The sequence below is a fragment of the Blastococcus sp. SYSU DS0669 genome (assembly GCF_054050895.1).
In genome coordinates this window covers 55559-112901 of the sequence record NZ_JBJHAE010000008.1, presented here as the reverse complement: position 1 = coordinate 112901, position 57343 = coordinate 55559, and the positions used below count along the sequence as shown (strand labels likewise).

Here is a 57343-nt window from a genome sequence, read left to right as displayed (position 1 = left end):
ACGGCGATCGCTGGGAGACGCCCGGCGCGGATGACGCCGAGGCGCTGGTGGAGCGGCTCGTCCGCGGCGGCTGCGTGGTGCGCGACCCCCTGGTCGCCTCGGCCCTGCGCGGAGGTGGTGTGCCCGGCTCCGACCGCACGCTCGAGCGCCGCTTCCGCGCGGCGACGGGCCTGAGCCGGGGCGCGATCGAGCAGATCGGGCGCGCCAGGACCGCCACCGCGCTGCTGCTGGGCGGGGCGACCGCGGCCACCGTCGTCGCTGACCTCGGCTACTACGACGAGCCGCACCTCGCCCGCGCGCTGCGGCGGTACATCGGCCGCACCGCCGGCCAGCTGCGCAGGGGGACCGGCGGCGCGCTCCCGCTGACGCCTCAGCGGACCACGTCGTAGAGGGCCTTGATGACGCCGTTCGAGTAGGACGCCGATTCCCGGAGCGACAGCTGGCGCCGGTCGTCGTCGGTGCGGCTGAACACGCTCTTGCCCGAGCCGAGCAGCACAGGGAACACCAGCACGTTGTACCGGTCGATCAGGTCGGCGTGGGCGAGGTTCCGTGCGAGCTCCGCGCTGCCGTGGATGAAGATCGCGCCACCCTCGGTCTCCTTGAGCGCGGCGACGTCCTCGGTGGTCCGCAGGATCTCCTGGGGGCCCCAGCCGTCGACGAGCGCATCCTCCCCGAGCGACCCGGAGACGACGTACTTCGGCAGGTCGCGGTAGGCGATGTGGTCCTCGGAGGCGGGCCAGCTGCCGGAGAACGCCTCGTAGCTGCGCCGCCCGAACATGAGCGCGCTGGTCTCCTCGAGCTCCTCGGCCTTGAGCGCGAACGACTCGGGCACGAACGGCGTCCGCAGCACCCAGCCGCCGCTGGGGTGCCCCTCGACGGCTCCACCGGGGGAGTCGACGACACCGTCCAGGGTCATGAAGCCCGTCCAGACGAGTTGGCGCGGCATGGTGTGCCTCCACGGTTCAGGGGGAGTCGTTCCCCATTGCTCGGGCGGCGTCCTCGGGCCGTCCCACCACCGGACCGTAGGGGCTGCGGCATCGGTGGTCTTGGACGGAAACGACACCGGTTCCGTGTGGGTCAGGACTCCAGCGCGGCCTGGAAGGCGGCGAACTTCGCCTGCGTCTCGGCCAGCTCGGCGGCCGGGTCGGAGCCGGCGACGATGCCGCAGCCGGCGAACAGGCGCGCCCCGCCGTCACCGGTCAGCTCCGCGCAGCGCAGGGCGAGGCCGAACTCGCCGTCGCCCCGGGCGTCGATCCAGCCGACCGGCCCGGCGTAGCGACCGCGGTCCATGCCCTCCAGCTCACCGATCAGCGCGGCGGCGTCGGCGGTGGGGGTGCCGCACACGGCGGCCGTGGGGTGCACCGCGCCCACCAGCTCCAGCAGGCCGGCCGGGGCGCGCTGGGTGCCGACGACGTCGGTGGCGAGGTGGCGCACGTTGGCGAGGGTGAGGAGCTCGGGCTCCTCCGGCGCGGTGAGCTCGCTGCAGTAGGGCTCCAGGGCGCGCGCCAGCGAGTCGACGGCGAGCGCGTGCTCGGCGCGGTCCTTCGCCGACCCGAGGAGCGCCGCGGCCAGCCGCTCGTCCTCCGCGCCCGCCCCCCGCGGGGCGGTGCCGGCCAGCACGCGGGATGAGAGCTGCTGCCCGCTGCGCCGCAGCAGCAGCTCGGGGGTGGCGCCGAGCAACCCGTCGACGGCGAAGGACCAGCAGCCGGGGAAGCGCCCGGCCAGCCGGTGCAGCAGCCGCCGTGCGTCCAGGGCGGGCTCGGCGGAGACCAGCAGGTCGCGGGCCAGCACCACCTTGGCCAGGTCCCCGGCGGCGATCCGCTCCACCGCCTCGGCGACGGCGGCGCACCAGCTCGCGGGGTCCAGCGCCCCGTCGGCGTAGCGCAGGCGGGGGGCGGGTCCTGTGCCGTCCGGGACGGGCGCCGGCAGCTCCGGCGCGGTGCCGATCGCGGTGACCCACCCGACGCCGTGGCGCCGCCCCACCACCACCTCGGGGACGACGAAGACCGACGTCCCGGCCACCGGGTCGAAGGCGATGCTGCCGAACAGCACCGGGCCGGAGCCGGGGACGCCGACGTCGTCGCTGACCTCGAGCCCGGCCGAGTACTCCTCCCACCAGTCGGCGGCCTCGGCCAGCGCGCCGCGTCCGGACACCTCGAGCCGGGCGGCCTCGCCCCAGCCCACGAGGCCCTCGCCGCGGCGCACCCAGGACAGCCCGCCGCCGGCCGGGAGCAGGTCGAGCAGCTCGCCCACGTCGTCCGTGCGGACCGTGCTGACGGTGCGCGCGGCCGCTGCCGGGGAGGTCAGGGCGGCCGCGGTCACGAACCCAGACTAGGCAGCCTTGTAGCGTCGACGCCGTGGCAGACCGGCGAGACACCCCGCACACCGCCGGCGTGAGGGCCGGGCTGGACAAGCGGCCGGCCGAGGTCGCGGCGATGTTCGACCGGGTCGCCGAGCGCTACGACCTCACGAACACGGTGCTCTCCGGGGGCCTGGACGCCTCCTGGCGGCGGGCCACCCGCGACGCGCTGGGCGCCCGCCCGGGGCAGACGGTGCTGGACGTCGCGGCGGGCACGGCGGTCTCGACGGTGGAGCTCGCGGCCGGCGGCGTGCACGCGATCGCCTGCGACTTCTCCCAGGGCATGCTGCGCGCCGGCGCCGCCCGTCCGGTGCCGAAGGTGGCCGGTGACGCGATGGCGCTGCCGCTGGCCGACGAGAGCGTCGACGGCGTGGTCATCTCCTTCGGGCTGCGCAACGTCGCAGACCCCGACGTGGCGCTCCGCGAGTTCTCCCGCGTGACGCGGCCGGGCGGCACGCTGGTGGTCTGCGAGTTCTCCAGTCCCACCTGGGCGCCGTTCCGCACCGTCTACACCGAGTACCTGATGAAGGCGCTGCCGCGGATCGCCCGCGCGGTGAGCAGCAACCCCGAGGCCTACGTCTACCTGGCTGAGTCGATCCGCGCCTGGCCCGACCAGCCGGCGCTCGCCGCCCGCCTGCAGGAGGCCGGCTGGGCGGACGTCGCCTGGCACAACCTGACCGGTGGGATCGTCGCCCTGCACCGGGGCCGCAAGGCCTGAAGCTGCCGGGCCGGGACGACACGAGGGCCAGCGGCCGCGGCAGAGCCCGACGGCGCCCCTCTTCCTCACCGGTCAGCCGGTCGACCTGAGCCCGCCGGTCGGCGGGCCGAGGAAACTGTCGTACCTCGTACGTATGTCCGACCCGTGACCACCGTCGAGCTGCGCCGGACCCCGGTCGAGGGTGCGCTCGTCGGCTGGTTGCTCGAGCTGCCGCCGACGGTCGCGCGGTTGCCGGTGGGGGTGCTGTCCGCCGCCGAGAAGGCGGCTGAGCTGGGGCGGCTGCAGGCGCGCCGTGCCATGGACGCTGCCTACGAGGCCGAGCTGGTGATGGGGCCGGCCGCCGACCGGCCCGACACCGACGACCCACCTCCGGGGCATCCCGGGGCGCGCCGTCGCGGGCCGGGGTCGCCGGTCCCGGGGACGAGCGAGTTCCTGCCCGACGAGCTGGCGGCGGTGCTCAACTGCTCCCGTCCGTTCGCCACCGGCGTGCTCTCCGACGCCTACGTGCTGGTGGAGCGCATGCCCGCGGTCCGGGCCGCTGCGCGGCCGGCGAGCTGGACTGGTTCCGCGCCCGGGTGTTCGCCGGCGTGCTCGGCCACGCCTCGGACGAGGAGTTCGCGGAGCGGCGGCGCGTCGAGGCCGAGGCGCGGGCGGGGGTCCGGGTGCACGCGACCGGCGACGGTCTCTCCGCCCTGACCACCGAGCTGCCCTCCCCGGTGGCGGCGGCGATGTGGTCGGCGATCGACCAGGCCGCCCAGCTGGCCCGCACCGGGGGCGACGACCGGCCGATCGGGGTCCTCCGGGCCGAGGCGCACGCCGCCCTGGTCCTGCGGCCGTGGGACACCTCCCGCCCGGCGATGACCGGGCACGTCACGGTGGTGGCCCCGCTGGGAGCCCTGGGCGGGCCCGCAGCGTCCGCCGCGCCGGACGACGTCGGCGGCGAGACGGGGCCGAGCGTGGACGGCACCCCGATCACCGCCGCCCACCTCCGGGAGCTCATGGCGCGCCTCGGCGCGCTGGGGGTCCAGGCCCCGCCGGCGGGCAGCCTGGCGGTGGCGATCACCGGCGACGACGGCGCCCTCCTCGCCGCCGCGACCGCCACCGAGCTGCGCCGGCTCGCCATCCGCGGCTGCACCACCCACGGCGCGGCTGCCGACTGCGGCTGCCCCCTGGTGGGGCGCCCGGCGGCGGTGGCCGGGCACGACCCCTCCGCGGCCCAGGAACGGTTCCTCCGGCTTCGCGACCGCACATGCCGGCACCCCGGATGCGGCCGGCCGGCCGCGCGCACCGACGCCGACCACGTGGTGCCCTACGACTGCGGCGGTAGCACCTCCTGCGAGAACCTCTGCTGCCTGTGCCGTACGCACCACCGGCTGAAGACCTTCGCCCGCGGCTGGCGCTTCGAGTTGCTGCCCGACGGCACGCTGCGGGTGACGACGCCCAACGGGAGCACCCGGGCGACCCGGCCGCCGGGCCTGCGCGATCTGACGGCACAACCTGCGCTGCCCGGTCCGCGCCGGGCAGGGGTGCCGACGTTCGATCCGCCGCCCTTCTGAGGGGCCTCCGGCGAGAGGTGTCCAGTTCTGCGCGGTGGCGCGTCCGTCGCGGGCGCGCGGCAGCGATGCGCAGCCGTGGGTGCGCGCGCGGGGTGGGGCGGTCGGCCGAAGTGTCCTAGCGTCGGACCATGACCAGTCCCACCACGCCGCAGCCCCAGGATCCCGACCCCGCGCCGACGGACCCGGTGAAGCCGCTCCCCGACCCGATCCCGAAGCCCGACCCCGACCAGCCGGGGAACCCGCCGACCCCGGGACCGGACCCGGTCCCCGTGGTCTAGCGCCGCCGTGCAGCGCGCCCGCTACGCCGACCGCCGCGACGCCGGGCGGGTGCTGGCGGGCGCGCTCACCGGGCGGGTGGGCACCGGCGCCCTGGTGCTCGGGCTGCCCCGCGGAGGTGTCCCGGTCGCCGCGGAGGTGGCCGGCGCGTTCGGCGCGGAGCTCGACGTCCTCGTCGTCCGCAAGCTCGGCGCACCCGGGCAGCCGGAGCTGGCGATGGGCGCGCTCGCGGCGATCGGCGACCGCGTGGAGACCGTGTGGGTACCCGCGGTCCGGGATCGCTTCGCACCCGACCCCGACGCGGTGGCCGCCGTCCGCGACCGCGAGCTCGCCGAACTGCGCCGCCGGACCGATGCGTACCGCGGCGACCGGCCGGCCCCCGTCGTGGCCGGCCGTCACGTCCTGCTCGTCGACGACGGCCTCGCCACGGGCGCGAGCATGCGCGTCGCTGTCACCGCCGTGCGGGCGAACGGCCCCACCCGCCTCACCGTCGCCGTCCCCGTGGGGCCGCCCGCCGCCCTCGCCCAGCTCGCCGCCGACGTCGACGACCTGGAGTGCCCGGAGGCGCCGACGGGCTTCCGATCGGTCGGGCAGGCCTACGACGACTTCTCCGAGACCTCCGACGACGAGGTGCTCAGGGCCCTGCGCCGAGGGGGGACTGTCGGCTAGATCACACCGCGGCCTAGACTCGGGACCGACGACTTTGTGAACTCTTTCACAAGGTGCATCGGGGTCGACGACGGACCGGAGGGGCGACATGGCGCGGACCGCAGCGGCGCACGCTGCCGACGTCGTGGTCGTCGGTGCTGGGCCGGCCGGCTCCAGTGCGGCCTGGCACCTGGCCCGCACCGGGCTGGACGTCGCGCTCCTGGAGAAGGCCGAGTTCCCCCGGGAGAAGGTCTGCGGCGACGGGCTGACGCCGCGCGGGGTGAAGGCGCTGCACGACATGGACGTCGACACCGCCGGGCCCGGCTGGGTGCGCCGCCGCGGGCTCCGCGTGCACGGCGGCGGGCGGGTCGCCGAGGTCGACTGGCCACGGCTGGACTCCTGGCCCGACCACGGCCTCGTGCGCACCCGCCACGAGCTCGACGCGCTGCTGGCCGACCAGGCACGCTCGGCCGGCGCCCGCCTGGTCACCGGCACCACCGTCACCGAACCGCTGCTCGACGACGACGGCCGGGTGGTCGGGGTCCGCGGGGAGGCGGGCGGCGACCGAGAGCCGGTCACCTGGCGCGCGCCGCTGGTCGTCTCCGCGGAGGGGCTGTCGGGCCGGCTGGCCAAGGGGCTGGGCCTGGTGCGCCGCACCGACCGCCCGCTGGGGGTCGCCCTGCGGGGGTACGTGCGCAGCCGGCGCAGCGACGACGACTACCTCGACATCGCCTTCGACCTGACCGCCGACGGCCCGTCGCGCGAGACCCTGCCCGGCTACGGCTGGATCTTCGGCATGGGCGACGGGACGGCGAACGTCGGCTACGGCCTGCTCGACACCCGGCGCGGCACCGGGGCGGACCGCCGATCGGTCCTCCGCCGGTGGCTGGATCTCTTCCCCGCCGAGGATGGCCTGGGTGAGGACGACGCCGTCGGCCCGCTGCGGGGCGCCGGCCTCCCGATGGCGCTCTCCCGCGGCCCGGCCTACACCCGTGGGCTGCTGCTGGTCGGGGACGCCGCCGGCACGGTGAACCCCTGCAACGGCGAGGGGATCAGCGCCGCCCTCGAGAGCGGCCGGATGGCCGCGGAGACCGTGGTGGCCGCGCTCGCGGGCCCGGCCGGCGCGGCGCGCGAGGCGGTGCTGCAGCGCTACCCCGACCGGCTGCGCGCCGAGCTCGGCCGCCACCACCGGTTGGGGCTGGGCTTCCTCGCGCTGCTGGCCCGCCCGGCGGTGGTCCGCCTGGCCATGGCCCGCGGCCTGCGCCGTCCGGCGATCACGGACGCCATGCTGCGGGTGATGGGCAACCTCAGCGACGGCCGCGACGGGGACGTCGTCGACCGGGCGCTCGCCGTGCTCCTCCGACTGACCCCGGCGACCTGAGTGGCTGCCGTGACGACCCGCCACCCCGACACGGACGCTCCGTGGTCGGATCGTGACCCGTACGTGACCTCCATCACCCTAGGGTGCCGCTGATGCTGTCGACATACGTCCCGATCGTCGGGCTCTTCGCGCTCGCTGCGGCGTTCGCGCTGTTCTCGGTGGCCGTCGCCCCGTTCGTGGGGCCCCGGCGCCACAACCGCGCCAAGCTCGCGGCCTACGAGTGCGGCATCGAGCCGGTCGACCAGCCGCTCACCGGTGGCCGGTTCCCGGTGAAGTACTACCTGACGGCGATGTTGTTCATCGTCTTCGACATCGAGATCGTCTTCCTCTACCCCTGGGCCGTCGCCAACGACGCCCTCGGCGTCTGGGGGCTGGTCGCGATGGTCCTGTTCATCGGCACCGTCTTCCTCGCCTTCGCCTACGAGTGGCGGCGTGGCGGGCTCGAGTGGGACTAGGGGACATCTGATGGGACTCGAGGAGAAGCTGCCCAGCGGCGTCCTGCTGACCAGCGTGGAGAAGCTGGTGAACTGGACGCGCAAGTCGTCGCTGTGGCCGGCGACGTTCGGGCTGGCCTGCTGCGCGATCGAGATGATGGCGTCGGGGGCCGGCCGCTACGACCTGGCCCGCTTCGGCATGGAGGTCTTCCGCGCCTCGCCGCGCCAGGCCGACCTGATGATCGTCGCGGGGCGGGTGAGCCAGAAGATGGCCCCGGTCCTGCGCCAGATCTACGACCAGATGCCCGAGCCCCGCTGGGTGCTCGCCATGGGCGTCTGCGCGAGCTCGGGCGGCATGTTCAACAACTACGCGATCGTCCAGGGCGTCGACCACGTCGTCCCCGTGGACATGTACCTGCCCGGCTGCCCGCCGCGGCCGGAGATGCTCATGGACGCGATCCTGAAGCTGCACCACAAGATCCAGCACGAGCCGCTCGGCCCCAAGCGGGCGCGCGAGCTCCAGCAGGCGCGGGAGGAGGGCACCGCGCGCGACCTGCACGTCGAGATGCCCTCGACCGTGCGCGCGGACAAGGAGGCCCGGCGGGCCTACGAGGAGGCCGCCGCGCAGGGCCGCGCCGGCCAGTTCGCGATCGAGCGGCGCGGTGGCAACGCCGTGCTGCTGCCGGGGGCGGGCGACAGGCGATGAGCGGGCCGAAGGCCACGAGTTCCCCACTGGAGGTGTGATGAGCAACGACGGCGGCGAGGTCGTCCCGGGCCGCGAGGAGGCCGGGTACGACGACGCCACGGCCCCCTCCGGCGGGTTCCGCACGGGCGCGTTCGGGGTCGCCGGCAGCGGGGACACCTCGGGGTTCGGCGGGCTGGTCCGGGTCGAGCCCGGCGGGGCGGTGGCGCTGCACTCCACCGACCGCCCCTACGGCGGCTGGTTCGACGAGGTCACCGACGCGCTGATCGAGGCCGTCGGCGAGGGCACCTACGCCGCCGCGGTCCACCGGGTGCTCGTCGACCGCGGCGAGATCACCTACTTCGTCGGCCGGGAGCACCTGCTCACCCTCGTGCGGGCGCTGCGCGACGACGAGGCGCTGCGCTTCGAGCTCTGCAGCAGCGTCTCCGGCGTCGACTACCTCGACAGCGGCGGCCCGGCGGTCGCACCGGGCCGGCCGCGGCTGCACGTCGTCTACCACCTGACCTCGATGACCTACCGGCGCCGCATCCGGCTGGAGGTGGCGGTCACCGCGGAGGACCCGCACGTCCTCTCGGTCACGGGCGTCTACCCGACGGCGGACTGGCACGAGCGGGAGACCTACGACATGTTCGGCGTCGTCTTCGACGGCCACCCGGCGCTGACCCGGATCCTCATGCCCGACGACTGGGACGGGTTCCCGCAGCGCAAGGACTACCCGCTCGGCGGGATCCCGGTGGAGTACCACGACGCGGTGATCCCGCCGCCGGACACGCGGCGGGCCTACCGGTGACCGGCGTCGAGGAGGGGCAGCGATGAGCACGACCTACGACCCCGCCGACCCGTACGCGGGTTCGCGGGAGACCACCGAGGGTCGGGTCTACACCGTCACCGGCGGGGACTGGGACGTCACCCTCGGGGCCGATCCGCACGGCGAGGAGCGCCTCGTCGTCAACATGGGCCCGCAGCACCCGTCCACGCACGGCGTCCTGCGGCTGGTCCTCGACCTCGAGGGCGAGACGGTCACGAAGGCGCGGGTGGTCATCGGCTACCTGCACACCGGCATCGAGAAGAACACCGAGTACCGCAACTGGGTGCAGGGCACGACCTTCGTGACCCGCATGGACTACCTCGCGCCGCTGTTCAACGAGGCCGGCTACTGCATGGCCGTCGAGAAGCTGCTCGGCGTCGAGGTGCCGCAGCGCGCCCAGACCATCCGCGTGCTCGTCATGGAGCTCAACCGGATCGCCTCGCACCTGGTCGCCCTGGCCACCTTCGGCATGGAGATGGGCGCCCTCACCGGTATGACCAACGGCTTCCGCGAGCGGGAGATGGTCCTCGACCTGCTCGAGGAGATCACCGGCCTGCGGATGAACCACGCCTACATCCGCCCCGGCGGCCTGGCGCAGGACCTGCCCGAGGGGGCGGTCGAGCACATCCGCGAGTTCCTTCAGGTGATGCCGAAGCGGGTGACCGACTTCCACCGGCTGCTCACCGGCCAGCCGATCTGGCAGGCCCGGCTCAAGGACGCCGGCTACCTCGACCTCACCGGCTGCGTGGCGCTCGGCGTCACCGGGCCGATCCTGCGCGCCACCGGCCTGCCCTGGGACCTGCGCAAGGTCGAGCCCTACCTCGGCTACGAGACCTACGACTTCGAGGTCCCCACCGCCGACACCTGCGACGCCTGGGGCCGCTACCTCGTGCGCATGTCGGAGGTGAACGAGTCGCTCAAGCTCATCGAGCAGGCGCTGGACCGGCTCGAGCCCGGCCCCGTGATGGTCGAGGACCGCAAGATCGCCTGGCCGGCGCAGCTCTCCCTCGGGCCCGACGGCATGGGCAACTCCCACGAGCACGTCGCGCACATCATGGGCCAGTCCATGGAGGCGCTGATCCACCACTTCAAGCTGGTCACCGAGGGTTTCCGGGTGCCGGCCGGCCAGGTGTACGTGCCGATCGAGTCGCCCCGCGGCGAGCTCGGCTACCACGTCGTCAGCGACGGGAGCACCCGCCCGTGGCGCGTCCACGTGCGCGACCCCAGCTTCGTGAACCTCCAGGCCACGGCGGCGATGAGCGAGGGCGGCATGATCGCCGACGTCATCGCCGCGATCGCATCGATCGACCCGGTGATGGGGGGAGTGGACCGATGAGTGCACTGCCAGGCAGCCCGGAGGGGACGGCGGTCACCGGGCTGGACTCCAGCCCGGTCGACGCCGGCTCCCTGGCCGAGGTGCCGCCGCTGCCCGAGCAGGCGCGGCTCGAGGCGCGGGAGATCATCACCCGCTACCCGCAGCCGCGCTCGGCGCTGCTGCCGATGCTGCACCTGGTGCAGAGCTACCAGGGCTACGTCACCCCCGAGGGCGTCGCGCTCTGCGCCGAGGAGCTGGGCCTGACCAAGGCCGAGATCGGTGCGGTCGCGACCTTCTACACGATGTACAAGCGCCGCCCCACCGGCCGGCACCTGGTCAGCGTCTGCACCAACACGCTCTGCGCCGTGCTCGGCGGGCAGCGGATCATGGACGCCCTCTCGGCCGACCTCGGCGTGCACCACGACGAGACAGCCGCCGACGGGTCCATCACCCTCGAGCACGCCGAGTGCCTCGCCGCGTGCGACTACGCGCCCGTGGTCACCGTCGACTACGAGTTCTACGACCAGCAGGACGTCGAGAGCGCCCGCGCGCTGGTGGCGGCGCTGCGCCGGGGCGAGAAGCCGCTGCCCACCCGCGGCGCCCCGCTCACCGACTTCCGGGGCGTCTCCCGCCAGCTCGCCGGGTTCTCCCAGCACTCGGACGACGCCGCCGCGGCCGCCGCCGTCGACGCCCCCGGTGACTACGGTCCGACCCTGCGGGGGCTGCACCTCGCCGCCGAGCGGGGTGAGCAGGCCCCGCCGATGCGCGGGCCGGAGCCCCACCCGTCCGACGCGGGTGAGCCGCGCGAGACGGTCCGGCCGTCGGGGAGCACCGGCGAGACCCCCGGGCAGGAGGCGGCGGACGCGCGCGTCGCCGCCGCGGACACCCCGGCGGAGAAGGCCGGTGCCGCCGGTTCGCACCCCGACGCCCCCGAACCCGCCGGTCGCCGGCTGCCCGACGGCCGCTCCGGCACGGAGACGCCCGCGGGCGCCGAGCCGGGCACCGGCGACCAGAGCCCCGCCACCCCACCCCCGGCCGGCGGGGGGTCCGACCGGCCCTCCCGGACCACCCAGGGCCGAGCACCGAAGCGGAGGCGCTGACCATGCCCCTCACCCCCGTCCTCACCTCGCGCTGGGGCGCTGAGAACTCCTGGCGGCTGTCGACCTACGAGCGCCTCGAGGGGTACTCGGCCCTGCGGACGGCGCTCTCGATGGACCCCGACGAGCTCGTGACGATGGTCAAGGACTCCGGGCTGCGCGGCCGCGGCGGCGCGGGCTTCCCGACCGGCATGAAGTGGAGCTTCATCCCGCAGCCCAAGCCCGGGGAGGAGCCCTCCGGCCCGGCGGCGATGCCCAAGTACCTCGTGGTCAACGCCGACGAGGGGGAGCCCGGCACCTGCAAGGACCTCCCGCTCATGATGGCCGACCCGCACTCGCTCATCGAGGGCGTGATCATCTCCGCCTACGCGATCCGGTCGACGTTCGCCGTCATCTACGTGCGCGGCGAGGCGGTGCACGCCCACCGGCGGCTGCTCAACGCGGTGGGCGAGGCCTACGCCGCCGGCTACCTCGGCACCGACATCCTCGGCTCCGGCTACGACCTCGAGCTCGTGGTGCACGCCGGCGCCGGCGCCTACATCTGCGGCGAGGAGACGGCGCTGCTGGACTCGCTCGAGGGCTACCGCGGCCAGCCCCGGCTCAAGCCGCCGTTCCCCGCGGTCGCCGGCCTCTACGGCGCGCCGACGGTCATCAACAACGTCGAGACGCTGGCCAGCGTGCCGTTCGTCGTCCGCGGCGGGGCCGAGTGGTTCAAGGCCTTCGGGCCGGAGAAGTCGCCCGGCCCCAAGATCTACTCGCTGTCGGGCCGCGTCGTCCGCCCCGGGCAGTACGAGGCCCCGATGGGGACGACGATGCGGGAGCTCCTGGAGATGGCCGGCGGCGTCCGCCCCGGGCACGAGCTCAAGTTCTGGACGCCGGGCGGCTCGTCGACGCCGTACTTCACCGCCGAGCACCTCGACGTCCCGCTGGACTTCGACTCGGTGGCCGCCGCGGGCTCCATGCTCGGCACGACCGCGCTGATGGTGTTCGACGAGACCGACTCGATCGTCGAAGCCACCCTGCGGTTCACCCAGTTCTACGCGCACGAGAGCTGCGGCAAGTGCACCCCGTGCCGCGAGGGCACCTACTGGCTGGTCCAGATCCTGCAGCGGCTGGTCGACGGCCAGGGCACCGCCGCCGACCTGGACCTGCTCACCGACACCTGCGACAACATCCTCGGCCGGTCGTTCTGCGCGCTCGGCGACGGCGCGACCAGCTGCATCTCCAGCTCCCTGAAGTACTTCCGCGACGACTACGTCGCCCTGCTGCCGCCCGAGGAGCAGGCCCGCCTGGGCCGGTCGCTCCGCCTCGAGCCGGTCGGAGCCGCCTCGTGACACTCACCCCCACCAGCCCCGACCCCGCGCCGGCCGTCCCACCCGGCGCGCCCGGTCCGCACACGCCCGAGGACGCCGTCCGCTGCACGATCGACGGCTTCGACGTCGCCGTGCCCAAGGGGACGCTGATCATCCGGGCCGCCGAGATGATCGGCGTGCAGATCCCGCGGTTCTGCGACCACCCGCTGCTCGAGCCGATCGGGGCCTGCCGGCAGTGCCTGGTCGAGGTCGAGGGCCAGCGCAAGCCGGTCGCCTCCTGCACCATGCCCGTCAGCGACGGCATGGCGGTGCGCACGCAGCTGTCCAGCCCGGTCGCCGACAAGGCGCAGCAGGGCACCATGGAGCTGCTGCTGATCAACCACCCGCTGGACTGCCCGGTCTGCGACAAGGGCGGCGAGTGCCCGCTGCAGAACCAGGCGATGAGCAACGGCCGGGCCGAGAGCCGGTTCGAGGGGGAGAAGCGCACCTACCCGAAGCCGCTGCCCATCAGCAGCGAGATCCTGCTCGACCGCGAGCGCTGCGTGCTCTGCGCCCGCTGCACCCGGTTCTCCCAGCAGGTCGCCGGTGACCCGTTCATCGAGCTGTTCGAGCGGGGCGCCCTGGAGCAGGTCGCGATCTACGAGGACGAGCCCTTCTCCTCCTACTTCTCCGGCAACACCACCCAGATCTGCCCGGTCGGCGCGCTCACCAGCGCGCAGTACCGGTTCCGCGCCCGCCCGTTCGACCTGCGCAGCGAGCCCAGCGTCTGCGAGCACTGCGCCTCGGGCTGCGCCATGCGCACCGACTACCGGCGGGGCAAGGTCACCCGCCGGCTGGCCGGTGACGACCCCGCGGTCAACGAGGAGTGGACCTGCGACAAGGGCCGCTACGCCTTCCGCTACGCCACCTCCAACGAGCGGCTGACCACCCCGCTGGTGCGCCGGGACGGCGTGCTGGAGCCCGCCTCCTGGCCCGAGGCCTGGGCGGAGGCGGCCGACGGCCTGCGCCGCGCCCGCGCCGAGGGCGGGGTCGGCGTGCTGCCCGGCGGGCGGCTCACGCTCGAGGACGCCTACGCCTGGGCCACCTTCGCCCGGGTCGCGCTGGGCACCAACGACGTCGACGCCCGGGCCCGCGCCCACTCGGCGGAGGAGCTCGCCTTCCTCGGCGCCGCGGTGGCCGGCACCGGACCCGTGACCGGCGCCGTCACCTACGAGGACGTCGGCACCGCGCCCGCCGTCCTGCTCGCCGGTCTGGAGCCGGAGGAGGAGTCGCCGATCCTCTTCCTCCGCCTGCGCCGGGCGGTGCGCACCGGCGGCCTCGCCGTGTTCGACCTGGCACCCTTCGCCACCCGCGCCGCGCAGAAGCTGGACGCCACGGTGCTCACCACGGTGCCGGGCGCGGAGGCCCGGTCGCTGCTCGCCCTCGCCGAGGGCAGCTGGGGTGGGCCCGCCGTCGAGGCGCTGCGGAAGCCGGGCGCGGTGCTGCTCGCCGGTGAGCGGCTGGCCGAGGTGCCCGGCGCGCTCACCGCGCTGGTCGCGCTGGCCCGGGCGACCGGTGCCCGCGTGGCCTGGGTGCCCCGTCGCGCCGGAGAGCGGGGCGCGGTGGAGGCCGGCGCGCTCCCCACGCTGCTGCCCGGCGGCCGCGCCGTCGACGACCCCGCCGCCCGAGCCGAGGTGGCCGCGGTGTGGGGCATCGACCCCGCGGCGGTGCCCGATGCCCCCGGCCGCGACGTCACGGGCATCCTCACCGACGCCTGCGCCGGCCGGCTGCCCGGGTTGCTCGTCGGCGGGGTCGACCCCGCCGACCTGCCCGACCCCGCGCTGGCGCGGGCGGCGCTGGACGCGGCGGCGTTCGTCGTGAGCCTGGAGATGTTCCCGACCGAGGTGACCGAGCGCGCCGACGTCGTCCTGCCGGTGGCGGCGTCGTCGGAGAAGGCGGGGAGCTACCTGGACTGGGAGGGGCGGCTGCGTCCCTTCGACGCCACCCTGCACGGCACCGGGCGGCTGGGGGACGGCCGGGTGCTGCACGGCCTGGCCGAGGCGATGGGCACCGACCTGCGCCTCCCCGCACCGGAGTTCGCGCGGGCCGCGCTCGCCGCGCTGGGCGCCCGCCGCTCGGCCGCGGAGAGCCCCGGACCCGACGTCGCGCCCCCCGACACCCCGGCGCTCCGCGATGACGAGGCCGTGCTCGCCTCGTGGCGCCAGCTGCTCGACGTCGGCACCCTCCAGCGCGAGGAACCCGAGCTCGCCGGCACCGCCCGGCCGCCGGTGGTCCGCGTCGGCGCCGGCACCGCCGCGCGCCTCGGGCTCGCCGACGGCGACCGGCTCACCGTGAGCGGCGCGACGGGCTCGGTCACCCTGCCGGTGGCGGTCACCGCGATGCCCGACCAGGTCGTGTGGCTGCCGATGCGCTCGCCCGGCAGCGAGATCCGGACCGCGCTGGGCACCGGGCCCGGCGGCGTCGTCCGGCTGTCGGCCTCGCCGGTGCCCACCGGCGCCACGACGCACCCGCTGGGGGACGCGCGATGAACGTCTGGGCCACGCCCGAGCAGCCGACGCTGGCCGATTTCGGCCAGGACGTCTGGTGGATCGTGCTGATCAAGGTCGTCGGCGTCTTCGCGGTCCTGGTGCTGATGACGCTGTTCGCGATCGTCCTCGAGCGCAAGGTCGTCGCACGCATGCAGCAGCGGATCGGCCCCAACCGGGTCGGGCCGCGCGGCTCCCTGCAGAGCCTCGCCGACGGGCTGAAGCTGGCGTTCAAGGAAGACATCATGCCGGCGATGGCGGACAAACCGGTCTACTTCCTCGCCCCGGTGATCGCCACCATCCCGGCGTTCGTCGCCTTCTCGGTGATCCCGATGGGCCCGGTCGTCAGCATCTTCGGCGAGCAGACGCCGCTGCAGCTGACCGACGCCCCGATCGGCGTGCTGATCATCCTGGCCATGTCGGCCATGGGCATCTACGGCATCGTGCTCGGCGGCTGGGCCTCGGGCTCGACCTACCCGCTGCTGGGCAGCATGCGCAGCGCGGCCCAGATGATCAGCTACGAGATCGCGATGGGGCTCTCCATCGTCGCGGTGTTCCTCTACGCCGGCTCGATGTCGACGTCGGAGATCGTGGCGGCGCAGGCCGACGGCAACGAGGTCTCCTTCTTCGGCCTGGAGTTCACCGGCCCCAGCTGGTACGCCGTGCTGCTGCCGGTCTCCTTCGTCATCTACGTGATCGCCGTCGTCGGGGAGACCAACCGCGCGCCGTTCGACCTGCCCGAGGCCGAGAGCGAGCTCGTCGGCGGCTTCCACACCGAGTACTCGTCGCTGAAGTTCGCGCTGTTCTTCCTCGCCGAGTACATCAACATGGTCACCGTCTCGGCGCTGGCCGCGACGCTCTTCCTCGGCGGCTGGCGGGCGCCGTGGCCGATCTCCGTCTGGGACGGCGCGAACAGCGGCTGGTGGCCGCTGCTCTGGTTCTTCCTCAAGGTCGTCGCCGCGCTCTTCGTCTTCATCTGGCTCCGCGGCACCCTGCCCCGGCTGCGCTACGACCAGTTCATGCGCTTCGGCTGGAAGGTGCTGGTCCCGGTCGCGCTGGTGTGGATCCTCGTCGTCGCCGCGATGCGGACCCTCTCCCGCGAGGCGGACCTCTCCACCGGCCAGGTGGCGCTCTTCGTCGGCGTCCCCGTCGCGGTCCTGGTGCTGCTCGGCCTGGCCCTGGCCGGCCGGACGGCGAACCGGGACGCCCGGGTGATGGCCGAGGAGGCCGCGGCCGGCGGCGTCCACGCCACCGACCCCGAGCCCGAGGTCCTGCCCCCGGCCGGTGGGCGGCGCCCCGCCGGCACCCCCAGCCGGTCGGAGGGCGGCTTCCCGGTCCCGCCGATGGACCTGGTCGTGCCTCCCTCCCCGCGCCTGCGCCGGGAACCCGTCGCGACCGACGGCACGGTCGTCGGCACCGGACGACGCGCACCCACGAGCACCACTTCCCAGGAGGACGGCGATGCCTGAGAGCCGCAGCGGCGACCCCGCCCGGCGCGGGAGCGCGGAGGTCGAGCGCCCGACGGGTGCGACGGCCGCGACGCCCGCCGTGCGCCCCACCCTGCGCGACCGGCTGGTGCCGGCGCCCGTCCAGGGCTTCGGGGTCACCTTCGCGCAGATGTTCCGGACGGTGACCACGGAGCAGTACCCCTTCGAGCCGAAGGTGACCAAGCCGCGCTACCACGGCCGGCACGTGCTCAACCGGCACCCGGACGGCTTGGAGAAGTGCGTCGGCTGCGAGCTGTGCGCCTGGGCCTGCCCGGCCGACGCCATCTACGTCGAGGGCGGGGACAACACCGAGGACGCCCGCTACTCGCCCGGTGAGCGGTACGGCGCGGTCTACCAGATCAACTACCTGCGCTGCATCTTCTGCGGGCTGTGCATCGAGGCCTGCCCGACCCGCTCGCTGACGATGAGCAACGACTTCGAGCTGGCCGACGACAACCGGGCCGACCTGATCTACACCAAGGAGCAGCTCATGGCCCCGCTCCTGCCCGGCATGGAGCAGCCCCCGCACCCGATGCGCCTCGGCGACGACGAGAAGGACTACTACCTGCGCGAGCCGGAGGTGCGGTCGTGACGCCGGACGCCACCCTCGTCGTCGGCACCGGCGAGGCCGTCGTCTTCTGGATCCTCGGCCCGCTCTCCCTGGCCGGCGCCCTCGGCATGGTGCTCAGCCGCAACGCCGTGCACTCGGCGCTCTGGCTGGTGCTGACGATGCTCTCGCTGGGCGTCTTCTACGTCGTCCAGTCCGCGCCCTTCCTCGGCGCCGTGCAGATCATCGTCTACACCGGCGCCATCATGATCCTGTTCCTCTTCGTGCTGATGCTGGTCGGCCGGGACTCCTCGGACTCGGTGGTCGAGACGCTGCGCGGGCAGCGGGTGGCGGCCACGCTGCTGGGCATCGGCTTCGCCGCGCTCGTCGGCGCCGGCATCGCGCGGGCGACGCAGGACCTCCCCGTGGTGGGGCTCGAGGCGGTGCAGGCCGGGCCCGGTGGCCCCGACGCGGGCAACGTCGAGGCGATCGCCGCCCTGCTCTACACCCGCTACCTGCTGGCCTTCGAGGTCACCGGCGCGCTGCTGATCGTCGCCGCTGTCGGCGCGCTCGTCTTCACCCAGGCCGAGCGCGACCCCGCCAGCCGCAAGGGCCAGAAGGAGCTGTCGCGCGCGCGGTTCCTCACCGACCGCCCGCAGACGCTGCCCGGCCCCGGGGTCTACGCCCGCGCCACCTCGGTCGCCGCTCCCGGTCGGCTGCCCGACGGGGGCATCGCCGAGGACAGCCTCGCCACCGGCATCGAGCCGCAGCAGGTCGAGCCGCTGCCCCGGGGCACCGGCCGGCAGCAGCTCGGCTCACCGGACGCCGCGCTGGGCTCCCTCACCCCCACGGTGAGCGACGTCCCGGGCGGCCGCGAGGGCGGTGAGCACCGGTGAGCCTGTCCTACTACCTGGTGCTCGCGGCGATCCTGTTCACCATCGGCGCCGTCGGCGTCCTGGTGCGGCGCAACGCGATCGTGGTGTTCATGTGCGTGGAGCTGATGCTCAACGCCGTCAACCTGACGCTGATCACCTTCGCCCGGTCGACCGGGACTGTCGACGGCCAGATCATCGCGCTCTTCGTCATGGTCGTCGCCGCCGCCGAGGTGGTCGTCGGTCTCGCGATCATCATGTCGATCTACCGGACCCGCAGGTCCGCCTCGATCGACGACGCCAACCTGCTGAAGTACTGACGGCGAGACGGGGACACCTGTGTCTGAGGCCCACTCATGAGTGACGCACTGCCCGCCGACGGGCTGCTGGGCTGGTCGTGGTTGCTGATCGCGCTGCCGCTGGCCGGCGCCGCGGTGCTGCTGCTGGGCGGTCGCCGCACCGACCGCTGGGGCCACCTGCTGGGGACGGCGACGGTCGGCGTCGCCTTCCTGCTCGCGGTCCTCTGCACGGTGCAGCTCGCCGGTCAGGACGGGGCGCCGGCCGACGTCGAGCTGTTCACCTTCATCGCCACCGGTGAGCTCGACGTCACCGCCGGGCTGCTCTACGACCCGCTGTCGGCGGTCTTCGTCCTGCTGATCACCGGCGTCGGCTCGCTGATCCACGTCTACTCGATCGGCTACATGGCCCACGACCCGGGGCGACGGCGATTCTTCGCCTACCTCAACCTGTTCGTGGCGGCGATGCTGCTGCTCGTGCTCGGCAACGGGTACGTGCTGCTCTACGTCGGGTGGGAGGGCGTGGGCCTGGCGTCCTACCTCCTCATCGCCTTCTGGTACACCCGCCCGGCGGCGGCCACCGCCGCGAAGAAGGCCTTCATCATGAACCGGGTCGGTGACGTCGGCCTGGCCCTGGCGATCTTCGTGATGTTCGCCCAGCTCGGGACGACGTCCTACGACGGCGTCTTCGGCTCGGTGGGCACCCTCGCCGGGGGGACGATCACGGCGATCGGGCTGCTCCTGCTGCTGGGGGCCTGCGGCAAGTCGGGTCAGTTCCCGCTGCAGGCGTGGCTCCCCGACGCCATGGAGGGCCCGACGCCGGTCTCGGCGCTGATCCACGCGGCGACGATGGTCACCGCCGGGGTCTACCTGATCGCCCGCTCGGCGCCGATCTACGACCTGACGCCGACCGCCCGCGCGGTGGTGCTGGCCGTCGGGGCGCTGACCCTGCTGATCGGGGCGATAGCCGGGTGCGCCTACGACGACATCAAGAAGGTGCTCGCGTACTCGACGGTCAGCCAGATCGGCTACATGTTCCTGGCCGTCGGGCTCGGCCCGGCCGGCTACGTGGCGGGCCTCGCGCACCTGCTCGCCCACGGCTTCTTCAAGGCCGGGCTCTTCCTGGGCGCGGGCTCGGTCATGCACGCGATGAACGACTCGGTGGACATGCGCCGGTTCGGGGCGCTGTGGAACAAGCTGCCGATCACCTTCGCCACCTTCGGGCTGGGCTACCTGGCGCTGATCGGCTTCCCGTTCCTGTCGGGGTACTTCACCAAGGACGCGATCATCGAGGCCGCCCTGGACCGCGGCGACGTCTGGGGCTGGGTGCTCGGCGGGGTGGCCGTGCTCGGCGCCGGGCTCACCGCGTTCTACATGACCCGGCTGATGCTCATGACCTTCTTCGGCCGCGCGCGGTGGGAGGAGGGCGTCCACCCGCACGAGGCGCCGACGGTGATGACCGCGCCGATGGTCGTGCTCGCCGTGGGCTCGGTCGCCTCCGGCGCGCTGCTGGTGTCGGTGTTCCCGCTCTCGGGTTGGCTGGAGCCGGTGTACGGCGAGCCGGCGGAGGCCGAGCACGTCGTCGCCCCCGCGGTGATCGGCCTGGTCGTCACCGTCGTGATGCTGCTCGGCGTGCTGGCCGCCTGGCTCTTCGTCGGCCGCCGCGAGGTCCCGGTCACCGCCCCGGTGCGGGTCTCACCGGTCACCCGGGCCGCCCGAAACGCCCTCTACGCCGACGCCGTGAACGAGTCGCTCTTCATGCGCCCCGGCCAGTGGCTCACCCGCGCGCTGGTGTGGGTGGACAACCGCGGCGTCGACGGCGCGGTCAACGGCCTGGCCGCCGGGCTGGGCGGCTCGTCGTCGCGGCTGGGCCGGGCGCAGACCGGCTTCGTGCGGACCTACGCCCTCGGCATGCTCGGCGGCGCGGTGGTCGTCGCGGGGGCCCTGCTGGCGGTGACGGCGGGATGAACGCCGACGGGTACTTCGGAGAGGACGTGCTGCGGTGAGCGACTTCCCCTGGCTGCTGGCGATGATCGCCGTGCCGGCCGTCGGAGCCGCGGCGGTGGCCGGCCTGCCGCGCGGGCGCGACCTGCTGGCCAAGCAGGTGACCCTCGCGGTGAGCCTCGTGGTGCTGCTGCTCGCCGTGCTGACGACGCTGGCCTTCGACGTCGGCGGGGCGCGGTTCCAGCTCACGACGTCGGTCTCCTGGATCCCCGACTTCGGCTCCGAGTTCGCCCTCGGCGTCGACGGCATCGCGCTGGTGATGGTGCTGCTGGTCGGCGTCCTGGTGCCGCTGGTGGTCGCGGCCTCCTGGCACGAGGCCGACGCCGGGCCCCGCCCCGCGCGGGTCTTCTTCGCCTGGCTGCTGCTGCTCGAGGCGATGATGGTGGGCGTCTTCGTCGCCACCGACGTGCTGCTGTTCTACGTCTTCTTCGAGGCGATGCTCGTGCCGATGTACTTCCTGATCGGCAGCTTCGGCGGGCCGCGCCGGCAGTACGCGGCGGTCAAGTTCTTCGTCTACAGCCTGGTGGGCGGGCTGGTGATGCTCGCCTCGGTCATCGGTCTCTACGTGGTCAGCGCCGGCGCGCTCGGCGAGGGCACCTTCGCCTTCGACACGCTGCGGCAGCTCGAGATCGACCCGGACGTCCAGCGCCTGCTGTTCCTGGGCTTCTTCATCGCCTTCGCGATCAAGGCCCCGCTGGTGCCGTTCCACACCTGGCTGCCGGACTCCGGTGCCGAGGCCCCCGTCGGCGGTGCGGTGCTGCTGGTCGGCGTCCTGGACAAGGTGGGGACCTTCGGCTTCCTGCGCTACTGCCTGCCGCTGTTCCCCGACGCCTCGCGGTACTTCGCGCCGTTCGTGCTGGTGCTGGCGGTGGTCGGCATCCTCTACGCCGCGCTGCTGGCGATGGGGCAGAGCGACATGAAGCGGCTGGTCTCCTACACCTCCATCTCGCACTTCGGGTTCATCGCGCTCGGCATCTTCGCCTTCACGACCGAGGCGGGCACCGGCGCGGTGCTGTACATGGTCAACCACGGCCTGGCGACCGGCCTGCTGTTCCTCGTGGTCGGCATGCTCATCGCCCGCGGGGGCTCCCGCCGGATCGCCGACTACGGCGGGGTGGCGGCGAAGGCACCGCTGCTGGCGGGGGCGTTCCTCGTGGCGGGGCTCGCCTCGCTGGCGCTGCCGGGCACCAACAGCTTCGTCAGCGAGTTCCTCGTGCTGATCGGCTCGTTCCCCGAGCGGCCGGTGTTCACGGTGCTGGCGACGCTGGGCATCATCCTGGCCGCCCTGTACGTCCTGCTGATGTACCAGCGCACCATGCACGGGCCGCCCCGCGGCGTGCTGCTGCAGGAGGACCCGGCGCAGCCGGCGCCGGCCGGCGGGGGAGCCACCGCCGTGCTCACCGCTCCGCGGAGCACCCTGCGGGTCTCGGACCTCGGCCGTCGTGAGCTGGCCGTCGTCGCCCCGCTGGTGGTGCTGATCATCGCGCTGGGCTTCTACCCGCAGCCGCTGATCGACCTGATCGAACCGGCCGTCGTCGCCACCCTCGACGACCTGGGCGCCTCCGGAGGTATCGACCGATGATCGAGGCACCCGACCTGTCGTGGGGGGCGCTCTCCCCCCTGCTGGTCGTGTTCGGCGCCGCGTGCGCCGGCATCCTGGTGGAGGCCTTCGTGCCGCGGGGGCTCCGGCACCCCGTGCAGGTGGGCCTGGCGCTGGCCGGCACCGTGGGGGCGCTCGTCGCGACGCTGCTGCTCGCGGGCACCCGGGAGGTGACCGCCGTCGGCGCGCTCGCCGTCGACGGCGCGGCGCTGTTCCTGCAGGCGACGATCGCGGGGCTGGGGGCGCTGTCGATCCTGCTCTTCGCCGAGCGGTCGCTGGACCCGGCGCGGTCGGCGTTCGTGGTGAGCGCCGCGGTCCCGGCCGGCAGCCCGCGCGACCGCCAGCTGGCGACCGTGCCCCGCGTGCAGACCGAGGTCTACCCGCTGGCCACCTTCGCGATCGGCGGCATGATGCTGTTCGTCGCGGCCAACGACCTGCTGGTCATGTTCGTGGCGCTGGAGGTGCTCAGCCTCCCGCTGTACCTGATCAGCGGGCTGGCCCGGCGGCGCCGGCTGCTCTCCCAGGAGGCGGCGGTCAAGTACTTCCTCCTGGGCGCCTTCGCCTCGGCGTTCTTCCTCTACGGCCTGGCGCTCGTCTACGGGGCCACCGGGAGCGTCCGGCTCAGCGAGGTCCGCGAGGCGGTCAGCGCCGACGGCGGCGGAGTGCTGCTGGTCCTGGGCCTGGCGCTGCTGATCGTCGGGCTGCTCTTCAAGGCCAGCGTGGCGCCGTTCCACACCTGGACGCCCGACGTCTACCAGGGCGCGCCGACCCCGGTCACCGCCTTCATGGCCGCCTGCACCAAGGTCGCGGCCTTCGGGGCGATCCTGCGCCTGCTCTACGTCGCCTTCGGCACCGCGGAGTGGACCTGGCGGCCGCTGATCTACGCCGCGGCGATCGCCTCCATGGTCGTGGGCGCGGTGCTCGGGCTGACCCAGACCGACCTCAAGCGCATGCTCGCCTACTCGTCGGTGGCGCACGCCGGCTTCCTGCTCACCGGCGTCATCGGCCTCGGGCCGGGGGAGACCGGCTCGGGGCTCGCGGCGACGATGTTCTACCTGCTCGCCTACGGGATCACCACGCTCGGCGCCTTCGCCGTCCTCACCCTGGTGCGGGACGGCGACGGGGAGGCCAGCCACCTGTCGCAGTGGGCGGGGCTGGGCGCGCGCTCGCCGCTCACCGCAGCGGTGATGACGCTGTTCCTGCTGGCGCTCGCGGGGATCCCGCTCACCGCGGGCTTCACCGGCAAGTTCGCCGTCTTCCGCGCGGCGATCGAGCAGGGCGCCTGGCCGCTGGCCCTGGTGGCGCTGCTGGCCAGCGCCGTGGCCGCGTTCTTCTACCTGAGGGTCATCGTGCTCATGTACTTCTCCGAGCCGGTCGCCGACGGGCCCACCGTGGGCGTGCCCGGCGTACCCACCACCCTGGTCCTGGCGGTGACAGCGACGGCGACCCTCGCGCTCGGCATCCTCCCCGGGGCGGTGCTCGACGTCGCGCAGCAGGCGGCTAGATTCGTCGGTTGATGACCGGAGCCCGTGCCGCAGTCGACGGCACTCCCCCCGAGGTCTGGCACCGGATCTCCACCCCGGCGTCGACCATCGGCCCCTGGCTGCCCGAGGGCGACCTCGGGGATGCGCTCGCGGAGGGGCTGGCCCGGGTGGAGACCGAGCTGGCCGTCGCGGTCGGCAGCGAGCACCCGTTCGTGCGGGAGGCCGCCGGTCACCTGATGGCCGCCGGCGGCAAGCGGTTCCGGCCGATGCTGGCGCTCCTGGCCGCGCAGCTGGGGGATGCCTCCGCCCCGGAGGTGACGCAGGGCGCCGTGGTCTGCGAGCTCACCCACCTGGCGACGCTCTACCACGACGACGTCATGGACGAGGCCGCCGTGCGCCGGGGGGCGCCCAGCGCCAACAGCCGGTGGAGCAACAGCATCGCCATCCTCACCGGCGACCTGCTCTTCGCCCGGGCCTCCGACATCCTCGCCGACCTGGGGCCAGAGGCCGTCCGGATCCAGGCGCGGACCTTCGAGCGGCTCGTCACCGGGCAGATCAAGGAGACGGTCGGCGCGCAGCCGGGCGACGACCCGATCGCCCACTACCTGCAGGTGCTCGCCGACAAGACCGGGTCGCTGGTCGCGACGTCGGCCCGCTTCGGCGCCTCCTTCGCCGGGGTGGACGCCGCCCTCGTCGAGGCGCTCACCGAGTTCGGCGAGGAGGTCGGCGTCGCCTTCCAGATCTCCGACGACCTGATCGACATCGTCAGCACCGACGGCGTCTCGGGGAAGTCGCCGGGAACCGACCTCCGCGAGGGGATCGCGACCCTGCCGGTGCTGTTCGCGCTGGCCGGCGACGACCCCGCGGAGACCCGGCTGCGCGAGCTCGTGGCCGGCCCGGTCACCGACGACGCCCGGCACGCCGAGGCGCTCGCGCTGCTGCGGTCCTCCCGCTCGCTGGCCCGCGCCACCGGCGTGCTCCGCGAGTACGCCGACCGGGCGCGCGCCCGGCTGGCCGGGGTGCCCGAGGGCGACGTGCGCGACGCGCTCTCGGCCCTCTGCGACTACGTGGTCACGCGCACCAGCTGAGAGGACCCCCATGCCGCCCTCCGCTCGCCGGCTCGCGGCGGGGCCGTGCGTGGGGGCCGCCCTCCTCCTGGCCGCCTGCTCGGGTGGGTCGGAGGAGGACGCCGGCTCGGTCTCCACGCCGCCGACGACCGAGGCGCCCGTCGGCGCCCCGTCCCTGCGGGTCGAGGTCGTGGCCGACGGGCTGGACCACCCGTGGGACGTCGTGCAGACCGAGGACGGCACGCTCCTGGTCGACGAGCGTGCCGGCGGCCTCACCGCGGTGCTGCCGGACGGCACCGTGCAGGAGGTGCGCGCCGACTTCGGCGACCTGTTCGCGGTGGGGGAGACCGGCCTCATGGGGCTGGCGCTGGACCCGGGCTTCGCGGAGGACCGGCGGTTCTACACCTGCCAGGGAGTGACCGGCGGCGGCGGTTCCTCGATCGAGGTGATCGCCTGGGCCGCGGCCGAGGACTGGAGCGCGGCGACGCGCGTCGACGACCCGCTCATCGGCGGGATCCCGGTCAACGAGCGCTCCGGGCGCCACGGCGGCTGCCGGCTGGCGTTCGGCCCGGACGGCGCGCTGCTCGTCGGCACCGGCGACAACGCCGTCGGCACCACCCCGCAGGACCTCGGCTCGCTGGCCGGCAAGGTCCTCCGCGCCGATCCGGAGACCGGAGAGGCGCTGCCCGACAACCCGTTCGTGGCGCCCGACGACGGCGCCGAAGACCTGATCTGGACCTACGGGCACCGCAACGTGCAGGGCCTCGCCGTCCGGCCCGGCGTGGACCAGACCTACTCGGTGGAGCACGGCCCCGACCGCAACGACGAGGTCAACCTGCTGCGGCCGGGCGGCAACTACGGCTGGGACCCCGTGGGCGACGGCGGCTACGACGAGAGCGTCCCGATGACCGACCCGGAGATCGAGGGGGCCCTGCCGGCGGTCTGGGACTCCGGCGCCCCGCCGATCGCGCCCAGCGACGGCACCTTCCTCGACGGCGAGCAGTGGGGCGACTACGACGGGCTGCTCGTGCTGGGCGCGCTGCGCGGGCAGCACGTCCTCGCCCTCCGGCTCGACGAGTCGGGGTCCCTGGTCGAGCAGTTCCGGCTGCCCGAGCTCGACGGCGCCTACGGGCGGATCCGCACCGTCGAGCTGGGCACCGACGGCGCGCTGTACGTGACCACCGACAACGGCGACGACCGCGACCAGCTGCTCCGCGTCACCCCGCAGGGCTGAGGACCCGGCCGCCCACCCGCGGCGGGACGGCGGTCCCGGCGGGCAGCAGCGGGCACGGTTGCGGCTCGCCCGGCACGGTCACCAGGGGCAGGACGCCGGCCCACACCGGGTCGGCTACCTCCGCGCCCTCGATGTCGCGCTCGTCGTCCCCGGGTGGGCCGGTGCGGATCTTCACGCTGGCCTCGGCGAGGTCCAGGGCCAGCACCGCGGTGGCGGCCAGCTCCTTGCGGTCGGGGCGGCGGGTGGCCGCCCACGACCCGGGCGCCAGGTGCTCGGTGAGCACCTCCAGCGCGAGCAGGCGCTCGTCGGGGTCGGTGACCAGGCGGGCCCGCCCGTGCACGACCGCGCAGCGGTAGTTGACCGAGTGGTGGAAGGCCGAGCGCGCGTAGACGATGCCGTCCAGGTGGGTGACCGTGAAGCAGACCGGCGCCCCCGTCGCCGCCGACCGCAGCGTGGCCGCCCCGGTCGAACCGTGCAGGTAGAGGGTGTCGCCGTGCCGCCCGTAGCCGGTGGGCAGCACGACGGGGGCGTCCCCGAGCTGCACGCCGAGGTGGCCGATCAGCCCGGCGTCCAGCACGGCGTGGAGGTCGGCCCGGTCGGTGCGGGCGCGCGTCGCACCCCGGCGCACGGTGCTGCGGTCGGTGGGCGAGAGGGGCGCGTCGGTGTCCACGGCACCGATCCTGGCCGGTGCAGGTGGATCCCCGGAACGGCCAATCCGCTAGATTTCCGGCAGTCCACTTCTCCTCCTGTCAGGAGCGGCGTGATCGACGTCCCGCCGGTGCTGCTCGACCGCTCCTCAGGGAGGCCGCTGTCGGTGCAGCTGGCCGAGGCGCTGCGCGTCGCGGCCGCCGACGGCACCCTGCGCCCCGGCGACCGGTTGCCTTCCACGCGGGCCTTCGCCGCGGCGCTGGGGGTGAGCCGCACCGTGACCGTCGCCGCCTACGACCAGCTGCTCGCCGAGGGGTGGCTCGGCGGCCGCCGGGGGGCGGGCACCTACGTCCACGGCGCGGTGACGACGGCCCCGCCGTCGGCTCCCGCCCCGGCCGCCCGGCGACCGGACACCGCGGCGCTGGTCGACCTGCGCGCCGGCTCTCCGTGCCTGGAGGTGCTCGACCGCGCGGCCTGGCGACGTGCCTGGCGGGCAGCCGGTGACGGTGCTCCCGATGCCCGCCCCGACGCCGCCGGGGACCCGAACTTCCGGTCGGCGGTGGCCGGGCACCTGCTGCGGCACCGCGGCCTGGGCGCCGGCCCGGAGGAGGTGCTCGCCACGGCGGGCACCTCCGCGGCGGTCGGGGAGGTCGCCCGCGTCCTCCCTCCGGGCAGCCGCGTGGCGGTCGAGGACCCGGGCTACCAGCGGGTGGGCGGCGCGCTGCGGGAGGCCGGGGTCGAGGTCGTCCCGGTCCCGGTCGACGGCGACGGCCTGGTCGTGGAGGCGATCCCGTCCGGGGTGTCCGCCGTCTACTGCACGCCGGCCCACCAGTACCCGCTCGGCCGCCGGATGACGGCCGCCCGACGGCTGGCGCTGGTGGCCCGGGCCCGCGCCGAGGGGTGGTGGGTGCTGGAGGACGACTACGACGGGGAGCTGCGCTACGACGTCGCGCCGCTGCCGCTGCTGGGCGCGCTGGGGCCGGACGTCGTCGTCCACCTGGGCACCACGAGCAAGATCCTCAGCCCGACGCTCGGCGTGGGGTGGGTGGTGGCCCCCGAGCCGCTGCGCGCGGCCCTGCTGGCCCGCCGGACCGCCACGGGCACCCGGCCGGCGCGGGCCGGGCAGCGGGTGTTCGCGGCGTTCGCGGCCTCAGGGGATCTCGCCCGGCACCTACGGCGCCTGCGGCGCGAGCTCGTCGCCCGGGCCGGCGAGGTGCGCGCGGTGGTGGCTGCCGCCGGCTGCCGGGCCGAGGGCGACGCGGCGGGGGCGCACGTCCTCGTGCCGCTGCCCGCCCCCGCCGTGGAGGACATGGTCCGGAGCGCGGCCGCGGCGCGGGGTGTGGCGGTCGACGGCCTGGCCCGCCACACCGTCGGCGCGGGCGACCGGCGCGCCGGCCTGGTCGTCGGGTTCGCCGCTCCGACCCGGGAGGAGCTGCGCGGCGCGCTGACCGTGCTGGGGGACGTCTTGGCGGCGTCGCACGGGAGGTGACCGCGATCTGTCGTGCCGAGTGAGGGCCCGGAGGGCCTTCGCGCAGGCGCGACGCAGCGGCTCAGCTCACCGGGGGACGGCAGGTGGTCGCGGTGCCGTCCGGAGGACGGCAGTGTCATGGCGGTGTCGTCCGGAGGACGACCGGGTCATTGCACTTCCCAGGTGTCGCCGCCGGCGAGGAGGGCGTCGAGGTCGCCCGGGCCCTGCAGCCGGGCCTCGTGCAGCTGCTCGGCCATCATCGCCTCGTACGAGGGCTTCCGGACCGACCGGAAGACGCCCATCGGGGTGTAGCGGAGGTCCTGAGAGGAGAGCCGCGACAGCGCGAACGCGTAGGACGGGTCCTCCCGGTTCGCGTCGTGCACGACGATCTCGCTCGCGTCGACCTGGTTGGTCTCGGCGATCCGCAGCCCGCCGAAGTCGTCGCGGACCACGCACGAGGCGCCGTCCGGGCCGAACACCAGCGGCTTGCCGTGCTCCAGCGGGATCGTCCACATCGGGCCGGTGGACGGGTCCTTGAGCAGGTCGAACGCGCCGTCGTTGAAGATGTTGCAGTTCTGGTAGATCTCCACCAGCGCGGTGCCCTGGTGCTCGGCGGCCTGCCGCAGCACCTCGGTGAGCCCCTTCCGGTCGGAGTCCATCGCCCGGCCGACGAAGGTCGCGTCGGCGCCGATCGCCAGGGACACCGGGTTGAACGGGTGGTCCAGCGAGCCCATCGGCGTGGACTTGGTGACCTTGCCGACCTCGGAGGTGGGCGAGTACTGGCCCTTGGTGAGGCCGTAGATCCGGTTGTTGAACAGCAGGATCGTCATGTTGACGTTCCGCCGCAGCGCGTGGATCAGGTGGTTGCCGCCGATGGAGAGCGCGTCGCCGTCACCGGTGACGACCCACACCGACAGGTCGGGGCGCGAGGCGGCCAGGCCCGTGGCGATCGCCGGGGCGCGGCCGTGGATCGAGTGCATCCCGTAGGTGTTCATGTAGTACGGGAAGCGGCTCGAGCAGCCGATGCCCGAGACGATGACCATGTCCTCGCGGGCGATGCCGAGGCTGGGCAGGAAGCTCTGGACCGCGTTGAGGATGACGTAGTCACCGCACCCGGGGCACCAGCGCACCTCCTGGTCGGTCTTGAAGTCCTTGCCCTTGAGCTCGGTCTGCTTGGGACCGTGCTGCTCGAGCGAGCGGGCGATGGCGGCGTCGATCGGGGTCGGCGCGTCCGGCATGCCGAGTTCGACGGCGGTCACTGGGGTGCTCCGTTCACAGCTGCGGGGGTCACGGTGTCGATGGCGTCCTGGATGACCGCGGCGAGCTCGGCGGCCCGGAACGGCAGCCCGCGCACCTGGGTGTGGCTCTGCACGTCCACCAGGTACTTCGCGCGGAGCAGCAGCGCCAGCTGCCCGAGGTTCATCTCCGGGCAGATGACCCGGTCGTACCGGGCCAGGACCTCGCCGAGGTCGGCGGGGAACGGGTTGATGTGGCGCAGGTGGATCTGGGCCACCTTGCGGCCCGAGCTCCGGATCCGGCGTGCGGCGGCGCCGATGGGGCCGTAGGTGGAGCCCCACCCGATGACGGCGACGCGCGCGTCGCCGTCTGGGTCATCGACGTCGGTGGCCGGGATCGAGGCGGCGATGCCGTCGATCTTGGCCTGCCGGGTGCGGGTCATGAAGTCGTGGTTGGCCGGGTCGTAGGAGATGTTCCCGGTCCGGTCGGCCTTCTCCAGCCCGCCGATCCGGTGCTGCATCCCCGCGGTGCCCGGGATCGCCCAGGCGCGGGCCAGGGTCTCGGGATCGCGCAGGTAGGGGAGGAACTCGCCGTCCTCGCCGTTGGGCTCGGTGGCGAACGCGACCGCCGGCGTCAGGTCGGGCAGCGAGTCGGCATCGGGGATCTGCCACGGCTCGGCGCCGTTGGCCAGGTACCCGTCCGACAGCAGCATGACCGGCGTCCGGTAGGTCAGCGCGATCCGCGCCGCCTCGACGGCGGCGTCGAAGCAGTCACCGGGGGAGCGTGGGGCGATGACCGGCACCGGCGCCTCGCCGTTGCGGCCGAACATCGCCTGCAGCAGGTCCGACTGCTCGGTCTTCGTCGGCAGCCCGGTGGAGGGGCCACCGCGCTGCACGTCGACGATGACCAGGGGCAGCTCGGTCATGACCGCCAGCCCGATCGTCTCGGCCTTGAGCGCCACGCCCGGGCCCGACGTCGTCGTGATGCCGAGCGCGCCGCCGAAGGAGGCGCCGAGCGCCGCGCCGATGCCGGCGATCTCGTCCTCGGCCTGGAAGGTGCGCACGCCGAAGGCCTTGTGGCGGGACAGCTCGTGGAGGATGTCCGACGCCGGGGTGATCGGGTACGCGCCCAGGAAGACCGGCAGGCCGGAGCGCTGCCCGGCGGCCACGAGCCCGAGGGCCAGCGCCTGGTTGCCCGAGATGTTGCGGTAGCGCCCGGGCTTCATCGGGGCGGGCTTGATCTCGTAGGAGACGGCGAAGGCCTCGGTGGTGTCGCCGTAGTTGTAGCCGGCGCGGAAGGCGGCGATGTTGGCCGCGGCGATCTCCGGCTTGCGGCGGAACTGGCGCTCGAGGAAGCGGATCGTGCCCTCGGTGGGCCGGTGGTACATCCACGAGAGCAGGCCGAGGGTGAACATGTTCTTGCTGCGCTCGGCCTCCTTCTTCCCCAGCCCGGAGTCGGCGAGCGCGTCCAGCGTCATCGACGTCAGCGGCACGCTGACCGTCTGCCACCCCTCGAGCGAGCCGTCCTCGAGCGGGTTGGTCGCGTAGCCGACCTTCGCCAGGTTGCGCGGGGTGAACTCGTCGGAGTCGAGGATGAGCAGACCGCCGCCGGGGAGCTCGGCGAGGTTGGCCTTGAGCGCGGCCGGGTTCATCGCCACGAGCACGTCCGGGGCGTCGCCCGGCGTCATGACGTCGTGGTCGGCGAACTGCAGCTGGAAGGAGCTGACGCCCGGCAGGGTCCCCGTCGGCGCGCGGATCTCGGCGGGGAAGTTCGGCAGCGTCTTGAGGTCGTTGCCGAACGACGCCGTCTCGCTGGTGAAGCGGTTGCCCGTCAGCTGCATGCCGTCGCCGGAGTCACCGGCCAGCCGGATCACGACGCGGTCGAGCTCCACGACGCTCTTCACGAGCCCACCGGGCGCGGAGCCGGACACCGGGGTGGCCGGGGCGCCGTGCGGGTCCGACGGCGCGACGGTCGGGTTGGTGCCAGTCATCAGCGGTCTACCTCCACCGGGCGAGGTTACGTGCGTGTGTACGCGCCCGGGTTGTGCAACCGGACACTCCGCAGCGGCGAGGATGTCACCGCGTCCACAGGGGGCAACGGCAGTGGCGTCCCGGGCATTCCACGGGGCACCCGAGCGGGGGAGCGGCGGCCGGCCCGCCGGGAACGGGGGGTGCGGGGACGGCGTTGGACGAGGCGTGCAACGCATGACCAACGGACTGAAGACCGCCCTCCTGCTGGGTCTGATGGGCGGGCTGATCCTCATGGCCGGGGCGCTCATCGGCGGGCGCGGGGGTCTGCTCATCGCGCTGTTCGTCGCGCTCGCGGTCAACGGCTACGCCTACTTCAACTCCGACAAGCTGGCGCTGCGCGCGATGCGGGCCTTCCCGGTCACCGAGACCCAGGCCCCGCAGCTGTACGCGATCGTGCGCGAGCTCGCGACCGACGCGCGCCAGCCCATGCCCCGCCTCTACGTCAGCCCGACGAACCAGCCGAACGCGTTCGCCACCGGGCGCAACCCGCGCAACGCGGCCGTCTGCGTCACCCAGGGCATCCTCGAGCTGCTCGACCGGCGGCAGCTGCGCGGGGTGCTCGCCCACGAGCTCTCCCACGTCTACAACCGGGACATCCTGATCAGCTCGGTCGCCGGCGCCATGGCCACGGTGATCACCTACCTGGCGCACATGGCGATGTTCGCGTCGCTGTTCGGCGGCCGCTCCGACGCCGACCGGGGCGGCGGCAACATGATCGGCGGGCTGCTGCTCATGCTGCTCGGCCCGCTCGCCGCCGGGATGGTGCAGATGGCGGTCAGCCGCAGCCGCGAGTTCCAGGCCGACGCCTCGGGTGCCCAGCTGTCGCAGGACCCGCTGGCGCTCGCCGATGCGCTGCGGGTGATCGAGCGGGGGACGGCGGCCCGCCCGCTGCCGCAGGAGGAGCGGCTGGTCACCCAGAGCCACCTGATGATCGCCAACCCGTTCCGGGGTCAGGGCATGGCCTCGCTCTTCGCCAGCCACCCGCCGATGGCCCAGCGGATCGCCCGCCTGGAGCAGATGGGGCGCGAGCTCGGCCAGCGCTGACGCGCGCCGGGTCTCAGATCGGGCGGACCGCGTCGATCGCGTCCAGCGCCTGCTCCCGGAGGCCGTCGGAGATGGGGGCCGACCCGGCGACCTCGGCGGCGGCTCGCTGCCCCTCGGGGCTGACCACGTAGGTCATGAAAGCCCGGAGCCGCTCGGCGACCTCCGGGTCGTCGTACTCCATGCAGCCGATGTGGTAGCTGACCAGCACGATGGGGTACTCGCCGGACCCGGTGGTGTCCCTGTTCAGCTCGATGACGACGTCGTGCTCACCGCGGCCCTCGAGGCGCGGGGAGTTCTCCACGACGGCCGCGGCGGCCTCGGCCGACGGGGCGACGAACTCCCCACCCACGCCGATGTTCGCGACGCCGAGGTCGCCGGCCTGGCTCAGGTCGGCGTAACCGATGGTGCCCTGCCCACCGCGGACGGCGGCCACGACCCCGGAGTTCCCCTGGGCCGCCTCGCCGCCGGGCACCGGCCAGCTGCCGTCGGGCTCGTGCGGCCACCCGCCGTCCGCCGCCTCGGCCAGGTACTCGGTGAAGTTCTCGGTGGTGCCCGACTCGTCCGCGCGGTTCACCGGGGCGATCGCCAGGTCGGGCAGCGCGGTCCCGGGGTTGTCGGCGGCGATCGCCGGGTCGTTCCAGCGGGTGATCCGCTGGTCGAAGATCCCGGCGAGGGTCCCCGGGGAGAGGTTGAGCTCGTCGACGCCGTCGACGTTGTAGACGACGGCGATGGGGGAGATGTAGTTCGGCAGCTCGAAGACGCCGGAGGGGCCGCAGCGCTCGGCGGCCTGCGCGAGCTCGTCGGCGTCCAACGCGGCGTCCGAGCCGGCGAAGTCGGTCCCACCTGCGAGGAACTGCTCGCGACCGCCGCCGGAGCCGATGGGGTCGTAGCTGACGTCCAGCCGGGGCTGGACGGCGCTGAAGCCGGCCGCCCAGCCCTGCATGGCCGCCTGCTGGGCGCTGGAGCCGGCCCCGACGAGGGAGCCGCTGAGCAGCTCTGCCCCCTCGTCCACCCTGGCGCGCTCGTTGGGCGGGACGTAGTTCGCCGCGAAGACGACGAAGCCACCGATGGCCACCGCGCCACCCAGGGCGGCGATGCGTCTGCGGGTAGTCACTCCGGCCTTCCACGGGTCGTCGGGCGTCCCGGACGGACACCGACCCACGAGGGTACGGCCCGGTGCACCGCAGCCGTGCCCGCCGTCCGGTGTCGCGCGCCCGGCCTCCGGCGTCGGCCCAGGCGGGGGCTCAGCGGTAGTTGTCGAACTGCAGGGCGACGTCGAGGTCCTTGCCGCGCAGCAGCTGCTGGACGGCCTGCAGGTCGTCGCGCTTCTTGCCGCTCACCCGCAGCTGGTCGCCCTGGATCTGCGCCTGGACGCCCTTGGGCCCCTCGTCCCGGATGATCTTCGCGATCTTCTTGGCGGTGTCGGACTCGATGCCCTGCTTGATCTTCGCGCCGATCTTGTAGCTCTTCCCCGAGGCCTGGGGCTCGCCGGCGTCCAGCACCTTGAGCGAGATGTTGCGCTTGATCAGCTTCTCCTTGAACACCTCCAGCGCCGCGGCGACGCGCTCCTCGGTGTCGGCCTGGAGCGTGACGCCGTCCTCGCCGGCCCACGCGATGGTCGCGTTGGTGCCGCGGAAGTCGAAGCGCTGCGAGAGCTCCTTGCCCGCCTGGTTGAGGGCGTTGTCGACCTCCTGGCGGTCGACCTTGCTCACGACGTCGAAGGATGCGTCGGCCATGTCGTTTCCTCTCCGTGCGGGACGAGGCCGCCACGGCGGCCCGTCGGTGGGGACCCGTCACGTGCCGGGGCCCTCGTCTTGTAGTCTCTCCCGCGTACCAATCGGGGCGGGTTGCCCGAGTGGCCAATGGGAGCGGACTGTAAATCCGTCGGCTTAGCCTACGAAGGTTCGAATCCTTCACCCGCCACGCCCGGTACGACGGCCCCCGACCACCCGGTCGGGGGCCCGTCGCCGTCCCGGGGCCGGATCAGGGCGCCGTCGGTGCCCGCGCACTGGAGACGGCGGTCCGCTCGAGCTGCTGCCCGGCCAGGAACAGCCAGCCGAACGCGATGTCCACGTACCGGGTGCACCGCACGGTCACCTCGGCCCCGTCGGTCTCGGCCGCCCAGCTGTCCAGCGCGAGGTCGCCGTCGGCCAGCTGGTCGGCCACCGCGGCCTGGGCGGCGGCGCGGCTGAGCGGGAGCTCGGTGCCCACCCCCTGCGCGTAGAGCACCGCCTCGTCGGCCCGGTTCGCCGCGGCGAGGGCGGCGCTGTCGCAGACCGACTGCACCTCCTGCTGCTCGAGGAAGGCGTCGGACGCCGCGATCGCCCCGACGGCCATCAGCGCGGCGACCAGCCAGCACACCAGGACGAACGGGAGCGTCGACCCGCGCTCGCGGTCGTCCTGGTCGGGGTGCACGCGCGGCAGCGTAAGCACCGACCCGCGGTTGTCCACGACCTGTGGACACGATCTGTGGACACTGTGGACGACGGTTCACCCGTCCTCGTGGCACCCGGCGGTTCCTGTGGACGGCGCGGGTGCGTGGATCACCGCTCGGCGGTCCGGGGACCGATCGCGCCGCCGGCGTCGAGGGCCGTGGGCCGCCCCCCGCCGGTGAAGTGGGTCACCCGTCGTGTGATCAATGTGGCGCACGGTTACGACTCGGCGTCGCCAGCGGCGTGTCGTGACCCTGATGCTTGTGGCGACCCGTGACGGGAAGGAGTGTCGCCCGCGCGGTCCGTATTCGACGACGCTCTGCCCCCGCGCGTGGATGGCTGCCGCATTCAGCCATTTTGTCGTGCCACGAGGGAGGCGCCATGAACAGCAGCATGCAGCGTGAGGACAGCTCGGCCCGCGGAGTCCGCTGGGGTCGGGGTGTGCGTTGGGGTCGTGGCGTCCGCTGGGGTCGCCAGGCCTGATCGGGCCGCCCCCCTGGTCCAGAAGGGGCAGTCGTCCCCTCCGGGGCGGCTGCCCCCTCCTCATGTTCGGGGCAGCACTTGCCGATCACCTCGGCGAGCGGGTCCCTCTCCCGCGTGCGGAGAGGGTGGCGGTGATCGACACCGCTGCTAGCCTTTCGCCCGCCCAACGACCGGGGAGAGTGCCGTGCACGTGGCTGAGCAGGAGGTCAGCGAGCGTAGTCGCTCGCGTACCGTCCGCAGCCCCTGGGTCGCCACAGGACTCGCGCTGGCCATTGCGGCGCCCTTGGGCGCGGCCCTGCTGACGCGCGGGGTGGATCCTGTGAGCGGCATCCTGCTGGGCGCCGTCTTCCTGGCCGCGGTGCTGGGGGAGTGGGTCTACGTCCACATCGAGTTCCGCCGCCAGAGCTTCGTGAACTCCGCCAGCGAGCTCGCCCTCGTGATCGCCCTGCTCGAGCTCGGTGGCGCCTGGACGGCGGTGACCCGAGCGGCGGCCGTCGGACTCGTGCTGGCGCTCCAGCGGTTCTCGCCGGCCAAGATCCTCTTCAACGTCGCCGTCGCGGTCATCGACAGCGCCGTCGCGGTGTTCGTGCTCGACCTGATGTCGGGCGGCGACGTCAGCCAGCCCTGGACCTGGATCTCCTGCCTGCTGGCGGTCTTCGCGGCCAACGCCGTCGCCGCCGTCATGGTGGCCGGGGCGATCACCGTGACCCAGGGGTACCCCGGGCGCTCGATCTGGACGAGCCTGCTGGTGCCGGTCGTCGTCGTGTCGCCGGTCGCCGTGCTCGTCGGCCTGGCGATCCTCCTGGTGCTGCACGTCACGCTGTGGTCGCTCCTCATCCTCGCGCCTCTCACGGCGGCCCTGGTCCTGCTGTACCGCCGGTTCGCGGAGGTGACCCGGGAGAGCCAGTCCCTGGAGCGCGTCTACGAGTTCGCGCGGCGGGTGGAGCAGGTCCAGCCCGACGAGGTGGGCACCCGCCACATCGTGCAGGCGGTGCAGGAGCTGCTGAACGCGGAGCGGGTCGCCCTCTGGCTGCCGCCCTACCTCGACGAGGGCCCGCGGTTGGTCGTCGCCACCGAGAGCGGTGCCGACTGGTACGACGGGCCCGGGGACCCCGACGACGTGCTGCGTCGCCGCGCGGTCGCCTCGTCGGGGGCCGTCCACGTCTCGGCCGGGCGTGCCGACGAGGCCCAGGCGGCGGCGCTCGCCCGCCGGGGGGTCGCGGAGGTGCTGGGCGCACCGGTCACCACGGCCGCAGGAGAACCGGGCTACCTGGAGGTCTGCGACCGCCGCAGCGACGCCGTCTCCTTCGGCAGCACCGAGCGCGGCGCCCTGGAGTCGATGCTCACCCACGTCAACGCGGCGATCCGGCAGCAGCAGCTGCTCACGCGCATCCGCTTCGACGCCGACCACGACCGCCTCACCGGGCTGCCCAACCGGCAGCGGCTCGCGGCGGAGATCGACGCGCTCGTGACCGCGGACCCGGCCGGTGACCGGGCCGGGCTCATCCTCGCCTCCCTGGGCACCTACGCCGACGTCACCGACACCCTCGGGCACGCCGCGAGCGACGAGCTGCTCCTGGTCACCGCCGGCCTGCTCCGCGAGCACGCCCCGCCGCGCGCCCTGCTGGCCCGCATGGAACGGGAGCAGTTCGCCGTCCTGCTCCCCGGCCTGTCGTTGAAGGCCACCGAGCAGGCGGCCCGGCGGCTGCGCGAGGCCGCGGCCACGCGCGTCCGGGTGGCCGGGCTGGACCTGGAGGTCTCGCTGACCATCGGCGTCGCGGCAGCCCCCGTGCACGGCACCGACGCGGGCACGCTCATGCAGCGCGCGGACGTGGCCCTGCTCGCGGCCGCGGAGTCGGGCGGCGTGGCCAGCTACCACCCGGTGCTCGACCAGCAGAGCCTGCGCCGCCTGCAGCTGGGCACCGAGCTGGAGCAGGCCATGGCCGACGGGCAGATCGGCGTCGTCTTCCAGCCGGTCATCGACGCCCAGACGTCGGACATCGTCTCGGTGGAGACGCTCGTCCGCTGGACCCACCCGCGCTACGGCAGCATCCCGCCCGAGGACGTCATCGGCCTCGCCGAGCAGATCGGCCGGATCGGCGCGGTCACCGACCACGTCCTGGACCTCGCGCTGGCCCGGTGCCGGCGCTGGCTGGACCAGGGCATCTCGCTCTCGGTCGCGGTGAACGTCTCCGCGTTCTCGCTGAGCGAGCCGAACCTCGTGGACCGCATCCGCGGCGCACTGGAGCGCCACCGCGTCCCCGGGGAGCTGCTCATCCTGGAGCTGACCGAGAGCAGCGTCGTCGACGACTCCGTGCGCGAGAGCCCCGTGCTGGACGAGCTGCACGACCTGGGGCTCCGGCTCTCCATGGACGACTTCGGCACCGGCTACTCGTCGCTCTCCCAGCTCCGGCACCTGCCCATCGACGAGTTGAAGATCGACAAGTCCTTCGTCCTCACCATGGCCACCAGCCAGGGGGAGTCCTTCATCGCGCGCTCGATCATCGAGCTGGCCCACAACCTGGGGCTGTGCGTCGTCGCCGAGGGCGTCGAGGACGAGATGACGCGCAACCAGCTCATCACCATGGGCTGCGACAAGCTCCAGGGCTTCCTGATCAGCCGGCCGCTGCCCGAGGACCGGCTGGAGAAGTGGCTGCTGGCACGCACCGGCGTGCGCTCGGCCGCGCCGGGGGCCACCTACCGCCGGCTGTTCGTCCGCACCTGAGACGGACCCACGGTCCCTCCGCCGCTCGCGACCCCGCGGCGGGGCCCCGACGCGGGGTCGTGCCAGCACGTCGCCGGCCTCCGGACGGGCCGCCCGGAGCGGCTGTTACAGTCGTCCCGCACGGTCCGGAGGGCCCCCGCCGGTCGCCACGAGCGGCTTGGTAGAGTCTTCGACGGCTCCGAGCACGCCCCTTTAGCTCAGTCGGCAGAGCGTCTCCATGGTAAGGAGAAGGTCTACGGTTCGATTCCGTAAAGGGGCTCTGGCAGTAACCTGACCTACCGGTCCTGTCGCGAGACCGGCCCGGGTGGTCATCCCGGCGGTGTAGCTCAGCCTGGTAGAGCAAGCGGCTCATAATCGCTGTGTCACCGGTTCAAGTCCGGTCACCGCTACTCCCGACGGACCCGGCATCCCGGGTCCGTCGCCGTGTCGGCATCCAGCCGGTTCGGCAGCAGGGCCCGGTCCCGGGTCCTGTCCCACAAGGCTAGGAGCACTCCCGTGGCAGCCACCGACGTCCGTCCGAAGATCACCCTGGCCTGCCAGGAGTGCAAGAACCGCAACTACATCACCCGCAAGAACCGGCGGAACGACCCCGACCGGCTCGAGCTGAAGAAGTACTGCCCGCGCGAGCGCAAGCACACGCTGCACCGCGAGACCCGCTGACGGTTCGCGGCTGCTGAGCGAGGGCGGGAGCATGGCGTTGGACCGGGCACTGGTCGGGCGCAGCTACCCGCCCTCTGCCGTCTACGAGGTCGGCCGGGCGAAGATCGCCGAGTTCGCGGCCGCCGTCGGCGCCACCGACCCGGTGCACCACGACGCCGACGCGGCCCGTGCGGCCGGCCACCCCGACGTCGTGGCGCCGCCGACGTTCGCCGTCGTGGTGAGCCTCGAGGCCGCCTTCGCGGTGCTCGCGGACGACGAGGTGGGGCTGGACTACAGCCGCGTCGTCCACGGCGAGCAGAAGTTCACCCACCACCGCCCGATCCGGGCCGGCGACCGGCTGGTCGCCACCACCACGATCGACGCCGCCCGCACCGTCGCCGGCAACGACCTGCTGACGGCCCGGGTGGAGCTCGCCACGGAGGACGGCGAGGCGGTCTGCACGGCCACCTCGATGCTCGTCGCGCGAGGTGCGGCATGACCGCAGAGGTCGGGACCGAGCTCCCCGAGCTGGTCCTCCGGGTCACCCGCGCCGACCTGGTCCGCTACGCCGGTGCCTCCGGCGACTTCAACCCCATCCACTGGAACGAGCGGGTGGCCCGCGAGGTCGGCCTGCCCGGCGTCATCGCCCACGGCATGCTGACCATGGCGCTCGCCGCCCGGGCGGTCACCGGCTGGACCGGGGATCCGGTGGCGCTGGTCGAGTACCAGGTCCGCTTCGGGCGGCCCGTGGTCGTCCCGGACGACGACCGGGGGGCGGAGCTGACCGTCCGCGGAAGGGTGGCCGCGCTGCTGGAGGACGGGCGGGCGCGGGTCGACCTCACCGTCACCAGCGACGGCGAGAAGGTGCTCTCCCTCGCCCGCGCGGTCGTCCGGCTGGCCTGACCGCCCGCGCCGCCGCCACGCCCGCGGTGGGGCCGGCGGCGGCGCCGCTGCTCAGCCGGCCGTGGAGAGCAGCCGCTGCAGCCGCGAGACGCCCTCGACCAGGTCGTCGTCGCCCAGCGCGTAGGACATCCGGATGTACCCGGGCGTCCCGAACGCCTCGCCCGGGACGACCGCGACCTCCGCCTGGTCGAGGATCAGCTCGGCCAGCTCCGCGCTGCTGCCGGCCGTGCGCCCGCCGATCGAGCGGCCGAGCAGCCCCTTGACCGACGGGTAGACGTAGAAGGCGCCGTGCGGCTCGGGGCAGGCGACGCCGGGGATCTCCCGCAGCATCGACACGATGGTCTGCCGGCGCCGGTCGAACGCCGTCCGCATCTCGGCGACCGCCGACAGGTCGCCGGTCAGCGCGGCGATGGCCGCGGCCTGCGGCACGTTCGCGACGTTCGACGTCGCGTGCGACTGGAGGTTCGTGGCGGCCTTGACGACGTCGGCCGGGCCCGCGATCCAGCCCACCCGCCAGCCGGTCATGGCGTAGGTCTTGGCGACGCCGTTCACCACGACGCACCGGTCGGCGAGCTCGGGCACCAGCACCGGCATCGACGGCGCCGAGGCCCCGCCGTAGGTCAGGTGCTCGTAGATCTCGTCGGTCAGCACCCAGAGACCGGCGTCGAGCGCCCAGCGGCCGATCTCCTCCACCTGCTCGGCCGGGTAGACCGCGCCCGTGGGGTTGGAGGGGGAGCAGAAGAGCAGGGCCTTGGTGCGCGGGGTGCGCGCCGCCTCGAGCTGCGCCGCCGACACCAGGTAGCCGCTCTGCTCGTCGGCCACCACCGGCACCGGCACGCCCCCGGCCAGCCGGATGGCCTCCGGGTAGGTGGTCCAGTAGGGCGCCGGCAGCAGGACCTCGTCGCCGGGGTCGAGCATCGTCGCGAAAGCCTCGTAGACCGCTTGCTTGCCGCCGTTGGTGACCAGCACCTGCGCGGGGGTCAGCCGCAGGCCGGAGTCGCGCGCCGTCTTGGCGACGATGGCCTCCTTCAGCGCGGGGAGGCCGCCGGCGGGGGTGTACCGGTGCATGGCCGGCGTCCGGGCCGCGGTGATCGCGGCCTCGACGACGTAGTCCGGCGTCGGGAAGTCGGGCTCGCCGGCTCCGAAGCCGATCACCGGCTTCCCGGCGGCCTTGAGCGCCTTCGCCTTGGCGTCCACGGCGAGCGTCGCGGACTCGGCGATGGCGCCGATGCGACGGGAGATGCGGCGCGCGGTGGGCGGCAGCTCGGTCGACTGGGAGGCGGACCCCGGTGCGGAGACGTCGGTCATGGGGCCATCGTGTCAAAGACCACGGCCGCGGGCTGCCCGCCCGGTCCGGCGCGGGTGGCCGACCGGGGGAGATGCCCCGGCCGGGGGCAGGCCCGGTGGGACGTTCGCTTCCGCCCGTCACGGTCCCGTACACTGGCTTCACCGGGGCCTGTTGACCCCGCCACCGGCGTGCCCCGGATCCCTTCCCGGGCCGGCGCCACCGTGGCGGCGAGACGCTCCGGGGCCCACCCAGGGCATAGGGGTGTAGCTCAATTGGCAGAGCAGCGGTCTCCAAAACCGCAGGCTGCAGGTTCAAGTCCTGTCACCCCTGCCAGCAGGACACCGGCACGACCGACCGACGGCCCTCGCGGGAGAGGCCACCACGACGAGGCGAGCGAGGCGCAGTGAGCGACGAGAAGCCGGGCCGCGAGGACGACGCGCGCGCCGCCTCCGACGCCGAGCTCACCGACGAGCAGCTGGACCGCGAGGCGCCGGGGGTCGACGACGCCGCCGCCCTCGAGGCCGCCGAGGACCAGGTGGCCGGCGACGCGGAGGCCGACGAGGACAAGGTCGTCGCCGCGCGGGACCGCAGCACCCGCCGGCGGGGCCGCATCACCGTCGACGGGGACGAGGACGACGAGCCCGCCACGCGGTCGCGTCGCGCCGCCCGGTCGGCCGCCGAGCCGGCTCGCGACGGCAGCCCGACCCGCTCCCGGGCGGCTGCGGAGCGGGCGCGCGCCGAGGAGCACCAGCCCCGGCGCTCGATCATGCGCTTCCTGCGCGAGGTGGTCGCCGAGCTGCGCAAGGTCATCTGGCCGGGCCGGCGGGAGCTGATCACCTACACGACCGTGGTGATCGTGTTCGTCGCGTTCATCGTCGCGCTGGTGGCCGGGCTCGACCTGCTCTTCGCGCAGGGCGTGCTCGCCGTCTTCGGTTGATCCGCCGTCCCCGCGCCTGAACGCCCCCTGACAAGGAAGAGACACCCTGTGACCGACCCCCGCGAGCCCTTCGAGACCGACAACGCGGTCGAAGGCACCGATCTGGACGACGCCCGATTCGACGAGCGCGGCACCGCCGACGTCGAGACCGGCGCCGGTGAGTCCGGTGCCGCCGAGGGGTCCAGCGACACCGCCGACCTGGGCGCGGGTGCCGCCATCTCCGACGGCGAGGTCGCCGACGCGACGCCGGAGATCGAGACCGGGAACCCCGACACGCTCGCCACCGACCCGGAGGCCGCGCCGGCCGGGGACTCCGAGGTCGCGGTCGAGGAGGACGAGGACCCGGTCGAGTCGCTGCGCAAGGCGCTGCGGATCGCCCCCGGCGACTGGTACGTCGTCCACTCGTACGCGGGCTACGAGAACAAGGTGAAGACCAACCTCGAGGCGCGCATCCAGTCCCTCGACGTGGAGGACTACATCTACCAGATCGAGGTGCCCACCGAGGAGGTCACCGAGATCAAGAACGGCAAGCGCTCGCAGGTCAACCGCAAGGTCCTGCCGGGCTACCTGCTGGTCCGCATGGAGCTCAACGACGAGTCGTGGGGCGCGGTGCGCAACACCCCCGGGGTCACCGGCTTCGTCGGCGCGACCTCCAAGCCGTCCCCGCTGACGATCGACGAGGTCGTGAAGATCCTCGCCCCGGCCACCACGCCGCAGGCGCCGCGGGCCGCCGAGGCCACCGCCGCGAGCTCGGGCGGCGCCGCCGCCGCGCCGGCCGCCGTCGTCGACTTCGAGGTGGGCGAGTCGGTCACCGTCATGGACGGCCCGTTCGCCACGTTGCCCGCCACCATCAACGAGATCAACGCCGAGCAGCAGAAGCTGCAGGTGCTGGTCTCCATCTTCGGCCGCGAGACGCCCGTCGAGCTCTCGTTCAGCCAGGTCCAGAAGATCTGACGGACGGGTCCGAAGACCTCACCACCCAACTGAACCGGAGAACAGAGCATGCCCCCCAGGAAGCGGTTGACCGCGGTCATCAAGCTCCAGATCAACGCCGGTGCGGCCACCCCCGCCCCGCCCGTGGGTCCGGCGCTGGGTCAGCACGGCGTCAACATCATGGAGTTCTGCAAGGCGTACAACGCCGCGACCGAGTCGCAGCGCGGCAACGTCATCCCCGTGGAGATCTCGGTCTTCGAGGACCGCACCTTCACGTTCGTCACCAAGACCCCGCCGGCGGCGCGCATGCTGCTGAAGGCCGCTGGTGTCGAGAAGGGCTCGGGCGAGCCGCACAAGACCAAGGTCGCCACGGTCACCCGTGACCAGGTCCGCGAGATCGCCACCACGAAGATGGCCGACCTCAACGCCAACGACCTCGACCAGGCCGAGAAGATCATCGCCGGCACCGCCCGGTCGATGGGCATCACCGTCACGGGCTGACCTCAGCCCGCACCCGCACCACCTGCACTCGTGGGAGGGCCACGCCTGGCCCGCGAACCACACGATCCCCGGCACCGTCCGGGCGAGAGGAACCACCATGGCGAAGCACGGCAAGAAGTTCCGCGCAGCGGCCGAGAAGGTCGACCGCGACAACCTGTACAGCCCGCTCCAGGCCACCTCGCTGGCCAAGGAGACGTCGACGACCGCCTACGACGCCACCGTCGAGGTGGCCATGCGCCTGGGCGTCGACCCGCGCAAGGCCGACCAGATGGTCCGCGGCACGGTCAACCTGCCGCACGGCACCGGCAAGACCGCCCGCGTCATCGTCTTCGCGACCGGTGACAAGGCCGCCGAGGCCGAGGCCGCCGGCGCCGACGTCGTGGGCTCCGACGACCTGATCGAGCGCATCCAGGGCGGCTTCCTGGACTTCGACGCCGCGATCGCGACGCCGGACCAGATGGCCAAGGTCGGTCGCATCGCCCGCATCCTCGGCCCCCGTGGCCTGATGCCCAACCCGAAGACCGGCACGGTGACCCCCGACGTCACCAAGGCTGTCAACGACATCAAGGGCGGGAAGATCAACTTCCGCGTCGACAAGCAGGCCAACCTGCACCTGGTCATCGGCAAGACCTCGTTCGACGAGGCCAAGCTGGTCGAGAACTACGCGGCCGCGCTCGACGAGGTGCTGCGCGCCAAGCCGTCGTCGGCCAAGGGGCGGTACCTGAAGAAGGTCACCATCTCGACCACGATGGGCCCGGGTATCCCGGTCGACCCGAACCGCACCCGCAACCTGACGGTCGACGAGTAGAAGGACCACCCTTCCCCCCACGCCTCGCATGCTCGGCGCGGGCCCCTGAAGGGTGGCCGTTCCATCGCCTCGCCACGGCCCCGCTGCGCACCCGCGCGGCGGGGCCGTCGTCGTGTGGGGTACTCTTGCCACCGTTCCCCCCAAGACCGCTGGTCGTCGCACGTCCGCGTGCGATCGAAGGTCCCGGAGCACCGGGCGACCCGCGCAGGAGGACGGTTCGATCGGCAGGCGCTCGCGCCCGCCCCTCGCCCCGTGCGCCCTGCGCCGGGGCGTTCCTCGTCTCCGGGCCCCTCGACGCACGCAGTCGTGCAGCGTCCAGCAGTCGCCCGACAGACGAGAGGAGGCCCATGCCCACGCAGGCGAAGGCCGCGGTGATCGACGAGATCACCGAGCGGTTCCAGTCGTCCAGCGCGGCGGTGCTCACCGAGTACCGCGGGCTGACCGTGGCGCAGCTGACCCAGCTGCGTCGTTCCCTCGGTGAGGGCAGCAGCTACGCCGTCGTCAAGAACACCCTGACGAAGCGGGCGGCGGACTCGGTCGGGCACCCCGACCTGGCCCCGCTGCTCAACGGCCCGACCGCGATCGCCTTCATCGAGGGTGACGTCGTCGAGGCCGCCAAGGCCATCCGCGACTTCGCGCGCGCCAACCCGCTGCTCGTCGTCAAGGGCGGCGTCGTCGAGGGCCGCACCGTCGGCCCCGCCGAGGTCACCGCCCTGGCCGACGTCGAGCCGCGCGAGGTGCTGCTGGCCAAGCTGGCCGGCGCCATGAAGGGCAACCTGACCAAGGCTGCCGGGCTGTTCCAGGCCCCGCTGTCGCAGGTCGCCCGGCTCGCCGAGGCGCTCAAGGAGAAGAAGCCGGCCGAGGCCGGCGCTCCCGAGGCTGCTGCTGCTGACACCACCCCCGACGCTGACGCCGCGGACGCCGCGGCCAGCACCGACTGACCCAGAAGGAGACATCATGGCCAAGCTTTCCACCGCGGATCTGCTCGACGCGTTCAAGGAGATGACCCTCCTCGAGCTGTCCGACTTCGTGAAGCAGTTCGAGGAGACCTTCGAGGTCACCGCTGCTGCCCCCGTCGCCGTTGCTGCCGCCCCGGCCGCCGGTGGCGGCGACGGTGGCGCTGCCGCCGCCGAGGAGCAGGACGAGTTCGACGTCATCCTCGAGGCTGCCGGCGACAAGAAGATCCAGGTCATCAAGGAGGTGCGCGGCCTGACCTCGCTCGGCCTCAAGGAGGCCAAGGACCTGGTCGACAACGCGCCGAAGCCGATCCTGGAGAAGGTCGCCAAGGACGCCGCCGAGAAGGCCAAGGCCGCTCTCGAGGGCGCCGGCGCCACCGTCACCGTCAAGTAAAGGACCCCGGCACCCCCAGCCCTCGCTCCGCTCGGGCCGGGGTCCCTGCGCCGGGGCGGTTCCACCGCCTCACCACAGGGGCCGTCCTCCTTCGGGAGGGCGGCCCCTGTCGCATGTCCGGGTGGTTGCGCACCGCGAACGGGGAGACGGGGGTCACGGGAACTGCGTGACACACGTAACCTTCGCCGGACCGCGTCGTTACTGACCGGTAGGAGCGCAGGCCAGGGCCCCGGACCACGGGACCCACCACGGTCGAGCGCCCCGCCGGGGGCCTTCCGACGCGGCGGGGCGGGGACCGGGCGGGCCGGCCGGAACGGGAGGCAGGGGACACGTGGGCGTCGCAGTCGAGGTCTCGGGGCTGACCAAGTCGTTCGGCAGCCAGAACATCTGGAGCGACGTCACGCTCACGCTCCCGCCGGGGGAGATCTCGGTGCTGCTGGGGCCCTCGGGCACCGGCAAGTCGGTGTTCCTCAAGTCGCTGGTCGGCCTGCTGAAGCCCGAGCGGGGCTCGATCGTCATCTCCGACACCGACATCGTGAACACCAGCGAGTCCCGCCTCTACGAGGTGCGCAAGCTCTTCGGCGTGCTGTTCCAGGACGGCGCGCTCTTCGGCTCGATGAACCTCTTCGACAACATCGCCTTCCCCCTGCGCGAGCACACGAGGAAGAGCGAGTCGGAGATCCGGCGGATCGTCCTCGAGAAGATGGACATGGTCGGTCTGCAGGGCGCCGAGGGGAAGCTGCCGGGGGAGATCTCCGGCGGGATGCGCAAGCGCGCTGGCCTCGCCCGGGCGCTGGTGCTGGACCCCGAGATCATCCTGTTCGACGAGCCGGACTCCGGCCTCGACCCGGTCCGCGTGGCCTACCTCAACCAGCTGATCGTCGACCTCAACGCGCAGATCGACGCCACCTTCCTGATCGTCACCCACGACATCGGCACCGCCCGCACGGTGCCCGACAACCTCGGCCTCCTGTTCCGCCGCCACCTGGCCATGTTCGGCCCGCGGGAGCAGTTGCTGACCTCGCAGGAGCCGGTCGTCCGCCAGTTCCTCAACGGCCGCCGCGAGGGCCCCATCGGGATGAGCGAGGAGAAGGACGTCGCCCAGGTCGAGGCCGAGATGGCCGCACTGGAGGCCCGCGGCGGCGACCGGCACAACGGCATCGGACCCAAGGGCGCCAGCGGCGGGGATGCCGTGCCGCCCCAGCTGGACCCCTCCCCGGGCCTGCCGGAGCGCAAGGCCGTGCGCCGCCGCCAGGAGCGGGTGGCCCGCATGCTGCACCAGTTCGACCCCGCCACCGCCGATGCCATCCGCGCCTCGCTGCCGCCGGACCTGCTCGCGCAGGCCGACGCAGGCCTCTTCCGCCCGACCCCCGGCGCGGGTGGCCGGCACTGGGGTCCCGAGCCGGGGAGCCCGGCCCCCGCGGTGGTGCTGCCCCGCGTCGGCGGCGCCGGGTGACCGCGACCGAGAAGCCGGTCGCCCCGGGGCTGCTGGACGGCAAGTACTCGCCGACCCGGCCGCTCGCGGCGAGCGGGAAGCTGTTCGCCTTCGCCCTCGACGTGCTGCGGGCGCTGCCCAAGCGGCCGTTCCAGGTGCGCGAGTTCGTCCAGCAGACCTGGTTCGTCGCCAGCGTGACGATCCTGCCGACGGCGCTCGTCGCGATCCCCTTCGGGGCGGTCATCGCCCTGCAGCTGGGCTCGCTGACCCGGCAGCTCGGGGCCCAGTCGTTCACCGGATCGGCCTCGGTGCTCGCCGTCCTGCGGGAGGCCAGCCCCATCGTCACCGCGCTGCTGATCGCCGGCGCCGGGGGGTCGGCGATCTGCGCCGATCTCGGCGCCCGCAAGATCCGCGACGAGATCGACGCCATGGAGGTCCTGGGGATCAGCCCGATCCAGCGCCTGGTCGTGCCCCGGGTGCTCGCCTCGATGCTGGTCGCCGTCCTGCTGAACGGACTGGTCAGCGTGGTCGGCGTGGCCGGGGGCTACTTCTTCAACGTCGTGCTGCAGGGCGGTACGCCGGGCGCCTACCTGGCCTCGTTCAGCGCCCTGGCCCAGGTGGAGGACTTCTGGTCGGGCGAGATCAAGGCCCTGGTGTTCGGCCTGATCGCCGGGACCGTCGCCGCCTACAAGGGGCTGAACGCGGGGGGCGGCCCCAAGGGCGTGGGTGACGCGGTGAACCAGGCGGTGGTCATCACCTTCCTGCTGCTGTTCGCGGTGAACTTCGTGATGACGGCGCTGTACTTCCAGCTCGTCCCCCCGAAGGGGGCGTGATGGCGCTCCTCTCACCCACCGACCGGGTCCGGGTCCGGGTCCGCCGGCTCGCCACCACCGTCTACCGGCGGCCGCTGGACACCCTGGACGACCTCGGCGACCAGCTGAGCTTCTACGGGCGGGCGCTGGGCTGGGTGCCGCGCGCCCTGCGGCGCTACAAGCGGGAGACCTTCCGGCTGCTGGCCGAGGTGACGTTCGGGTCCGGCGCGTTGGCGGTCATCGGGGGCACGGTCGGCGTGATCGCCTTCCTGTCCTTCTTCACCGGTACGGAGGTGGGGCTCCAGGGCTACGCCGCGCTGGACCAGCTCGGCACCTCGGCCTTCACCGGCTTCCTCTCGGCCTACTTCAACACCCGGGAGATCGCCCCGCTGGTGGCCGGGCTGGCGCTCTCGGCGACGGTCGGCTGCGGTTTCACCGCGCAGATCGGTGCCATGCGGATCAACGAGGAGATCGACGCCCTCGAGGTCATGGGGGTGCCCTCGCTGCCCTTCCTCGTGACCACCCGCATCGTCGCCGGCTTCATCGCCGTCGTCCCGCTGTACGTGCTGGGGCTGCTCAGCAGCTACTTCGCCACGCGCACGATCACCACGCAGGCCTACGGGCAGTCAGCCGGCACCTACGACCACTACTTCAACCTGTTCCTGCCGCCGCAGGACGTGTTGTGGTCGTTCCTCAAGGTCCTGGTCTTCGCCGTGGTGATCATCCTGAGCCACTGCTACTACGGCTTCCGCGCCGGCGGGGGGCCCGCGGGCGTGGGGCTGGCGGTCGGCCGGGCGGTGCGCTTCTCGATCGTCGCGGTGATGGTCATCGACCTGTTCCTGTCGCTGGCGATCTGGGGCTCCACGACGACGGTGCGGATCGCGGGGTGAACGGCGCATGAGCGGAACGAGAGGGATGGTCGTCCGTCGGCGGCTGCAGGGGTTGGCCTTCCTGGTGGTGCTCGCGCTGCTGCTGGGCCTGGCCGTGGCGGCCTACCAGAAGGCGTTCACCGAGGTGGCCCGGGTGACGCTGCTGGCGGACACGGCCGGCAACCAGCTGCAGGAGGCCTCCGACGTCAAGGTCCGGGGCGTCATCGTGGGCGACGTCCGGGAGGTGCGGGCCGGCAGCGACGGCGCCGAGCTCGAGCTCGCGATCAGGCCCGAGTACCTGGAGCAGATCCCCGCCGACGTCACCGCCCGGCTGCTGCCCAAGACGCTGTTCGGCGAGCGGTTCGTCTCGCTGGAGCTTCCCGAGCGACCCACCGCCGAACGGCTCGCCGACGGCGACGTCATCGGCCAGGACCGCAGCGAGAACGCGATCGAGCTGCAGCGGGTGATCGACGGCCTGCTGCCGCTCCTGCAGGCCGTCCAGCCGCAGGACCTCTCCACGACCCTCGGCGCGGTCGCCGACGCGCTGCGCGGCCGGGGCGACCGGCTGGGCGCCAACCTCGCCGCGGTCGGGGAGTACACCGCGCAGCTCAACAGCGTGCTGCCGGAGCTGCAGGCCGACATCTCGGGACTCGCCGACTTCGCCGACACCTACGAGTCCGCCGCCGACGACCTGCTCGCGGTGCTCGACAACCTCGCCGTGACCAGCACGACCCTGGTCGACCAGCAGGAGCAGCTGCGCCGGACCTTCACCGTGGGCCGGTCCGCAGGCGACGCGGCGGCCGGCTTCCTGGAGGCCAACGAGCGGACCATCATCTCGCTGGCCGAGACGTCCCGGCCGGTGCTGGGCCTCTTCGCCGAGTACTCCCCGGTCTACCCGTGCCTGCTGGAGGGGCTCACCCGGTTCAACCCGATGATCAGCGAGGCCTTCGGCGCCGACGGCGACCCGTCGCTCAACCTGAACATCGTCGTCACCCTGCCGCCGCGCAACCCCTACGTGCCCGGCGACCAGCCGGCCTACCTGGACCGGAGCGGCCCCGACTGCCAGGGCCTCGACGACATCGACGGTCTCATCCGGGCCGCCGACCGCGGCGAGTACTACTGCCCGACCCCACCGGAGGACGGCGTCGACTCCGCGGACAACCCCTTCTCGGGGAACCCCGTCTGCCTCGGTGGCCGCGGCCCCGAGGACGTGCCGGAGGGAGCGGGGGACCCCAACCCCAGGGCCGGCAACTCCCTGCCCTACGACCTCGCCGGATCGACAGCGGAGCTGGACTTCGTGCGCAGCATCCTCGCCCACCAGACCGGGATCGGACCCGAGCAGGTCTCCGACCTCGCGGTCTCCACGCTGGCCCCCCTGCTCCGCGGCACCCAGGTGGCCCTGCGATGAGGGGCGCGCTGCGCGGGCTGGCCGCGCCGCTGACCAAGCTGCTGGTGTTCGGGCTGGTGACCGTGCTGGCCAGCTACGTGCTCATCAGCACCATCACCAACGCCGGCTACGGCGACCAGGTGCGGTACCGGGCGCAGTTCACCGACGTCGCCGGCCTCGTGGAGGGCGATGAGGTGCGCATCGCCGGTGTCCGGGTGGGCCAGGTGACCGGCATCGGGCTGGCCGAGGGGATCGACCGTCCGGTCGCCGAGGTGGTGCTGGAGGTCAGCGCCGACGTGCCGCTGCCGGCCGGGGTCGAGGCGACCATCCGCTACCGCAACCTCGTGGGTCAGCGGTACGTCGCGCTGGAGGAGGGCGACGGCTCCGCGGGCCGGGTGCTCTCGGAGGACGCGCTCATCCCGCTGGCGCAGACCACCCCCGCCCTGGATCTGACCACGCTCTTCGGCGGGTTCCAGCCGCTGCTGCAGGCGCTGTCGCCGGCGGACGTCAACCGGCTCTCCTTCGAGATCATCCAGGTCTTCCAGGGCGAGGGCGGGACGGTGCAGAGCCTGCTCGCGCACGTCGCCTCCCTGACCGACTCGCTCGCGGACAAGGACGCCGTCATCGGCAGCGTCATCGACAACCTCACGACCGTGCTCGGCAGCGTCGCCGCCCGCGACGAGCAGCTCTCGGGGCTCGTCGTGAGCCTGCAGCAGTTCGTCACCGGCCTGGCCGGTGACAGCCAGGCCATCTTCGACTCGCTGCAGACCATCGACGGGCTGGCCCGGTCCACCACCGACCTGCTGGTCGACGTCCGCGCTCCCCTCACCGCCGACATCCGCGCGCTGGAGGACCTGTCGACGACCCTGGCCGACAGCGGGGACGTGCTCGAGGACTTCCTCCAGCTCGCGCCCACCAAGCTCGACCTGATCACCCGGACCGCCGTCAACGGCAGCTGGTTCAACTTCTTCCTCTGCGGGGCCTCGGGCAACGTCGTGCTGCCGGTCAGCAACCCCGACGGCACCGAGAACGCCGTCGAGGTGCCCACCGGGGGCCTGCGCAACGGCGAGCGGGGGTGCAGCTGATGGCCCGCGAACCGCGTCCCTTCCGCAGCCGCAACCCCGTGACGATCGGCGCGGTCAGCCTGACGGTGATCACCGCGCTCGTGCTGCTGGCGTTCAACGCCCAGTCCCTGCCGCTCATCGGCGGCGGCACGGTCTACCGGGCGCAGTTCTCCGAGGCGGCCGGCCTGCGGCCCGACGACCCGGTCCGGGTCGCCGGCGTCAAGGTGGGCACCGTCGAGAGCCTGGCCCTGGAGGACGGCGCGGTCACCGTCGAGTTCCGGGTCCGGGACGCCTTCGTGGGCGACCGCTCCGAGGCCGCCATCAAGATCGAGACGGTGCTCGGCGCCAAGTACCTTGCCCTCGTGCCGCGCGGATCCGCCGAGCTGGACCCCGACGAGCGGATCCCGCTGACCCGCACGGCGTCGCCCTACGACGTCGTCGAGGCCTTCGCCGACCTGTCGACGACGGTGCAGGACCTCGACACCGGCCAGCTGGCCGGTTCGTTCGAGGTGCTGGCCGAGACCTTCGCCGAGACGCCGGACGAGGTGCGCAGCTCGCTGCAGGGGCTGGCCCGGCTGTCGGACACCATCGCCTCCCGCGACGCCCAGCTGCGCGAGCTGCTCTCGGCGACGCGGACGGTGACCGACGTGCTGGCCGACAGGAACGGGGAGTTCACCCGGCTGATCCTGGACTCGAACACGCTGCTCACCGCGGTGCAGGAGCGGCGGCAGCTGATCGACTCGATCCTCACCAGCACCCAGGAGCTCTCGACGCAGCTCTCCGGTCTGGTGGCCGACAACCGCGAGGCGCTGACGCCGGCGCTGGCGCAGCTCTCGCGGGTGACCGACATCCTGGCGCGCAACCGGGAGAACCTCGCCCAGACCGTCGACCGGCTGGCGCCGTTCGTCCGGGTGTTCACCAACACCCTCGGCAACGGCCGGTGGTTCGACAGCTTCGTGGACAACCTGCTGCCCGGCGTGGTCGGCAGCATGGTGTGCGGGGGCCCCGGCGTGCCGGTGTCCTGCCAGGAGGGCAACTGATGAGCGGCTCCCTGCAGCGCGGCGTCGCGGTGGCCGCCACGCTCGTGCTGGTCGGCGCGCTGGGCTGGACGGTGCTCCGGCCGGCCGGCCAGTACCGGGTCACGGCCTGGTTCGGGCAGGCGGTCGGGCTGTACGCGGGCAGCGACGTCCGCGTCCTCGGCATCGACGTCGGGGAGATCACCGAGGTGCGTCCCGAAGGGGACCGGGTGCGGGTCGAGATGGCGATCGACGACGACTACGACATCCCGGCCGACGCGAACGCCGTGGTGCTCGCGCCCTCCCTGGTCTCCGACCGGTACGTGCAGTTCGCCCCCGTGTACGACGGCGGGCCGGCGATGCGCGACGGTGCGGAGGTCCCGCTGGAGCGGACCGCGACGCCGGTGGAGCTCGACGCCGTGTACGGCGCCCTGGACGAGCTCTCCGCGGCGCTGGGTCCCACCGGGGCCAACGCCGACGGCGCCCTGTCGGACCTGATCGACGTCGGGGCGGCGAACCTGCAGGGCACCGGGGACGACCTCAATCGCACGCTGACCGGCTTCTCCCAGGCGGTGCAGACGCTGGCCGAGAACCGCGACGGGCTCTTCGACTCGGTCGAGAACCTGCAGCGGTTCACCAGCGCGCTGGCCACCATCGACAACCAGGTCGGGGTGTTCAACGACAACCTCGCCGCCGTCGCCGACCTGCTCGAGGGCGAGCGCGAGGACCTCGCCGCCGCGATCCAGCTGCTGTCGCAGGCGCTCGGCGACGTCGCCGGTTTCGTGCAGGACAACACCGACCTGCTGCGCACGAACGTCGACCGGCTGGCCGACGTGACCCTCGCGCTGGTCCAGCAGCGGGACGCCCTGGCCGAGGTGCTGGACGTCGCCCCCGCGGCGCTGGGCAACCTGTCCCACGCCTACAACCCCGACTACGGGACGCTGGACACCCGGGACAACTCCATGGGCGCCACCAGCCCCGAGGTCATCGTCTGCCAGGTCCTGGGGGCGACCGGGCGGCTGCGGCTGGACCTGGACCTGGTGCCCGACGTGGTCACCGACCCGCTGACCCAGGGCCTCCAGCTACCGCCCATCGAGCAGATCTGCACCCGGCTGCTGTCGGGGGACGCGGACGCCGACGGTGCCCTGGACGACCTCGACGGAGACGGCGTGAGCGACCTGCAGGAGCTGCTGACCGCGCTCTACGGCGGCGGCGCAGCCGGGGGCCGCACCGGCGGCTCGCTGATCGGCCTGCCCGACCTCGCGGGAGGACAGCCGTGACCCGGCCACTCGCCCGGGCGACCGCCCTGACCGCGAGCGTCCTGCTGCTCGCCGGCTGCGACTTCCGCGGCGCCTACTCCTTCGGCCTGCCCGGCGGGGCTGACCTCGGCGACGAGCCCTACACGGTGCAGGTGGAGTTCCTCGACGTCCTGGACCTGGTGCCGCAGTCGGGCGTGCGCGTCGCCGACGTGCCGGTCGGCCGGGTCGAGGAGATCGAGCTGGGGGAGGACTGGACCGCGCTGGTGACGCTCTCGGTCAACGGGGACGTCGAGCTGCCGGCCAACGCGGTGGCGATGGTCCAGCAGACCTCGCTGCTGGGCGAGAAGTTCGTCGAGCTGGCGCCCCCGGGGAACGAGGAGCCGCGCGGCGCGCTCGCCGACGGCGCCCGGATCGGGCTGGACCGGACCAACCGCAACGTCGAGGTCGAGGAGCTGCTGGGCGCCCTCTCGCTCGTGCTCAACGGGGGAGGGCTCGCCCAGCTGCAGACGATCACCCGGGAGCTCGGTGTGGCCCTGGAGGGCCGGGAGCAGGCGATCCGCAGCACGCTGCGGCAGCTGGACACCTTCATCGGCGGGCTCGACGCGCAGCGGTCGGAGATCAGCCGGGCGCTGGACAGCGTCGACGCGTTGGCGGCGAGCCTGGCCCAGCGCACCGAGACGATCGAGACGGCGCTGGACACCATCGGCCCCGGCCTGGACGTCGTGAACCAGCAGCGCGACCTGCTGGTCTCCATGCTCGACAGCCTGGCCCGGCTCGGGGACGTGGGGACCCGCGTGATCGACCAGGCGGGCGCGAACACCGTGGAGGACCTGCGGCTGCTCCAGCCGATCCTCACCCAGCTCGCCTCGGCCGGGCCGGACCTCGCCGGCTCGCTGGACCTGCTGCTCACCTACCCGTTCCCCGCCAGCTCGCTGTCGGCGCTGAACTACCGGCAGGACCTGCGGACCGGGGGCTACGGGCTGTTCACCAACATGACCGCCAGCCTGGACCTGGACCTCACCGAGGTGCTCTGCCGCTACTTCGTCGACCCGCTCACCGGTGCCCTCGAGGAGGCCGCGCCCGCTGACTTCACCGGGGAGCGGTGCGGCGTGCCGGGCAGCCCGCCGGGGAACGCGTCCGGCGCACCGGCCGGGGGACCGGGGACGCCGGCGCCGCAGGCCGGCCCGGGCGCCCTGCTGCCGGAGGGCATCGTCGGCCGGGTGCCCGGCCAGGGCGGCATCGCCGGCCTCCCCGACCTGCTGGGAGGCCGGCCGTGATCACCCGGACCACCAAGCTGCAGCTCGCGGCGTTCGCCATGGTGGCCGTCCTCGGGATGGCGTACCTCGGCTTCACCTACGTCGGCCTCGACCGGCTGGTGCTCGGCACCGGGTACGAGGTGGCCGCCGACTTCCGCGACTCCGGCGGCATCTTCGAGAACGCCGAGGTGACCTACCGCGGGGTCTCCGTGGGCCGGGTCACCGACATGGAACTGGTCGACGACGGGGTGCGCGTGACGCTCACCATCGACCCGGGCGCCGAGCCCATCCCCGCCGACGCCAGGGCCGTGGTCGCCACCCGCAGCGCGGTGGGGGAGCAGTACGTCGACCTCGTGCCCGACGACGGCGAGGGCCCCTACCTCGAGGAGGGCGCGGTCATCCCGCAGGAGCGCACCGCGATCCCCGTGCCGGTCGAGCAGCTGCTGCTGAACGTCGACGAGCTGGTCGGCTCCCTGGACCAGGAGAACCTGCGGATCGTCGTGGACGAGCTGGGCCGGGCCTTCGCGGGAGCCGGTGACGACCTCGGCCGGCTGATCGACAACGGCGACCTCCTGCTCACCCGGGCCCAGGAGTCGCTCCCCGAGACCCTGCGGTTGATCACCGACGGCCGGACGGTGCTCGAGACGCAGGTGGCCAGCCGCTCGGCGATCGAGCAGTGGGCCGCCGACCTCCGGCTGGTGAGCGACACGCTCGTCTCCAGCGACCCCGACCTGCGCAGCCTCCTGGTCACCGCCCCGGACGCCGGCGACGCGCTGCAGCGCCTGGTCGCGGAGGCCGGCCCCGGGCTCGGCCCGCTGATCCGCAACCTCGACGTCCTCAACCGGGTCACCGTCCCGCGCCTGGGCGGCGTGGAGCAGTTGCTCGTCACCTACCCCGACGTCGTCTCCGGTGGCTTCACCGTCGTCCGGGACGACGGCGGGACCATGCGGGCCCACTTCGGGTTCGTGCTCAACGCCGGCGACCCGCACGCGTGCACCAGCGGCTACGTGTCGACGGGGTCCCTCTCCGGGCCCGGAGCGGTGCAGGCGCTGGACACCGAGGTGGTGCGGTGCGAGGTCGTGAACGGGGCCGACCCGGCCCCCGGGGACGGCGTCGACGAGACCGGGTCGAACATCCGGGGCGAGCAGAACATCGGGCGCTCCGGCGGGGTCGGCGGGACGGGGACGCAGAGCGGCGGGGGCACGCGCCCGCCGGTGCTCACCGGCCTCGACGAGCTCCTCGGCGAGCTGCTGAACGCCAGCCCGTTCGCCCGCACCGGCGCGTGAACCACCCATCCGGGTCGATCACGGTGCGCCATCGGCCCGGCCCACGAGACGACAGAGGAGGATGCGCGGGTGAGCAGTGACGCGCGGTCCCGGACGTCCCGGGGCGACCGGGCGAGCGGCGCCCCGGTCGCCGTCGCCGAGGAGACACCGCCCGCCGACGTGGACGCCGGGGAGCAGCCGGCCGACGAGCCGGCGTCCGGCGTCGCGGCCACCCGGCCGGCGGTCCCGGTCGTGCCGCTGCTGGCGGGCCTCCTGGTGCTGCTCGTCGCCGCCCTGGCGTTCCTGTGGTCCACCCGGGCGGAGCCGTCGTCCATCCGCACCGACGACTACGTCGACGCGCTGCAGGCCGCCCGGGCGCACGTGGTCGACCTCACCTCGTTCGACCATGTCACGCTCGACGAGGACATCCGGCAGATCGAGCAGGTGGCGACCGGGGAGCTGGGCGAGGAGACGATCGCCCAGCTCGAGGCCCGGCGTCAGCAGATCGTCGAGTCCGAGGCCGTGGTCAGCACCGAGGTCGTCGGGGCCGGCGTCACCCGGGCCGACGAGGACGAGGCGGCCGCGCTCCTGGTCATCGAGTCCACCCAGAAGAGCAACGTCGACGAGCAGGCCCAGCTGCTGCGCTACCGGATCGAGGTCGAGCTGACGAAGGTCGACGGCCGGTGGCTGCTGTCCGCGATCCGGGGAGGGTGAGGTCGCGATGAGCCAGACACCGGAGGAGCGGCCGCGGCCCACGGCACGCCCCAGGCCCGCGGCCCGGCCCAGCCCCCGCCCCCGGGTCGCCGGTAGCCGGCGCGAGCGGGAGGACGGCGCCCCGCCGGCCGGTCCGGCCGGCGCGCCCCCCGCAACCGACCATGCGGACACGGCCACCGGCCCGGCGGACACGGCCACCGGCCCGGCGGACACGGCCGGTCGTGCCGCCCGGCGGGCGGGCTCCGCCCGGCGCCACGCGGCCCGCGGCAGCGCGCCGGCCGCCGACGCGTCGTCCGCCGGCCGCCGGCGTCCGGGCCGGGCGCTGGTGGCCGTGCTCGCAGTGCCCTGCCTGCTGGCCGCCGTCGGCACCGGTCTCCTCCTGCGGGAGCGGCTGGACCCCGGCTACGTCCAGACCGCGGTGATCGACGCGGCCGGCGACGGCGTGCGGGCGCTCTACGCCTACGACTACGAGGACTCGGAGGGCAGCGTCCAGGGCAAGCTCGCGGTGCTCACGGGCGAGCTGCGCGAGCAGTACGAGCGGGACCTGTCCCAGGGCGGGATCATCGACACCTACGAGCAGGTGTCGGCGACCACCAGCTACGAGGTGAACGACGTCGGGCTGCAGCAGATCAACGACGCGCAGGACACCGCGACGCTCGTCGTCTTCGGCCAGTACGTCGTCCGCTCGGTCACCACCGGGCAGCAGCAGCCGCCCGAGGGGTCGGAGTGCCAGATGACCCCCGAGGGAGCGCAGTCCTGCGTGCAGACCGTCCAGGTCCGCATGGTGACGGTCGACGGCGAGTGGAAGATCAGCGAGCTGACCTTGCTCACCACGAGCTGAAGGACCCTGCCGGAGGGGCCGGTCCGGCGGTCGCCGCTCGGCGTGGCGGTACCACCGCGGTGCGTCCGCTGTCATGATGGATCCGGCGCACACCCCGTCGGCCCTGCCGGCTGCGCGACCCGCGGATGTGGCACCGCTCGCACCGGTACCCCCGACGTGGACTTAGCGCTTCAGCAGGGGTAGGGTCTCCTGTTGCGCTGCCCTCTGACTGCCTGCCCGCCCAGACGGGTCACGACGGGTGCCCGGGAATCCCCCGGGCAGCTCCCGTGCTGACCT

General features: G+C 73.5%; 54 protein-coding genes and 4 tRNA genes (1 of these 58 only partly in view). 49 read left to right on the top strand and 9 right to left on the bottom strand.

The genetic code is table 11. The features are described 5' to 3' along the window. Positions 1-389 carry the 3' portion of a helix-turn-helix domain-containing protein gene (locus ACI792_RS11085; RefSeq protein WP_456602619.1) on the top strand. It extends 319 nt beyond the left edge of the window, so the window shows 389 of its 708 coding nt (coding positions 320-708); its start codon lies beyond the left edge, outside the window; its stop codon occupies positions 387-389. On the opposite strand, the gene ACI792_RS11080 is transcribed toward ACI792_RS11085, so the two are convergent. After that, positions 371-946, bottom strand: a complete 576-nt coding sequence (locus ACI792_RS11080; protein ID WP_456602618.1) for a dihydrofolate reductase family protein — start codon at positions 944-946, stop codon at positions 371-373. The two genes, ACI792_RS11085 and ACI792_RS11080, sit on opposite strands and share 19 nt — an antisense overlap. Positions 947-1077: 131 nt before the next feature. Continuing rightward, positions 1078-2322 (bottom strand): isochorismate synthase, encoded by a 1245-nt coding sequence (locus ACI792_RS11075; RefSeq protein WP_456602617.1) that lies wholly within the window; start codon positions 2320-2322, stop codon positions 1078-1080. A gap of 35 nt (positions 2323-2357) precedes the next feature. Between ACI792_RS11075 and ACI792_RS11070 the strand changes: the two genes are divergently transcribed. The 21 genes from ACI792_RS11070 to ACI792_RS10970 all read left to right on the top strand — a co-directional run bounded on the left by ACI792_RS11070 (position 2358) and on the right by ACI792_RS10970 (position 25724). Next, complete coding sequence (locus ACI792_RS11070; RefSeq protein WP_456602616.1) at positions 2358-3077, top strand: demethylmenaquinone methyltransferase; 720 nt, start codon at positions 2358-2360, stop codon at positions 3075-3077. Between the two features lie 575 nt (positions 3078-3652). Beyond that, the gene (locus ACI792_RS11065; protein WP_456602615.1) at positions 3653-4633 is read left to right on the top strand and encodes an HNH endonuclease signature motif containing protein; all 981 of its coding nucleotides are present in this window, start codon (positions 3653-3655) and stop codon (positions 4631-4633) included. Positions 4634-4761: 128 nt separating this feature from the next. Beyond that, positions 4762-4911, top strand: a complete 150-nt coding sequence (locus ACI792_RS11060; protein ID WP_456602614.1) for a hypothetical protein — start codon at positions 4762-4764, stop codon at positions 4909-4911. A gap of 7 nt (positions 4912-4918) precedes the next feature. Beyond that, complete coding sequence (locus ACI792_RS11055; RefSeq protein ID WP_456602613.1) at positions 4919-5578, top strand: phosphoribosyltransferase; 660 nt, start codon at positions 4919-4921, stop codon at positions 5576-5578. Positions 5579-5666: 88 nt separating this feature from the next. Further along, on the top strand, positions 5667-6938 hold the full coding sequence (locus ACI792_RS11050) for a geranylgeranyl reductase family protein (RefSeq protein WP_456602612.1): 1272 nt from the start codon (positions 5667-5669) through the stop codon (positions 6936-6938). Positions 6939-7030: 92 nt separating this feature from the next. After that, positions 7031-7393 (top strand): NADH-quinone oxidoreductase subunit A, encoded by a 363-nt coding sequence (locus ACI792_RS11045; RefSeq protein ID WP_091931123.1) that lies wholly within the window; start codon positions 7031-7033, stop codon positions 7391-7393. A gap of 10 nt (positions 7394-7403) precedes the next feature. Further along, positions 7404-8078: a NuoB/complex I 20 kDa subunit family protein gene (locus tag ACI792_RS11040; protein WP_456602611.1), complete on the top strand. Its 675-nt coding sequence runs from the start codon at positions 7404-7406 to the stop codon at positions 8076-8078. A gap of 37 nt (positions 8079-8115) precedes the next feature. Beyond that, positions 8116-8865: an NADH-quinone oxidoreductase subunit C gene (locus ACI792_RS11035; protein ID WP_456602610.1), complete on the top strand. Its 750-nt coding sequence runs from the start codon at positions 8116-8118 to the stop codon at positions 8863-8865. Positions 8866-8887: 22 nt separating this feature from the next. Further along, on the top strand, positions 8888-10219 hold the full coding sequence (locus ACI792_RS11030) for an NADH-quinone oxidoreductase subunit D (protein WP_456602609.1): 1332 nt from the start codon (positions 8888-8890) through the stop codon (positions 10217-10219). Then, positions 10216-11298 (top strand): NADH-quinone oxidoreductase subunit NuoE, encoded by a 1083-nt coding sequence (gene nuoE / locus ACI792_RS11025; protein ID WP_456602608.1) that lies wholly within the window; start codon positions 10216-10218, stop codon positions 11296-11298. Before ACI792_RS11030 ends, nuoE begins: the two co-directional genes overlap by 4 nt. A 2-nt stretch (positions 11299-11300) precedes the next feature. Continuing rightward, positions 11301-12629: an NADH-quinone oxidoreductase subunit NuoF gene (gene nuoF, locus ACI792_RS11020; RefSeq protein WP_456602607.1), complete on the top strand. Its 1329-nt coding sequence runs from the start codon at positions 11301-11303 to the stop codon at positions 12627-12629. Further along, positions 12626-15136: an NADH-quinone oxidoreductase subunit G gene (locus ACI792_RS11015; RefSeq protein ID WP_456602606.1), complete on the top strand. Its 2511-nt coding sequence runs from the start codon at positions 12626-12628 to the stop codon at positions 15134-15136. Before nuoF ends, ACI792_RS11015 begins: the two co-directional genes overlap by 4 nt. Then, a complete protein-coding gene (gene nuoH, locus ACI792_RS11010; protein ID WP_456602605.1) occupies positions 15133-16602 on the top strand; it encodes an NADH-quinone oxidoreductase subunit NuoH in 1470 nt (489 codons plus the stop codon). The genes ACI792_RS11015 and nuoH overlap by 4 nt, the downstream gene beginning before the upstream one ends. Then, positions 16595-17212 carry an NADH-quinone oxidoreductase subunit NuoI gene (gene nuoI / locus ACI792_RS11005; protein WP_456579710.1) on the top strand — a complete coding sequence of 206 codons (618 nt, stop codon included), beginning with the start codon at positions 16595-16597 and terminating at the stop codon, positions 17210-17212. Before nuoH ends, nuoI begins: the two co-directional genes overlap by 8 nt. Continuing rightward, complete coding sequence (locus tag ACI792_RS11000) at positions 17209-18063, top strand: NADH-quinone oxidoreductase subunit J (RefSeq protein ID WP_456602604.1); 855 nt, start codon at positions 17209-17211, stop codon at positions 18061-18063. Before nuoI ends, ACI792_RS11000 begins: the two co-directional genes overlap by 4 nt. Beyond that, on the top strand, positions 18060-18359 hold the full coding sequence (nuoK, locus tag ACI792_RS10995) for an NADH-quinone oxidoreductase subunit NuoK (RefSeq protein WP_456602603.1): 300 nt from the start codon (positions 18060-18062) through the stop codon (positions 18357-18359). The genes ACI792_RS11000 and nuoK overlap by 4 nt, the downstream gene beginning before the upstream one ends. A gap of 36 nt (positions 18360-18395) precedes the next feature. Then, the gene (gene nuoL / locus ACI792_RS10990; protein ID WP_456602602.1) at positions 18396-20303 is read left to right on the top strand and encodes an NADH-quinone oxidoreductase subunit L; all 1908 of its coding nucleotides are present in this window, start codon (positions 18396-18398) and stop codon (positions 20301-20303) included. Between the two features lie 34 nt (positions 20304-20337). Beyond that, positions 20338-21921, top strand: coding sequence for an NADH-quinone oxidoreductase subunit M (locus ACI792_RS10985; protein ID WP_456602601.1), 1584 nt, complete (start codon positions 20338-20340; stop codon positions 21919-21921). Next, positions 21918-23456, top strand: coding sequence for an NADH-quinone oxidoreductase subunit NuoN (gene nuoN, locus ACI792_RS10980; protein WP_456602600.1), 1539 nt, complete (start codon positions 21918-21920; stop codon positions 23454-23456). Before ACI792_RS10985 ends, nuoN begins: the two co-directional genes overlap by 4 nt. Next, entirely contained in the window at positions 23456-24511 is a 1056-nt protein-coding gene (locus ACI792_RS10975; protein WP_456602599.1) for a polyprenyl synthetase family protein, read from the top strand. Before nuoN ends, ACI792_RS10975 begins: the two co-directional genes overlap by 1 nt. Positions 24512-24521: 10 nt before the next feature. Further along, complete coding sequence (locus ACI792_RS10970) at positions 24522-25724, top strand: PQQ-dependent sugar dehydrogenase (RefSeq protein WP_456602598.1); 1203 nt, start codon at positions 24522-24524, stop codon at positions 25722-25724. Here the strand turns inward: ACI792_RS10970 and ACI792_RS10965 are convergent. Next, positions 25708-26394 carry a pyridoxamine 5'-phosphate oxidase family protein gene (locus ACI792_RS10965; RefSeq protein WP_456602597.1) on the bottom strand — a complete coding sequence of 229 codons (687 nt, stop codon included), beginning with the start codon at positions 26392-26394 and terminating at the stop codon, positions 25708-25710. The genes ACI792_RS10970 and ACI792_RS10965 overlap by 17 nt on opposite strands. 90 nt (positions 26395-26484) lie before the next feature. Between ACI792_RS10965 and pdxR the strand changes: the two genes are divergently transcribed. Further along, positions 26485-27861 carry a MocR-like pyridoxine biosynthesis transcription factor PdxR gene (gene pdxR, locus ACI792_RS10960; protein WP_456602596.1) on the top strand — a complete coding sequence of 459 codons (1377 nt, stop codon included), beginning with the start codon at positions 26485-26487 and terminating at the stop codon, positions 27859-27861. A 146-nt stretch (positions 27862-28007) separates the two neighbouring features. Here pdxR and ACI792_RS10955 read toward each other — a convergent pair whose 3' ends face one another. Continuing rightward, positions 28008-29099 (bottom strand): 2-oxoacid:ferredoxin oxidoreductase subunit beta, encoded by a 1092-nt coding sequence (locus ACI792_RS10955; RefSeq protein ID WP_456602595.1) that lies wholly within the window; start codon positions 29097-29099, stop codon positions 28008-28010. Continuing rightward, positions 29096-31066 (bottom strand): 2-oxoacid:acceptor oxidoreductase subunit alpha, encoded by a 1971-nt coding sequence (locus ACI792_RS10950; RefSeq protein ID WP_456602594.1) that lies wholly within the window; start codon positions 31064-31066, stop codon positions 29096-29098. Before ACI792_RS10950 ends, ACI792_RS10955 begins: the two co-directional genes overlap by 4 nt. A 214-nt stretch (positions 31067-31280) precedes the next feature. On the opposite strand from ACI792_RS10950, the gene htpX reads away from it, so the two are divergent. After that, positions 31281-32150 (top strand): zinc metalloprotease HtpX, encoded by an 870-nt coding sequence (htpX, locus tag ACI792_RS10945; RefSeq protein WP_456579699.1) that lies wholly within the window; start codon positions 31281-31283, stop codon positions 32148-32150. A 13-nt stretch (positions 32151-32163) separates the two neighbouring features. Here the strand turns inward: htpX and pstS are convergent, their stop codons facing one another. Next, complete coding sequence (pstS, locus tag ACI792_RS10940; protein WP_456602593.1) at positions 32164-33264, bottom strand: phosphate ABC transporter substrate-binding protein PstS; 1101 nt, start codon at positions 33262-33264, stop codon at positions 32164-32166. Positions 33265-33394: 130 nt separating this feature from the next. After that, positions 33395-33886, bottom strand: coding sequence for a YajQ family cyclic di-GMP-binding protein (locus ACI792_RS10935; RefSeq protein WP_456579697.1), 492 nt, complete (start codon positions 33884-33886; stop codon positions 33395-33397). 105 nt (positions 33887-33991) lie between these two features. Here ACI792_RS10935 and ACI792_RS10930 point away from each other — a divergent pair. Beyond that, positions 33992-34073 (top strand) — tRNA-Tyr (locus ACI792_RS10930). A gap of 60 nt (positions 34074-34133) precedes the next feature. Here ACI792_RS10930 and ACI792_RS10925 read toward each other — a convergent pair. Continuing rightward, a complete protein-coding gene (locus ACI792_RS10925; RefSeq protein ID WP_456579696.1) occupies positions 34134-34565 on the bottom strand; it encodes a pilus assembly protein TadG-related protein in 432 nt (143 codons plus the stop codon). A gap of 819 nt (positions 34566-35384) precedes the next feature. Between ACI792_RS10925 and ACI792_RS10920 the strand changes: the two genes are divergently transcribed. The 6 genes from ACI792_RS10920 to ACI792_RS10895 all read left to right on the top strand — a co-directional run bounded on the left by ACI792_RS10920 (position 35385) and on the right by ACI792_RS10895 (position 39332). Further along, positions 35385-37790: a putative bifunctional diguanylate cyclase/phosphodiesterase gene (locus ACI792_RS10920; RefSeq protein WP_456602592.1), complete on the top strand. Its 2406-nt coding sequence runs from the start codon at positions 35385-35387 to the stop codon at positions 37788-37790. Positions 37791-37976: 186 nt separating this feature from the next. After that, positions 37977-38049 (top strand) — tRNA-Thr (locus ACI792_RS10915). 56 nt (positions 38050-38105) lie between these two features. Further along, positions 38106-38179, top strand: a tRNA-Met gene (locus ACI792_RS10910). Between the two features lie 106 nt (positions 38180-38285). Continuing rightward, on the top strand, positions 38286-38450 hold the full coding sequence (rpmG, locus tag ACI792_RS10905) for a 50S ribosomal protein L33 (protein WP_014378026.1): 165 nt from the start codon (positions 38286-38288) through the stop codon (positions 38448-38450). Positions 38451-38481: 31 nt separating this feature from the next. After that, positions 38482-38928 (top strand): FAS1-like dehydratase domain-containing protein, encoded by a 447-nt coding sequence (locus tag ACI792_RS10900; protein ID WP_456602591.1) that lies wholly within the window; start codon positions 38482-38484, stop codon positions 38926-38928. Next, positions 38925-39332, top strand: a complete 408-nt coding sequence (locus tag ACI792_RS10895) for a MaoC family dehydratase (protein ID WP_456602590.1) — start codon at positions 38925-38927, stop codon at positions 39330-39332. Before ACI792_RS10900 ends, ACI792_RS10895 begins: the two co-directional genes overlap by 4 nt. A gap of 51 nt (positions 39333-39383) precedes the next feature. Here ACI792_RS10895 and ACI792_RS10890 read toward each other — a convergent pair whose 3' ends face one another. Continuing rightward, positions 39384-40640 carry a pyridoxal phosphate-dependent aminotransferase gene (locus ACI792_RS10890; protein ID WP_456602589.1) on the bottom strand — a complete coding sequence of 419 codons (1257 nt, stop codon included), beginning with the start codon at positions 40638-40640 and terminating at the stop codon, positions 39384-39386. A gap of 237 nt (positions 40641-40877) precedes the next feature. On the opposite strand from ACI792_RS10890, the gene ACI792_RS10885 reads away from it, so the two are divergent. From ACI792_RS10885 to ACI792_RS10800, 18 genes are all read left to right on the top strand, one after another. After that, positions 40878-40953 (top strand) — tRNA-Trp (locus tag ACI792_RS10885). A 70-nt stretch (positions 40954-41023) separates the two neighbouring features. Continuing rightward, entirely contained in the window at positions 41024-41557 is a 534-nt protein-coding gene (gene secE / locus ACI792_RS10880) for a preprotein translocase subunit SecE (protein ID WP_456602588.1), read from the top strand. A gap of 48 nt (positions 41558-41605) precedes the next feature. Beyond that, the gene (nusG, locus tag ACI792_RS10875; RefSeq protein ID WP_456602587.1) at positions 41606-42511 is read left to right on the top strand and encodes a transcription termination/antitermination protein NusG; all 906 of its coding nucleotides are present in this window, start codon (positions 41606-41608) and stop codon (positions 42509-42511) included. Between the two features lie 48 nt (positions 42512-42559). Then, positions 42560-42991 (top strand): 50S ribosomal protein L11, encoded by a 432-nt coding sequence (gene rplK, locus ACI792_RS10870; RefSeq protein WP_456579689.1) that lies wholly within the window; start codon positions 42560-42562, stop codon positions 42989-42991. A 97-nt stretch (positions 42992-43088) separates the two neighbouring features. Next, complete coding sequence (rplA, locus tag ACI792_RS10865) at positions 43089-43799, top strand: 50S ribosomal protein L1 (protein ID WP_456602586.1); 711 nt, start codon at positions 43089-43091, stop codon at positions 43797-43799. 347 nt (positions 43800-44146) lie between these two features. Beyond that, positions 44147-44740, top strand: a complete 594-nt coding sequence (gene rplJ, locus ACI792_RS10860; protein WP_456579687.1) for a 50S ribosomal protein L10 — start codon at positions 44147-44149, stop codon at positions 44738-44740. 16 nt (positions 44741-44756) lie between these two features. Further along, positions 44757-45149, top strand: a complete 393-nt coding sequence (gene rplL, locus ACI792_RS10855; protein WP_456579686.1) for a 50S ribosomal protein L7/L12 — start codon at positions 44757-44759, stop codon at positions 45147-45149. A 331-nt stretch (positions 45150-45480) separates the two neighbouring features. Then, positions 45481-46605, top strand: coding sequence for an ABC transporter ATP-binding protein (locus ACI792_RS10850; RefSeq protein WP_456602585.1), 1125 nt, complete (start codon positions 45481-45483; stop codon positions 46603-46605). Then, positions 46602-47417: an MlaE family ABC transporter permease gene (locus tag ACI792_RS10845; RefSeq protein WP_456602584.1), complete on the top strand. Its 816-nt coding sequence runs from the start codon at positions 46602-46604 to the stop codon at positions 47415-47417. Before ACI792_RS10850 ends, ACI792_RS10845 begins: the two co-directional genes overlap by 4 nt. Further along, positions 47417-48286, top strand: a complete 870-nt coding sequence (locus ACI792_RS10840) for an MlaE family ABC transporter permease (RefSeq protein WP_456602583.1) — start codon at positions 47417-47419, stop codon at positions 48284-48286. Before ACI792_RS10845 ends, ACI792_RS10840 begins: the two co-directional genes overlap by 1 nt. A gap of 7 nt (positions 48287-48293) precedes the next feature. Continuing rightward, positions 48294-49673, top strand: coding sequence for an MCE family protein (locus ACI792_RS10835; RefSeq protein ID WP_456602582.1), 1380 nt, complete (start codon positions 48294-48296; stop codon positions 49671-49673). Then, complete coding sequence (locus ACI792_RS10830; RefSeq protein ID WP_456602581.1) at positions 49670-50737, top strand: MCE family protein; 1068 nt, start codon at positions 49670-49672, stop codon at positions 50735-50737. The genes ACI792_RS10835 and ACI792_RS10830 overlap by 4 nt, the downstream gene beginning before the upstream one ends. Further along, on the top strand, positions 50737-51756 hold the full coding sequence (locus ACI792_RS10825) for an MCE family protein (protein WP_456602580.1): 1020 nt from the start codon (positions 50737-50739) through the stop codon (positions 51754-51756). Before ACI792_RS10830 ends, ACI792_RS10825 begins: the two co-directional genes overlap by 1 nt. Then, entirely contained in the window at positions 51756-53012 is a 1257-nt protein-coding gene (locus ACI792_RS10820) for an MCE family protein (RefSeq protein ID WP_456602579.1), read from the top strand. The genes ACI792_RS10825 and ACI792_RS10820 overlap by 1 nt, the downstream gene beginning before the upstream one ends. Next, on the top strand, positions 53009-54268 hold the full coding sequence (locus ACI792_RS10815) for an MCE family protein (RefSeq protein ID WP_456602578.1): 1260 nt from the start codon (positions 53009-53011) through the stop codon (positions 54266-54268). Before ACI792_RS10820 ends, ACI792_RS10815 begins: the two co-directional genes overlap by 4 nt. Beyond that, the gene (locus ACI792_RS10810; RefSeq protein ID WP_456602577.1) at positions 54265-55533 is read left to right on the top strand and encodes an MCE family protein; all 1269 of its coding nucleotides are present in this window, start codon (positions 54265-54267) and stop codon (positions 55531-55533) included. Before ACI792_RS10815 ends, ACI792_RS10810 begins: the two co-directional genes overlap by 4 nt. Positions 55534-55602: 69 nt before the next feature. After that, a complete protein-coding gene (locus ACI792_RS10805; RefSeq protein ID WP_456602576.1) occupies positions 55603-56226 on the top strand; it encodes a hypothetical protein in 624 nt (207 codons plus the stop codon). Between the two features lie 331 nt (positions 56227-56557). Beyond that, positions 56558-57067 (top strand): hypothetical protein, encoded by a 510-nt coding sequence (locus ACI792_RS10800; RefSeq protein WP_456602575.1) that lies wholly within the window; start codon positions 56558-56560, stop codon positions 57065-57067. Positions 57068-57343 lie beyond the last annotated feature (276 nt).

Coding starts and splice junctions, on each gene's coding strand:
- ACI792_RS10820 (WP_456602579.1), top strand. CDS start 51,756: ATGAGCGGCTCCCTGCAGCGCGGCGTCGCGGTGGCCGCCACGCTCGTG.
- nuoI (WP_456579710.1), top strand. CDS start 16,595: ATGCCTGAGAGCCGCAGCGGCGACCCCGCCCGGCGCGGGAGCGCGGAG.
- ACI792_RS10900 (WP_456602591.1), top strand. CDS start 38,482: ATGGCGTTGGACCGGGCACTGGTCGGGCGCAGCTACCCGCCCTCTGCC.
- ACI792_RS10825 (WP_456602580.1), top strand. CDS start 50,737: ATGGCCCGCGAACCGCGTCCCTTCCGCAGCCGCAACCCCGTGACGATC.
- ACI792_RS11080 (WP_456602618.1), bottom strand. CDS start 946: ATGCCGCGCCAACTCGTCTGGACGGGCTTCATGACCCTGGACGGTGTC.
- ACI792_RS10840 (WP_456602583.1), top strand. CDS start 47,417: ATGGCGCTCCTCTCACCCACCGACCGGGTCCGGGTCCGGGTCCGCCGG.
- ACI792_RS11060 (WP_456602614.1), top strand. CDS start 4,762: ATGACCAGTCCCACCACGCCGCAGCCCCAGGATCCCGACCCCGCGCCG.
- ACI792_RS10830 (WP_456602581.1), top strand. CDS start 49,670: ATGAGGGGCGCGCTGCGCGGGCTGGCCGCGCCGCTGACCAAGCTGCTG.
- nuoN (WP_456602600.1), top strand. CDS start 21,918: ATGATCGAGGCACCCGACCTGTCGTGGGGGGCGCTCTCCCCCCTGCTG.
- ACI792_RS10835 (WP_456602582.1), top strand. CDS start 48,294: ATGAGCGGAACGAGAGGGATGGTCGTCCGTCGGCGGCTGCAGGGGTTG.
- nuoF (WP_456602607.1), top strand. CDS start 11,301: ATGCCCCTCACCCCCGTCCTCACCTCGCGCTGGGGCGCTGAGAACTCC.
- ACI792_RS11050 (WP_456602612.1), top strand. CDS start 5,667: ATGGCGCGGACCGCAGCGGCGCACGCTGCCGACGTCGTGGTCGTCGGT.
- ACI792_RS10895 (WP_456602590.1), top strand. CDS start 38,925: ATGACCGCAGAGGTCGGGACCGAGCTCCCCGAGCTGGTCCTCCGGGTC.
- htpX (WP_456579699.1), top strand. CDS start 31,281: ATGACCAACGGACTGAAGACCGCCCTCCTGCTGGGTCTGATGGGCGGG.
- rplK (WP_456579689.1), top strand. CDS start 42,560: ATGCCCCCCAGGAAGCGGTTGACCGCGGTCATCAAGCTCCAGATCAAC.
- ACI792_RS11045 (WP_091931123.1), top strand. CDS start 7,031: ATGCTGTCGACATACGTCCCGATCGTCGGGCTCTTCGCGCTCGCTGCG.
- ACI792_RS10970 (WP_456602598.1), top strand. CDS start 24,522: ATGCCGCCCTCCGCTCGCCGGCTCGCGGCGGGGCCGTGCGTGGGGGCC.
- ACI792_RS11040 (WP_456602611.1), top strand. CDS start 7,404: ATGGGACTCGAGGAGAAGCTGCCCAGCGGCGTCCTGCTGACCAGCGTG.
- ACI792_RS11030 (WP_456602609.1), top strand. CDS start 8,888: ATGAGCACGACCTACGACCCCGCCGACCCGTACGCGGGTTCGCGGGAG.
- nuoH (WP_456602605.1), top strand. CDS start 15,133: ATGAACGTCTGGGCCACGCCCGAGCAGCCGACGCTGGCCGATTTCGGC.
- ACI792_RS11035 (WP_456602610.1), top strand. CDS start 8,116: ATGAGCAACGACGGCGGCGAGGTCGTCCCGGGCCGCGAGGAGGCCGGG.
- ACI792_RS10950 (WP_456602594.1), bottom strand. CDS start 31,066: ATGACTGGCACCAACCCGACCGTCGCGCCGTCGGACCCGCACGGCGCC.
- ACI792_RS10975 (WP_456602599.1), top strand. CDS start 23,456: ATGACCGGAGCCCGTGCCGCAGTCGACGGCACTCCCCCCGAGGTCTGG.
- ACI792_RS10890 (WP_456602589.1), bottom strand. CDS start 40,640: ATGACCGACGTCTCCGCACCGGGGTCCGCCTCCCAGTCGACCGAGCTG.
- nuoE (WP_456602608.1), top strand. CDS start 10,216: ATGAGTGCACTGCCAGGCAGCCCGGAGGGGACGGCGGTCACCGGGCTG.
- rplJ (WP_456579687.1), top strand. CDS start 44,147: ATGCCCACGCAGGCGAAGGCCGCGGTGATCGACGAGATCACCGAGCGG.
- rplL (WP_456579686.1), top strand. CDS start 44,757: ATGGCCAAGCTTTCCACCGCGGATCTGCTCGACGCGTTCAAGGAGATG.
- ACI792_RS10935 (WP_456579697.1), bottom strand. CDS start 33,886: ATGGCCGACGCATCCTTCGACGTCGTGAGCAAGGTCGACCGCCAGGAG.
- nuoL (WP_456602602.1), top strand. CDS start 18,396: ATGAGTGACGCACTGCCCGCCGACGGGCTGCTGGGCTGGTCGTGGTTG.
- rplA (WP_456602586.1), top strand. CDS start 43,089: ATGGCGAAGCACGGCAAGAAGTTCCGCGCAGCGGCCGAGAAGGTCGAC.